This window comes from Streptomyces spinosisporus (genome assembly GCF_022698145.1).
In the GTDB taxonomy this organism is placed as follows: Bacteria; Actinomycetota; Actinomycetes; order Streptomycetales; family Streptomycetaceae; genus Streptomyces; species Streptomyces spinosisporus.
In genome coordinates this window covers 1-56,730 of sequence record NZ_JALDAX010000028.1, presented here as the reverse complement: position 1 = coordinate 56,730, position 56,730 = coordinate 1, and the positions used below count along the sequence as shown (strand labels likewise).

Here is a 56,730-nt window from a genome sequence, read left to right as displayed (position 1 = left end):
CGGTGCTGACCGACAGACCGAGGCTCAGGCCGAGGTTCAGTTCGAAGCCGTACTCGGCCGCGTTGACCTCGCCCGTGTAGGTCATACGGCTGGACCGGCCCTTGTCGAACATCAGCTGCCCGAAGGGGTCGTCGGCGCCCGGCCGGCTCGTCGGGGCGTGGCCGTCGAACATGTACTGGAACGGCGTGGCGATCTGCTCGTTGTTGCCGTCCAGCCACTGCTCGGCGATCGCCCGGTCCTTGTCGCCCTTCGCGCCGGGGTCGAAGCTGACGGAGTTGGTGACGATCTCGATGCCGGTGGAGCTGTCCGTGCCCTTCTCGCCGACGCTGCCGCCCCGCTTGTCCTTCTTCTCCTTGCCGTTGTCGCCGCCGACCTTGGCGCCGTCCTTCTGCCCGCCGTCCTCGACCGTGCGGGTCATGTCGATCCGGACCAGCTTCCCGGTCCCCTTGTCGTAGGTGACCGTGACGGTGCCGGTCTGGGTGCGGGAGGCCGAGTACTCGCCGCTGAGGGGCCCTGCGTCGTAGCCCACTTTCGTGCCGTACTCGATCGACGAGGAGTAGGTGTACGACTTGGTGTTCTTGTAGGCGTTGTCCGTCCAGGTCACCTCGGGCGAGTACTTGAAGTTCCCGCCGAGCGTGGCGCTGAGCTTCTTCTCGTCGGCCAGGGAGAACTTGATGCCCGCGGACGCGGAGGCGTCCAGGCCCACCTTGCCGTAGGTGATCTTGCGGTTGTCGCCGAGGTGGTCCTTGACCCGCTTCTCCGTCTCCTCCTCGTCCTTGAGCGGACCCGTCCCGAAGAGATACGCGATGCTGTCGCCGAGGCTGGCCTCCGCGCCGCCGGGCATCTCGCGCCGCATCTGGTACATCTGCAGCTTCTCGACGTCGTCCCGGAACCGCTTGGCCTCGTCGGGGCTCTCGAACACCCAGGTGTCGCCGTTGGTGACCTTGATGCCGAGGCCGAGCTCCACCTTGTCGGCGCCGAACTTGCCCACCTTCATGCCCGGTTTGAAGTCCTTCTTGGCGCCGACGGACGCGGCGTCGGTGAAGGTCAGATAGACCAGCTCGTCCTTGTCGTCGACCTTGCCGTCGTGGTTGACGTCCGTCTTCGCCTTGAGGTGCTGCTCCTGGAAGCCGTACTCGTTGCCGATCTCCCAGAAAAGGATCTTGGCCTTGGAGCCGGCCTTGTCGGTGACCGAGGAGACCTGGCACAGGGCGGGCTCGAAGTCCGCGTCGGTGAGCGGCTTGTCGGAACTCTCGTTGCCGCTGCCGCAGTTGCCGCCGCCCGCCACCTTGCAGATCTCGGCGCTGAGCTTGTCGTAGATCGTCTGCCCGAGGCCGGTGGCCGAGATGCCGAGCACGATCGCCGCGCTGACCACGACCATCCCGAGGTACTCGGTGCCGGTCGCGCCCCGGTCGCCGTAGGGATGTCCGCGTGGTGCGCCCCGGTCGTCGTGGACCTGTCTGCGTCGTGTACGCGGTCGTATGCCTCCCCCGCGAGACATGCGCACCCCTCCTCCGTGGCGGGTGGTGTGGTTGCTGCCGATGGACGCGACGGTAGGCGTGGGGGAGGTCGGGCGGCGTGGGCCCGAGGGCCCAACCCGGGGCCCCAATCGAAGGCCCAGTCGAAGGCCCAGTCGGAGGCCCAGAGTCGCAATGGGACCGGCGAGATGCTCAACCTGCCCCGTTTTGACGTGTCTTGTGAAACGACAGTTGCCCACCAGCTACAGAAACGCTGTTCTCCGGTCACAGAGGCGTGGATACAGTGCTGAGGTAGTCACGCAGTGAAGTCATCTCGGTGCACCGGGGTAACACCGGTACACCCGCGGCGAAACACGGGGAGCTGCGCGTGCCAACTGCCATTGCCGTGACCAGTGCCGACATGGCGCTGCCACCGCAGGATGAGCGGACCCTGCCCGCCGTCGTCCTGCCGGACCTGGACGTACAGCCGCTGGAGCAGGCGCTCGCCACGGTGCAGGGCCTGATCGACCAGCACGGGCATCTCATCGTCGTGTGCTCCCAGGCGGTCTCCCGCGGGGTGGAGCGGCGGCTGCACACCATCCGCTCGCTGCTGGAGAGCGACCGTATCGCCCTGTTCCGTCCCGACCTGCCCCCGCTCGGACTGGCCGTCCTGGCCCGGCAGTTGAGACAGCTGGGCTCCTGCGACCTGTCTCCCGGGGTGCTCGCCTCCGCCGGCCGGCTGCTCACCCACTACATCCACTGCGGTGCGCTGCTCGCCTCCGTCGCCCGGCTCGACCGCGTCCCCGTGGGCCTGAAGTCGCACGCCAAGTCCTGGGTACCGGGCAGCCAGTTCGGCGTACTGGCGCATCCCGAACCGCAGTTGGTGCGGATCGGACCCGAGGCCGCGCTCGCCGGACCGGAGTTCGGCACCTGGATGCTGGTGGCCAAGGGACAGCTGCAGTCCGACTGGGTCACTGCAACCCTTGCGCAGTCCTGGAGCGTCCAGGGACTACGGGAGGCCCCGCTGCCGGCCGAGTCACAGGCCTGGTGGGGTACGGGCAAGCTGATCGAGTTCGCCGCCTATCTCCCCGACCTGTCCGTGCTGTACCAGCTGGTCACCTCGGTACGGCAGGGCGTCTGCCACTGGTGCGGCATCGACGTCATCGGCGATCGCTGCGTCTTCTGCTCCGCGACACCACCGCTCCTGAAGAACCAAATCCCCGCCGGGTGAGTCCTGAACCACAGGACGCACGACGGGACTCGCGTCCCTTCGGCCCGGTGCACCGCTCGCACCATCAAGGACCGTTCTGTTCCGCCAAAGAGCGTTCCGCCACAGACCGTTCTATTCCGCTCGACCGATATCCCCAATGAGGTTGTACGGTTCATGAACTCCCGTCAGCGCCGCGGCGTGCTACTCCTGCTTCTGTCGGTCATCTGCGCCCTCGGCGCGTTCGCCGGCGTCCTGTCCGTCATCAGCGACGTGAAGTCCAAGGTGGGTCCAGAGGTCACCGCCTACCGGGTCAAGTCGAACGTGGCGCCCTACACCCAGCTGACCACGGGCCAGTTCGAGAAGATCAAGATGCCCAAGCGCTGGCTGTCCGACAACGCGGTCACCAACCTGCGCGAGATCCAGGGCAAGATCGCCGTCACCACTCTGCAGGCCGGCTCCCTGCTGCAGAGCGACATGATCGTGAACCAGCCCGCCCTGCAGCCCGGGCAGCAGGAGGTCGCCATCATGATCGATGCGGCGACCGGCGTCGCCGGCAAGATCACGCCGGGCTCCACGGTCAACGTGTACGCCACCTTCGAGGGCGAACGGGAGGGTGACCCCGCTCAGTCCAAGATCATCGTAACCAACGCCAAGGTCATCGACGTCGGCAGGATCACCGCGCTCGATCCGAACGAGAACAACAAGAACCAGCAGCAGCCCACCGACGCCGTCCCGATCACCTTCGCCCTCTCCACCCTCGACGCCCAACGCATCACCTACGCCGAGTCGTTCGCCCAGCGGGTCCGGCTCGCCCTGGTGGCGCCGGGCAGCGACACCACGGTCCCCGACCAGGACCGGACGTACCAGCTCGCGAAGGACAAGTGAGAGGCCCGCATGCCCACGAGGATCCTCCCGGCAGTCGGTGACGTGGACGCGGTCCGCTCCATCACGACACTGCTCAGCCAACTCCCGGACGCCGAACCGGTGGCGCCGGTCGTCGACTCGACCCAGCTCATCGACACCCTCGCGCGGCTGGCCGCCGAGTCGGTCGACGAACTGCCCGAGGTCGTGGTGGTGCACGAGCGGATCGGCCCGGTCCCGGCCCTCGAGCTGATCCGCGAAGTCGCCCTGCGCTTCCCCGCGGTGGGAGTCATCCTCGTCACCTCGGACGCGAGCCCCGGCCTCTTCCAGGCCGCCATGGACTACGGCGCGCGCGGACTGGTCGCCCTTCCCCTCAGCTACGAGGAGTTGGCCAGCCGCGTCCAGGCCGTCGCCCAGTGGTCGGTCGGCGTACGGCGCCATCTGGGCTCCGGCGGCGACGTGTTCACCGGCGTCGGCGGCACCGTCGTCACCGTGTGCGGGGCCAAGGGCGGTGTGGGGGCGACGCTCACCTCGATCCAACTCGCCCTCGCGGCACAGGCGTCGGGACGCAGTGCGGCCCTGGTGGACATGGACCTCCAGGCCGGCGACGTGGCCTCGTATCTGGACGTGCAGTTCCGCCGCTCGGTGGTGGACCTGGCCGCGATCACGGACATCTCGCCCCGGGTCCTCGCCGACGCTGTCTTCCGGCACGACACGGGCCTGGCCCTGCTGCTCGCGCCGGGCGAGGGCGAACGCGGCGAGGAGGTCACCGACCGGGCCGCCCGGCAGATCGTCAGCGCACTGCGCTCCCGCTATGAGGTCGTCGTCATCGACTGCGGGGCGCAGCTCAGCGGCGCGGGCGCCGCGGCGGTCGAGATGGCGGACCAGGCGCTGCTGATCACCACACCCGACGTGGTGGCCGTGCGCGGCGCCAAGCGGATGGTGCGGATGTGGGACCGGCTGCAGATCCGCAAGGCGGAGGAGACGACGGTCGTCGTCAACCGGCACACCCGCGGCACCGAGATCCAGCCGCCACTGATCCAGCGCATCACGGGGACGGCCGTCGCCGGGACCGTGATCCCCGCCAACTTCAAGGAGCTGCAAGGGGCCGTGGACGCGGGCCGCATCCACGAACTGGACAGCAAGGGCGCGGTGAAGCAGGCCCTTTGGGGGCTGGCGGGGGAGCTGGGGCTGGTGAAGGTGGCCGAAGGCGCCCAGAAGGGCGGGCGGTTGCGGGGCGGGGACCGGGGATCGGTGAGTTTTCGGCGGCGCAAGGAGTGAGGGGGGTGACGGGGATGGCTGTGAAGGAGCGGGACCGGGGGCAGGTCACGATCGAGTTCCTGGGCATGACGCCGACGATCATTGTCACGCTGGTGGTGCTGTGGCAGCTCGTACTCGTGGGGTACGCGTTCACGCTTGCGGGGAATGCTGCGGACGAGGCGGTCCGGGCGGGAACGGCGGCCGAGTACGACGGCGAAGGGAAGTGCGAACAGGCGGGCCTCGACAAGCTGTCGGGCGCGTGGAAGGAAGGGACGACCGCGCGGTGCGGGGGGTTCGGCACCGGCTACATCACCTCGGACGTCAGCATCGAGGTCCCCGTCCTCTTCCCCGGCACGATCAGCTTCCCGTTCACCGTCAAGGGCCACGCGGGCGCCGTGGAGGAGGGGACGAACTGAGATGTCGTACGGGAGCAAGAGCCGCGACCGCGGTCAGGTCGCCCTCGAATACCTGGGGTTCCTGCCGATCCTGCTGCTCGTGGCGCTGGCCGCCGTACAACTCGGCCTCATCGCCTACGTCGCCCAGCAGGCGGGCACGGCCGCACGCGCCGGCGCGCGCAGCGCCTCGCTGCAGCAGGGGGCGGAACAGGCGTGCCAGGACGCGGTCAGCAGCTGGGTCGACGTCAAGGGATGCCCGGCGTCGACCAGCGGCGACGAGGTCACCGTCACCGCCACCGTCCACATCCCGTCGGTCGTCCCCTTCTGGAACTTCGGAGACGCCCACAAGAGCGCCACCATGCCGCTCGACCACTGAGGCTGCGAGGACCACATGAGCCTGCGGGCACGCATCAACTCCCCCGAGGAGAACGGCAACCGGGGCGAGGACGGCCACATGGTCGCCTCGTACCGCGCCAAGCTCCTGGAGGAGATCGACCTCGCGGAGATGAGCGCGCTGGCCGCCGCCGAGCGCCGCGCCCGCCTGGAGCGGGTGCTCGGGCACATCATCAGCCGCGAGGGCCCGGTGCTGTCCACGGTCGAACGCTCGCAGCTGATCCGGCGCGTGGTCGACGAGGCACTGGGCCTCGGCATCCTCGAACCGCTCCTGGAGGACGCGTCGATCACCGAGATCATGGTGAACGGCCCGGACGCGATCTTCGTGGAGCGCGGCGGACGGGTGGAGCAACTGCCGCTGCGCTTCCCCTCCCACGACCAGCTGATGCAGACCATCGAGCGCATCGTCTCGACCGTCAACCGCCGCGTGGACGAGTCGAATCCGATGGTCGACGCGCGCCTCCCCTCCGGCGAGCGCGTGAACGTGATCATCCCGCCGCTGTCCCTGACCGGTGCCACCCTCACCATCCGCCGCTTCCCGCGCTCCTTCACGCTCCAGGAGATGATCGGCTTCGGCTCGCTGGACGAGCACATCCTGTATCTGCTGGCGGGCCTGGTGCAGGCGAAGTTCAACGTCATCGTCTCGGGCGCCACCGGCACCGGAAAGACGACACTGCTCAACGCCCTGTCGGGCCTGATCCCCGAGGCCGAACGCATCATCACCATCGAGGACTCGGCCGAACTCCAGCTGCAGCAGGCCCATGTGATCCGCCTCGAGTCCCGCCCCCCGAACGTCGAGGGGAAGGGCCAGGTCACCATCCGCGACCTGGTGCGCAACTCCCTTCGTATGCGCCCCGACCGCATCGTCGTCGGTGAGGTCCGCGGCGGCGAGTCCCTCGACATGCTCCAGGCGATGTCGACCGGTCACGACGGCTCGCTCGCGACGGTGCACGCCAACAGCGCGGAAGACGCACTGATGCGTCTGAAGACCCTGGCCTCCATGTCCGAGGTCGAGATCCCCTTCGAGGCACTGCACGACCAGATCAACAGTGCCATCGACGTCATCATCCAGCTCACCCGCTTCGCCGACGGCGCCCGCCGCATCACCGAGGTCGCACTGCTCGACAGCCACGGCAGCGAGCCGTACCGGCTGGCGACCGCGGCCCGCTTCAACGCCCAGCCGATGTCCTCCGACGGCCGTATCTACGGCAACTTCGAGTACTTCCCGCTCCCACGCCGTACCGCCGACCGCCTCTACATGGCGAGCCAGCCCGTCCCCCAGGCCTTCGGTGTGGCCCAGTCCGCAGACCAACTGGCGACACGAGAAGCGAAATAGGACGGATCAGCAGATGGATCTGCAAACCCTCGTCACGCTCACCACCGGCATCACCCTGCTGACCTGCGTCCTCGGGGTCATGGGCCTGCACGCCTACGCCATGGGCAAGGCCCAGCGCCAGGAACTCGTCGACCGCCTCTCGGCCACCGGCCACATCCCCCTCGGCGGCAAACGCCGCCGCTTCCGCAACCTGGACCGACGACTCCGTCGTACGAAGACGGGCAAGAAGCTGGAACTGCGGCTGGCGGCCACGGGGTTGGACATCACGCCGGGGGAGTTCTTCGTCTACATGATGGGGACGGTGGCGGGTCTGTGGCTCATCGGCCAGGCGACCCTGGCCCCCTTCTTCGGCCCGCTGGCCGGCCTGCTCGGCATCTGGGTCGCCCTCCAGTTCCTCAACTGGCAGCGCCAGAAGCGCATCGAGAAGTTCATCAACCAACTCCCCGAACTCGCCCGCATCCTGGCGAACGCCACCCAGGCGGGGCTGGCCCTGCGCACGGCGATCGGGATGGCGGCGGAGGAGTTGGAGGCGCCGGCGGGGGAGGAGTTGGCGAAGGTCGCCAATCAACTGGCGGTCGGCGCGTCCCTGGACGACGCACTGAGCGACATGGCGGAACGGCTCCCGTCCCGCGAACTGGTCGTCCTGGTCACGACGTTGGTGCTGTCGAACCGGGCCGGCGGACAGGTGGTGAGCGCCCTGCGCAACCTCACGGAGACGCTGGAGGAGCGGAAGGAGACGCGGCGGGAGGTGCGGACTCAGTTGTCGCAGGTGAACATGACGTCGTATGCCGTCCCCGTGCTGGGCGTGGGCTCGTTGTTCCTGATGAACGGGGTCAAGGACGGCGCCCTGGAGCGGATGACCGGCTCCCCGCTCGGCCAGGGCGCGGTGATCATCGCCTTCCTGCTCTACGCGGTCGGCTTCATCCTCATCCGCCGTATGTCCCGTATCGACGTCTGAGGCGTCCGAGCAGCCTGGAGGGAGGACGACCATGGCACTTCTGCTGGCACTGGTGATGGGCCTCAGCGTCTGGGGCATCTTCGCGGGCATCCGCATGTACCGGGCCGACGCCCGGCTTCCCGGGGACCTCGCGCTGGCCCTGGAGGTCGGTTCCACCCGCACCGGCGCCGTCGACTCGCTCGTCGACCGCCTCGGCATGCGGTACGCACCCGCGGTGCTGCGCCTGATGGGCCCCAAGATGGTGGCCAAGTACCGCCGCAAGATCGACCTCGCGGGCAATCCGGGCGGCCTGACCATCGACCGCTACGCGGCCCGCCGCGCGGTCTACGGCTTCCTCGGTGGCGTCGGCGGACTGGTGTTCCTGATGAAGGGCAACTTCATCGTCGCCCTCATCCTGTTCGCGTTCGGCGGCTTCTGGACCGAGGTCGGCATCTGGGCCGCGATCCGCATCCGCAAGGACGTCATCGAGCGCACCCTCCCGGACTTCCTGGACGTACTCGCGGTGGTGGTGAGCGCGGGACTGGGCTTCCGGCAGGCCCTGGACCGGGTGGCGTCGAAGTACGAGGGCCCCTGGGCGGACGAACTGCGCATCACCCTGCGCCAGATGGACCTCGGCATGAGCCGCCGCCAGGCCTTCGCGGAACTGCGCCGCCGCAACGACTCCGAACAGGTGGCGATGTTCGTGACGGCACTTCAGCAGGGCGAGGAGCTCGGTGCACCGATCGTCGACACCCTCGTAGCGCTGGCGAAGGACATGCGCCGCACGGACGCGCAGAACGCCCGCCGCAAGGCAGCCCGCGCGGTCCCCAAGGCCACCATGATGATCACCACCTTCATGGTCCCGGCCACCATGATCCTCCTGGGCGCCGGACTGATCCTCGGCTCCGGCACCGACTTCGGCTCCCTCACGGGCAAGTAGGGACGGGGTGACGACGGCCATGACGACGAAGGAACGCACAGGCCTGCTGCGGCGGCGTCCCAAGACTCCGGAGATCACCACTCCACCCGCAGGCACCGTCCTGCCACCCCACGTCCGCACCGGCGCACCCGACATCCCCGTGACGTCGGTGACCCCGGCGCTGCCGCCGGGGTGGGAACCGGCGGGGACACGGCTGCCGGGGGTGCCGGCGCAGCCGGATCCGAGGGGGAAGGTTGGGGCTCCGCCCGTACCTCTGAAGCAGGGTGCGGATTCGCCCCCGGCTGCAGAGGTACGGACGCCCACGCGCACGCCCGCACGGGCGCCGGAGCCTGCACCGATGGCGGCACCGGTACATGCACCGGTGCCGGTACCGGTATCGACGCCGAAGCCGACGGCGGAACCGGCGTCTGATGGCGAGCCCGGCGCCGCGGCCATCCCCATCCAGGTCAACGCGCTGCAAGCCATGTGCCGCCAGGTGTTCGGCTTCCGTCTGGCCATGATCGCCCTGGCCGCCCCCGCCGCCCTCGTCAACGCCTCCCCGGGTTTCGCCACCCGCCTCGTGGGCGCAGCGGTCGTAATCACCTTCATGGGCTCCTACGTCCTCTTCAGGGACTGGGAACGCTTCGGCCCCCTCCTTCTGCGCCACCCCACCCTCCTGGTGGTGGACACCCTCTTCGGTTCCCTGCTCCTCATCTCCGCGGGCCCGGACACCACCCTGGCCTACGTCAGCGTCTGCACCCCACTGCTGGCCGGCATCGTCTACGGCTGGCGGGGCGCCGCGGCGTTCGCATCGCTCCAGGCGCTGATCCTCGTCATGGTCTACGCGGCGTCGAAGGACCTGCACGGAGCTCCCGCGGAGACGCTGCTCCTGCCCGGCCTGTGCGTGATCGCGGGCGCGGTGGGCTCGGCCCTGCGCAATCTCATGCTGCGGTTCGGCGCCGCGACACAGGCGCTGACCACCGTGCAGGCACGCCTCGCGGTCACGGAGGCGGTCAGCGCCGAACGGGCCCGGCTGGCCAGGGAGATGCACGACTCCGTGGCCAAGACCCTGCACGGCGTGGCGCTGGCCGCGGACGGTCTGGCAGGTTCGGCGGGCGCGCCCCACATGGACGCCAAGCTCGTCAAGCAGCAGGCGGAACTGGTGGCGCGCTCGGCCCGCCGGGCGGCGGCCGAATCACGCGAACTCCTGGCCGACCTGCGCCGCGAATCGGATCCGGACCACGCCACGGACGTCCTGGTCGAACTCGCCGCCCGAACCCGGGACTTCAGCACGCGCACCGGCCTCACGGCCTGCTACCGCCCCACCGGCGAGCACGCTGTCCCGCCCGTGCCGCCGGCCGTCGCACGCCAGCTCCTCACCATCGCCTCGGAAGCCATGGAGAACGCCCACCGTCACGCGGGCCCGACCCGGGTGGACGTGAGCGCGGGCGTCCACGGCGACCTGCTGCGCATCAGCGTTTACGACGACGGCCGCGGCCTGCCCACGGGCACCACCCTCGAACAGCTGCGCCGCGCGGGCCACTTCGGCCTGGTCGGCATGGTCGAGCGCGCCGCCTCCGTCGGCGCCCGCATCCGCATCGGCCGCGGCGGCCACCCCAAGGGCACGGAAGTCCGCCTGGAACTCCCGCTTGCGGCCCTGACGACAGCGAGTGCGCCGGCATGAGTACGCGGGGCATGAGTACGCGGGGCATGAGTACGCCGTACACGTATCGCTACGAGCCACAGGCGCCCCCACGCGCCGCACGAGAGGAAAGGAGGCCACTCCCGATGCCGGACCCGACCGCTCCCCACTCCGGTTCCCCGGAGCCGCCGCCCAAGAGCCCGTTCGAGGCCTTCCCGCCACCCGTACCGCTCAAGGTCGTGGTGGCGGACGACAACCCGGTGGTGCGGGCCGGCCTCACGGCCCTTCTCTCCGGCCGTTCCGACATCACGGTGGTGGCGGAGGCGGCAGACGGCCGCCAGGCCTACGAAGCCGCTCTCCAACACCGCCCCGACATGGTCCTCCTGGACGTCCGCATGCCCGGCGTGGACGGCATCTCGGCGCTCCCGTACCTCGTCCGCATCGCCCCGGTCGTGATGCTCACGTACAGCAGGGAGTCGGAGATCGTCCAGGAAGCCCTGCGCCGAGGCGCCGGCGGCTACCTCGTGCACGGCGAGTTCACCGCCGACCAACTGGTCGCAGCGGTACGGGACATCAAACAGGGCCGACCCCACTTCACCCCGACTGCAGCGGGCGCACTCCTAGACCAGCTGCGCCAGGGACAGCCGCCCGCCGACGCCCCACTCCCCGAGGGGCTGGGCCAGTCCGATGCGACTGCATACGGCAACGCTGCACCGACGTCACCAAACGTTCACACTGAAGTCCCCCCACAACCAGGGAACTTCACCCAGCCATCGGGTTCCGTCTCCGCTATTTCTGCAGAAAACCTTTCGCAGATGCAACCGGATATGGCACAGTCGTCGTCAGGATGGACGAGTGGCCGTCCGGCCGCTCCCGACAGGTCGAGGTTCCAACTGAGCACCAGGGAGGCGGAGATCATGGACCACATCGCGTCCGGCATGAACAACCAGCAGATTGCCGCCACCTGCTTCATCAGCGAGAAGACCGTCAAGAACCACATCAACCGCATCTTCGCCAAACTCCACAGCACCAGCCGCTCCGAGGCCGCAGCCAAGTGGCTGGGTACGGCGCCTGGTTCGGGCCGAGGGTTGGGGTGAGCGGGGGTGACGGTGCGGGGGATCGTGCAGCTGGGCCTGCGGACCCAGTCCGCGGACGCGCGGGCCCAACATGTCGGCTGGGCCTCTCTTTGGGCCCGTGATTGGGCCCTGGGACCCTCTGATGGGCGAGGTGTTCCGCCGTACGTTTCTCGTGTCGAAAGCGGCACCGGCAAGGAGGAAGCCGGTTACGCGAACGACACAGACACGCAGCAGTCGGCCGGTGAGCGGCCGGCCGAATCCGGAGGGGAACACTATGAGCGACCTGATGCTGAAGACTGCGGTGGCGACCCAGGTACGGGTGAACGGCTGGAAGAACACCACGGTCGACGCGATTCGGCGTCGTGGAGGCGACAAGGGCCAGACGGCGGTCGAGTATCTGGGCATCATCGCGGTGGTCGTGGCGATCGTTCTGGCGATCACCGGCACGGATCTCGGCAAGACGATTCTCGACAAGATCAAGGCGCAGATCGCCAAGGTCGCTCCTTGATGCGAGCTCGCCGGTACGGCGATGCAGGGCAGGCCTTCCCCATCTACATCACGGTGGTGGGGGGCCTGCTCTTTCTTGCGTTCGCCTATTTCGCGGTCGGCCAGGCCGCAGCGAATCGGAACGGTGCCCAGACAGCCGCCGACGCGGCGGCACTCGCGGCGGCTCAGGAAACCAGGGACGATCTTGCCGAGTTGTGGGTGCAGAACGTACTCGACCCGGGCAAGTGGCAGGAGATCCTCACCGGTGACAAGGCAGTGCTCAATGGCTGCTGGCGTGCATACCAACTGGCGTCACAGAACGACGCGCACTTGAACGGTCCCGCTCCCTGTGTGCCGAACCTGTCGTCCCTGAGCTACACGGTCTATGTGAAGGCCGACAAGCCCGTTGGCGAGTCCATCGTGCCTGGTACGGAGACGCACTACGCGCACGCACATGCCACTGCCGTGATCGAGCCACTCTGCACATTCAAACCCCCGGCGTCGGACGCGGGTGACGTGTTGCCCCGGCTCTCCTGCGCCGACGGAAAGTTCTGGGATCTGGACCCTGAGCACCTCACCGATCTGCCCGGACCCGAGGACCTCTTCGACGTCCATCTGGCCGATTCATAAGCGAACGACGAGTGGAGAAGGAAACACAGGCATGAGCATTCGGTTCACTTCGAAGGCCCGCAGGGGGATGGTCGCGTTGACCGTTGCGGCCGGTCTGGCCCTCGGTGTGGCCGGTTGCGGCAGTGGAGGCGACGACAAGAAGCCCGATTCCTCGGCATCTGCCTCCAAGGACGGTGGATCCAATCCGAGTGCTCAGGAAGGGCAGTCGGACGAACCTCTGGCCGAACTCAAGGGTCCCGATGGCCTCAGCCTGAAGATCACGTCGGCCACGCGGGATTCCGGCGGATTCCTCACGATCAACGGCGAGCTCAAGAACGACGGGAGTGAGGCGGCGGTCCTTTCGTCCCAACTCACCGGCAACGAGACCGAGATCATGAAGAACGGTCAGTCCTTCGGAGGGGCAACCCTCGTGGACACGAAGGGGAAGAAGCGCTACTACGTGCTCCGGGACACGGACGGGCGGCCGCTCACCACGACCGGTGTCCAGGACGTGAAGGCGGGCGGCACCGTCTCCATCTTCATGCAGTTCCCCGCGCCGCCGACGAGCACGGCCGAGGTGGACTTCCAGCTGCCGACGTTCTCCACTGCCAGCATCAAGATCTCCGCGTGAGGCCGGCCATGACCCGTACCCTCAGCCGAGCGACGACCCCGCGGCTCGCCCTTGCCGTCACCGCAGCGACAGTCATGGTTGCCGCGAACCTCTACGGCGCGGCCGCGGCCCACGCTGACGCAAGCCCCAGCGTCCCTCCGGGCACCGAGGCCTCCGCCTCCGCTCCCGTCAAGGTCGACCCCAACGACCCGGACCTCAAGCTCCCCGAAGGCGCCACCCTCGCGGCATCCAAGGTCCTCGACATCAAGTCGGTTGTAGAAGACCAAAGCGGCGACGAGCGCCGAGAAGACACCAACACCGACGTCACGTTCGCCCTCCAGGCAGAAGTCCTGTTCCCCAAGGACAGCGCCAAGCTCAGTGGCGAGGCCAAGTCGCGCATCGCGACGATCGCCGACGAGATCAAGAACCAGAAGGCGACAAAGGTCCGCGTCTTCGGCTTCACCGACAACCTCGGCTCGTCCGCCCACGGCGACGTCCTCTCCCGCCAGCGCGCCAACGCCGTACAGGACGTCCTGGACCAGCAGTTGAACGACCCGAACATCACCTTCGAGGTCCGCGGCTACGGCGAGCAGTACCCGATCGCCGACAACTCGACGGAGGCGGGGCGGAAGAAGAACCGGAGGGTGGAGGTCACGTTCCCGCGTACGGAGGGCTGACGACAGGGAGCACGCGACGGCCCGTCCCCCGAGGGTCCGAGGGGCGGGCCGACTCGTTGCCACAGCACTCCTTCGACTGATTCAGAAACGCGCGGTGGCAAACGTGCGCCCTCTCCGCGGGATCGACCAGCGTTCATGATCGTGCTGTTGGTCACTTGATGTGTGAGATCCAGTCACGTGGTGTGTGGGGCAAAAGCCCACAACTGTGGTGAAAGTGGCGCTCGGCTCGCCTGATCTTGGAGATACATCAGTTGGTGTCGCCTCGGACCCCACCGATAGCTTTGGTTCGCTCAAGTTATCCCCCACCCTAGGAGTCCTGAGTGAACCGCCACGCCCAGTTGGTGACAGCCGCGCTCACTGTGTCCGCGGCTCTGTTGCTGACAGCTTGTGGCTCGGAGGGAGACGACTCGTCCTCCGACAAGATCGCGGGTGCCGACACCGGCGCCACGAACTCGGCCTCGCCCTCGGTGTCCGCTTCGGCGGACGGTAGCGACCGGCCGGAGATCAAGCTCCCCGACGACATGAAGATGGTCTTTGAGGGTCAGCAGACCGGCGATGCCATCAAGGACGCGGTTCTGGCGGACAACGCGCGGGCCGTCAGCACCGTGTGGCAGGCGATGGCCTACGGCAATCTGAAGAAGTCCGGTATGGGCTTCTACTACACCGGCGCCGCTCTGACAGGTGTCTACGACTACGCCAAGAGCAACATCGCCAAGAACGTCAGCTGGGCGGGGACCCTGCGCTACTACGACCGCCGGGTGACGGTGTTCGACAAGGCGTCGGCTGCCATGACGTACTGCGTGGACGAAAGCAAGGCGGACCTCAAGGACCGCAAGTCGGGCAAGCGGCAGGGCACGACGACCTCGTCCGACAGCTACGTCTTCTACAACGCAGGCATGAAGAAGGACAAGGCCGGCGTCTGGCAGATCTGGGACCTCTCCGAAGACCGGGGGTCGCAGAAGTGTCGGCCCTGACGCGGCGCGGGGCGGCGACGGCCCTCATCGCCACCGCGTGGGTTCTCGGCACGCACCCGGCCGCGGCCGGGGACTTCGGAGGCAGCGGCGCCCAGACATCCAAGACGTCGGGCACTACCTCGGGTCTGGCCCTCGAGTCCCGTGTCAGCTTCAGGGTGGATGGCCAAACCACGTCGAAAGGCGGCGGCCCCATCACCTCCGCGTCCGTGGACTGGGAACCGCCGGCCTGCTGGTACGAGCCGTACTGGGAGGCCAAGGACTTCAAGACCTACATGGAAGCCCAGTGGTCGATCTACCAGTCGGCCGGCGGAGCGCCTGGGCGCATCCAGGACGTCAAGTCCCGCTACAAGGACGGTCACCCGTACAAGGACTTCAACGCGGACAAGAACGGCAAGGGGATGTGGTGGGTGGCTGTGAAGAACCCGGAGATGAAGGACGAACCCGCCGCCAATGCCTGCACGCGTGATCCTTTCTGGGTGAACAGCGGTGAGAACCCGGACGTTCCCCAGGCCATCGACACCAAGACCCTTGCGGGCCTCGCCTACCAGCGGACCACGGTGCCCGCCACGAAAATCTCCACTGCTCCGAAACGCAAGTCGACGGTGAACGCCCCCACTTGGGTATGGCTGGACAAAGCCGCTTACACGCCCGTGTCCGCCACGGCCGTCCTGCCCGGCACCGGCTTGTGGGCGACCACGACCGCCAAGCCGGTGAGCCTGCACATCGATCCCGGCACGGACGACGCGGCAACCCTCCCCGGCTCGGGTGAGCGCGCGATCAACGACAACGGTTCGATCGGTGAGCCGTACGCGAAGGGAAAGGCCCGTCGGACGCCGCCCTGCGGTGTGACGTACCTGAGGTCGTCGGGCGACGGGTCCTACCCTCTCAAGGCGACTCTGACCTGGCAGATCACCTGGAGGGGGACGGGCGGCACGGGCGGCGACCTGCCGAACGGCACCTTCGCCACTACCACCGCCGTACCGGTGCAGGAGATTCAGGCTGTCAACCGCTGAACGCGGCATTCGCAAGCGCACCCGGGGGATTCACATGGCAGAGCGGTTGAAGGTCGACGGTACTGAACTGGACAAGTTCTTCAAGGACTTGACCAAGGCCAAGAATTCGTTCGTGGCGCTGCAGAAGGCCTTGCGCGACTCGAGCATCGAGGGCCTCGGCACGGACGATCTGGACGAGGCCTGTGACCAGTTCCAGGAGGACTGGCACTACGGCACCAAGGAGATCGCTGAGCAGATCGAGAAGCTCACCGACATCACACAGCAGGCCAAGAACGACTTCCATGAGGTGGATGTGGCCTTGGAGAAGGCTCTGCAGAAGGCGATGCGGAAGGGGGCGAAGACGTGACCACTCCCGTTGGAGACGGCGGCGTTCTGTCCCCTGAGGAGTCGCGGCACAGCAACACCCTTGCGGACCTGAACCGCCCGCAGGGATTGCAGACGGATCCTGGTGTCAGCAATTCCGCATACCCGCACCTTGGCTTCAATCCGGCTCCGGGCGATACAGAAGTGGTGCGAACGCTCCACCGCAAACTGACCAGCTGTGTCGATGAAATGCAGAAGGCTCACTCCAAGGTCACAAGGCTGCTCGACGGCAGCTACTGGGAGGGAGATGCGGCCGTCGCCTTTCGTCAGCAGTTGGAGGACGGCCCACTTCCGACCAACCTGCGTACGGGAGCCCGCTCGGTGGGCAAAGCCGCCAAACAACTTCGCCAGTGGACTGAGGAGTTGGAGGACTTCCAAAGGCGTGCGAAGAAGCTGGAGGGCGAGGCGAAGAACGCTCGTGAGGTCCTGGACAGTGCTCGCCGGAACGCAGGCAGAGCGAAGCGTGCACCGGCCCTGGACAAGGGTGAAGGACGAGCCTACGACGAGGCCAAGTCACACCTGACCAAGGCGAACGCTGCCGTCACCACAGCACAGCACGATCTGGATGACGTATTGCGCAGGGCTCGCTCACTCGCCGAGGAGCACGAACGCGCAGCCCGGCACAGAGCGAAGATGATCCGCGACTCCACAGGGAAACTAGCACCGGACGAGCCGGGGGCGTGGGATAACTTCTCGAACTGGGTGGACGACAATCTGGAGGACATTCTCAGCGGCTGCGCGGCAATCCTGGGGGTCATCGCCCTGTTCGCCCTCGGGCCCGTTGCAGGAGCAGTACTGCTAGTGGCCGCAGCGGTGCTGAGCGGAGCGGCACTCTATCTGCGCTTGAGCGATCCCGCGGTGCGGGCGTCGTTGTGGGACGGATTCTCCAAGGGAGAACTCGACCTCGACTTCTGGAGCAATGTGCTGGGTGTGACAGGTGACATCCTCGGAGTCGTCCCAGGCCTGGGAGCTGTCGTGAAGGGCGGCTTGAGGGCCCCTGCAGCCATCCGCGCGGCTGCAGCAACGACAGAGGGCACCCTCTCCATCGGGCAACGGATCGCCGCCATCGGAACTTCGGTGAAGGAGGAGGCCACGGCCATCTCCGAAGCCCCTGGCCTGCTGGAGAAGTTCAGGGTCTTCGGCGCGCAGACTGACAGCGTCCTTCCGAAGGTGGAGAAAGCCGCGACCTGGTTGGGTGCCGGCACGTCAGCCACCGGACTGGTCGGAAGTGCCTACGACGCATTGGACAGCGACGGCGTGAAGGTCACCACCAGCGTCCTGGACGGGGCAAGAACCGCTGGAATCGACCTCACGGGCGCATCCGGAGTAGTCAGATACCTGGTCCGAGGAGCCGAGGCAGTGTCATGACCGCCACTCCTTTCGTCACCGACGCTTCAGCACGGTTGCCCGGTGCCGATATCTGGTTCGCGTTGCCCGCCGGATTCTCACCCTTGCCGACGAGAGAATTTATGTCGTCCGGGAACGATGGCAGAACGCCCGACGGCGAAGCTGTCCTCTCCTCACTTCTTGCAGCTTCCGGGAACTCCACGGAGCGGCAGCGACTTGCGGCGATGCTCGCTCCCGTTCGGCGGATGATGCACGTACTGGTGGAGACGGGGGTCATTCAGTGTTCGGTAGGGCTGCACACGGACGACGAGGGCGATGGCAGGCTGCTGCTGTCGCTTTTCACGCTCGCGTGGCGGCGGCTGCCCTGGGCGCCGCGTAGCATCATGGCCGCCCGCATGGCGGCAAGCGCTGAGAACGCCGTAAACATGGAGTTGCTTGAACTTCCGTGTGGTCCGGGGTCATTGGTGGAGACGCATACGGTGGCGCCGGGTTCGGGTCTGGGGGAGCGACTGCTCCAGGTCAGCGCGTATGTGCCCTACCCGGACGGTGAACGTCTCGCCATCCTGAACCTTGCGACGCCCGCGGTGGAGCGGGCGGAGCACTATCGCGCACTGCTTCGTGAGATCGCCTTTCTGGTGAGCTTCGATACCCCGTTTTCGCCGGAATCCGACAAGGAATGACATGAGTGCCTCCCACTCGCCGACAGCCTGGGACGACCCGGACAGCCGCAGTGCCTGGACGAGGCTGTTTACCTGGGCGGTCCTCGGCCAAGTCCTGTGGCCATTGACCTGTATCGGGTCCCTGCTCCTCATCGTGGGAGCGCAATGGCCGGTGTGGCTCTGCTTCGTTCCCCTGCTGTACGCGGCCTACCGAACGGTTCTCCAATACCGGTACGTCACCGAGGCGTTCCAGATCCGACGCATTCTCAAGGAGTACGCGTGGCAGGCGTACGCAAGCCCGGAGAGCGGCATCGGGGGAGTACCCGGGGCGAAGAGCGGCGACGTCTGGTTGAAGCTGCCCAATCCGGAACGTCCTGATGACCAGGTCGCCATCATCCTGCACGGCCATGTCCGCTCACCATGGTGGCGGCGTCGGCTGGGCCCCGGGGTGAAGCCGCAGAAGAAGGCCCAGGTGGCCGAAATCTGGTTCGCCGGTGACGTTCGTTTCGCCGGTGTCCTGGCGGCCCCAGGGCCGGGGCGCCTCTTTCTCCTGTACCAGCACCCCAGCAAGGGCTCACGTTTCCGCACAGACGTCCACGAGGCGGCCGGTGAGGCACTGCACCGTGCCCGCCGTGCCGGCGTCCGCATTTGAGGCCGACGAGTTGCCGTACCTCCGATCCCCCGGACCAGACGAAGAAGGAAGCATCGTGCAATCCCCCACCTGCCCCACGGCCTGGGACCATCCACCGACACGCAATGCCTGGATGCGGCACATGGCCATGAACGTGGTGGGGTTGATCGCTTGGCCAGGTGTCTGGGTCGCTCTCCTCTTTGTGTCGAACTCGACCTACCCGTCGAACTGGATCTTGTGGATCTTCATCCCGTACTCCCTCTACGGCCTTTACCGCTTCCGCGTCCAGTTCACCTACTTCCCACAGGCTTTCCGGATGCGCCGGGTGCTGCGCGCGTATCCGTGGCAGTTCCTGGAAGGGGTTCCGAGCGGGCTCGGCAAGCACTCCGGGGCTCGGGACGACGGAATGTGGTTCGAGTTCCGGAATCCGGCCGATGCCGAGGAGAAGGTCCCGTTGGTCTTCATCAGGCATCCACGGACCTACTGGTGGCTGAGGCGCCTGGACGGTCCTCGTACCCGGCCTCGACTCCGCGCGCAGATCGAACCACTCTGGTTCGCCGGCGACCCTCGCTTCCTCGCGGTCGTCGCCGCGCCGGGGCGTGGTGGCAGGGCGCCCAAGCGGCTTCACTTCCTGTACCAGCGTCCAGCGGTCGACATCCAGTGTGCGCCCGACAGTTGGGGCGCAACACCGGCCGATCTCGAGCGCGCCCGCCGCGCTGGGGCGCGTGTGGACACGCCGCCGTTCACCCCCACCGCGGATGAGGTGAACGATCAGGGAACGGAAAGGCTTCCCTGGGCCTCCCAACCAGCGCTCAAGCACCCGCCCACCGGCAAGGCCGTTCGGCGTCGTGTCGTTCGGCAGATGGTTCTTCTCTTTGCGGTCTGGCCTGCGCTCGTTCTCGTTCCGCTCCTGCTCGTGGTCGGCGGCGATGAGGGGTTCATTCCCATCATGGTCAGGATTGTCGTGCTTGTGCCGATCGTCGTGCCCTTCCATATCTGGGCACTTGTGACGGCCCTGCGCATGCACCGCGTGTTGAGTACGCATTCCTGGCGGCTGGTGGAGTGCGAGGTCGTGAGGGCGGCCGCGCACGGGTGGCGGCTCAAGGACGGGTCCTCGTCCGGGCGGAAGGCCCGGGTCCCGGCCATCCTCCGGATCGGTGGCCATGGCACCGTGCTGACGGCCACGCCCTTCAAGCGGTACGTGAGCCCGCGGCTCAACCACCTGTGGTGTGCGGGGCCGCCCGGGGTCGGTGCGGTTGTTTCCGAGCCGGGCGGGGCGCGGCCCTTCCGTCTGGCGAAATACAAGGGGCCCATCGGCGCCTCCGCGGCCGCACCGGTCACGGGCGAACGGGCACAGGTTCCGGAGTCGTAGCAGGGCCGGCCGGCAGACCATGGTGATTGGGTGCCGATTTGGGCCCGCGGGCCCATGTGGCCCCAGCGTCTCCTCCCTACCGTCGAACCCTGTCGTGCACGAACGGCGGGGAGCGGGTCCGGGCACCAGCCGAGGGCTGTGAATCTGGCTTCGCCCGTCGGGAGTTGAGGGGGAGGCGGGCATGGCTGCCATCGGGGGAGGTCCGGGGTACGGGGCTGCGGGGGCGCCCGGTACGGGTGGGCGTAGGGCCGCCATGCCTGGGGCGCTTTCGGCGGCCCTGGTTCTCGTGCATGTGCTGTTCGCGGCCACGATTGTCGGTGGACTCGGGCTGCTGCTGACCGCGACGTCCTACGACGCTCTCGGTGGTGGTGTGCTGGCGCTGGTCGCGTACGCGGCTGCGCCTGGGGCGGTCAGTTGGTGGTTGGGGCGGCGGAGTTGGGAGGGTGGGGTTCGGGTCTGGGGCGCGTTGGTCGCCGTACAGATCTGGTTGATCGTCGCCTCCGTCGGCAATGTCGTGCACGGCTCGCCCCGGGGGTTCGGCCAGCTTCTGGTCCCGGTTCTCATCCTCTGGTTTTTGACTCGGTCGGACAGCCGTGACTGGTATCGGCGTCCTGACTACGAGCGGCAGGAGCGTCGGCCCTTTTCCCTGGCCTGCATGATCCGTTGGCGACGGGACGAGGGGCAGACGGCGGTGGAGTACGCCGGGCTCGTCGCCATCGTTGCCGCGATCGTCACGGCTTTGGTGGTCAGTGGGTTCGGTACGCAGATCTCCGACGGTATCCAGGCACAGATCTGCAAGGTCACCGGTATGGCCTGCCCTGGCCCGTCGGGCGGCGACGGCACGGACGTCAACGCCCGGAAGGGGGACGACGGCACCGGCGGCACCGGAAACACCGGCGGGACTACGGCCGGCACCACCGACGGCACCGGCACCGGCACCGGCACCGGCACCGGCGCCAGCACCAGCACCAGCACCGACAACCCCGATCAGAAGAGCGACGACCAAGACGGCGGGGACGACGGCAAGAAGGACGACGACGGCTGCTTCTCCGGGTTCGGCGCCTTCTTCGGGTGTGCCGGGAATCAGATCAAGCAGGTCGGAGAGGGCCTCTTCGTCGACGGTGTCTGGGGCGACCTCACCGGTATCTACGACATGGTCCGCCACCCCCTCGACACGCTCAGCGGCATCGGCGACTACGGCAAGCAGCTCGGCAGCGACTGGATGGACAACTCCAAGGACGCCCGCGACAAGTGGTCCAAGGGCGACTACCTGGGGGCCGTCCTGGGCTGGGGAGGCGCCTCGCTGAAGACCGGTGGGACCGTCCTCTACGACACGTTCATCGGTGACGACGTCGCCGACCAGTGGAACAGCGGCAACAAGACCCGCGCCGTCACGACGGTCCTGTGGAACGTCGGCTCGCTCTTCATCCCCGGCTACGACGTCGGAAAGGTCGCCGAGAAGCTCGGCGTACTCGGCAAGCTGGGCAAGTTGGGCAAGCTCGCGGAGAAGGCGGGCAAGGCGGCGGAGGACGCGAAGAAGGCGGCCAAGGCCGGTGACGTCAAGGGGGCCGAGAAGGCGGCCAAGGAGGCCGACGAGGCGGCGGACGCGGCCGAGAAGAAGGCCCGTGAGTCCGGCTGCACTCTCTCGGCTCCCGCTCGCAGGATCCCGTACGAGAACGGCGGCCTCTCCGGTTCCGCTTCCGCCGGCCCCGGCCTCTCCGGTTCTGCCGGCACCGGCACCACCGGCCTCTCCGGTCCCCCCGGCACCGGCACCACCGTCCTCGCCGCAGGCCCCTCCTCCCCCTACATCGTCCTCGCCGAAGGCGGCTGTGACGAGGACGCCAAGAAGGAGGCCGAGGAGGCCCGTAAGCAGGAGCGCGAGGCCTACCTGGCGAAGAAGCGGGCGGAGGAGCCGGAGCGCGCGAAGAAGGCCGAGCAGGACAAGAAGCAGTACCCCGAGCCCCGGCACGGCGACACCTCCGACCCGCGCAACTACAACCCGCCGGACTGGGCGGAGAACCTCAGGAAGCCGGACTTCGGCTCGGCCGACAACGGTGACGGCTTCTGGGCGAGCCGGGACCGCAACCCCGCCCCGAACTGGAAGAACGAGTCCTGGCTGCGCTACCAGGAACAGATCACGGGCACGGTACGCGGCCGCGAGTACGTCGTCCCGCACCCCAAGGAGGGTGTGCCGGACGTGGAGTACGACGGCTGGGACGCGAGCAGGCAGACGTATCTGGAGGCGAAGAACGGCTACGACAGCTTCCTGTCCAAGACCGACAAGGGCCGGCTCACGGAATCCGGGAAGCAGACGTTCGTCACCGAGGCGCGCAGGCAGGTCGAGGCCGCGGGCGGCAAGGCTGTGGAGTGGCACTTCTCGAACCCGGACGTGGCCAAGGCGGCCCGCAGGGCGTTCCGTGACGAGGGCCTGAACATCAAGGTCGTCTATACGGAGCAGAAGAAGGCCGGCGGGCCGAGAAAGCCGGAGGCGTTCGACTAGCTCTACCAGCCAGCTCTACTAGGGTGACGGCGGTCGGATCTGTCGACGGTCGATGCCAAGCAGCCGGTGAGGGCCGGTCAGGGCCGGTCAGGGACTACGGAGGGCAGACATGCGACGTGTGGTGCGGGGCTTCTGGGGTCTGCGGCCCGAGCCGGTGCAGCGGCTGACCGAACGGTGGCACCTGACGCTGGACCGGTTGGCCGGCCTGCTCCCGGCCGCCGGCGACGGCACGGGACGTCCGTGGACCTGGCGGGTGGTCGCCGCCTCCGGCCCGGGCGAGGACCTCACCGCGGACGAACCCTCCCTCCTCTCCGCCTTGCGCAGCGCCCAGTCGGCCGAGGACTGGTCCGACCGTACGGGCACCGGCCTGCGGCTGGTCAGGCAGACCGATGCGGGATGGAAGATCGAGGTCAGCGGCCTGGCGGGCGGCGCCCCGGAATCCCTGCTGCAGTCGATGGTGATCACGGTGGTGTCGCCTGGCGCGGAGGTACCCCCCGACGCCGAACTCCTCGCCGCCGTAGCCGAGTTGTGGGACCCGGACTTCGGTGACGTGACCGACGACGACGTCATGGACGCACTGGAGGACGACGCCGAATGGACGGTCGGCGACCCGTCCGTCGGCTGGCTCGCCTACCTCTCGCCCGGCCGAGCAGCCCTGCTGCCCGACGACTTCACCGGCGTACGCAAGGAGATGCAGGGCGGGGGCTTGCTCCTGGACATCGCCGCGCCGGACGATCCGGAGGCCGTGGTCGCGTCGTACGTACGACTCCGGGAGGCCGGCGCCCTCCAGCCCCTGCCCCGCCCCCTCGACCGGGCGACGCTGTGACCGCCCGGGCAGGGGAACCCTTCGACCTCCCGAAAACCGTCTCCGAGGTCAGGGCCCTGGCCACCGCGTCCGTCCCTCCGACGGGTCCGACGGTCGACGAGGGCGAGCCGGACACCGGGGAGTGGACCCGGACGCGCGGCGAGGGCTTCGTGATCGTGCCGCTGTGGGAGAGCGTGCCGTACACCGGAACGTACGCTCCCGAGTGGAACGACTCCGAGGCATCCGCACAGCGGCAACTGGCGTCGCTCACCGAGGAGTTGGACCGCGTCTGGGGGCGTCACCAGCAGGTCGGCATGCGGGTGCCTCTGTTCCGCAAGCTCGCGGGCGAACCCATGCCGCCCCTCTTCCAAGCCCTGACCGACGCGGACTGCTACGGCGACCTGACGGTCTGGGGCCCACTGCCGACCGAAGCCGCCGATGGCCCGCGCTGGGTCGCCGTATCGCTCAACCAGTCCGACGGCGACGCCCCGATGATCATGGCAGGTGTCGTAAGTGACCGGCCGATCACGGAACTTGAGGACTGACGGCCCCGTCCCGCACCTCCACCCGCACCCCCTTCCGCAACCCCCACCTCGCCATCGCCCCGGCCTCCGCTTCCACCACGTGGCGGGAGCGGAGGCGGGGCAGGCCCAGGCGCCAGGGCTTCATGGTGCGTACGGCGATGACGTTGAGGTCGCGGTCGAGGTAGGCGACGTCGATGGGGATGCGCATGCGGAGGGTGTGGATGCTGTTGGCGGGGGAGAGCAGGATCGCTCCGTCGACCGCGTCCCGGCCCAACAGGCCCTTCGTACGCGCCCGGTAGGACGTCGCGATCTCCAACGGCACCTGTGCTCCGACCAGTTCGCCCGCTCCGCCGGGTTCGCCGTTTCTCCGTGCCTCCGGGACCACCAGTGTGCCCCGCCCGTCCCGCCAACGTCGCCCCATGCCGAGGCCTCCTCCCGTTCACCCAACGCCGTAGGGCGAACGTATCCGCACAACAGTGGGCCCTACATGGGCCCACGGGCCCATGCCTGCCCGACTGCCGTCGCCGTAGGGTCCCGCCGTGGGCGTACTCCTGATCGTCATGGCCGCCGTCTGGGGAGCGGGTACGGGCCTCGTGCTGCCCCGCGCGGCCCACCGGTTCTCGGTCGAGGCGGGCGAGCCCTGGAGCGCGAACTGCCCCGCGGGTCACCCGATCACGGGGGCCTGGGGCGGCTGGCTGGGCCGCTCGGTCTGCCTGGCCACGCAACCAGTCACGCAACCGACCACGCCGACCGGACCGACTGAACCGGCCGAGCACACCACCCCCTGCGGACCGTACGGCCCCAGCACCCCCACCGTCTCCACAACCACCGCCCTCCTCTGCGCCGCACTGGCCGCCTCCGCCGGCGGCCCGCACCCCGAGACCGCCGTCTGGGTGCTGCTCACCCCCGTGGCCGTCCTGCTGACCCTCGTCGACCGCCGGGTGCACCGTCTCCCGGACGTCCTCACGCTGCCGCTGGCCGCCGCGATCGCCGTCCTGCTGGGTGTCGCGGCCCTCCTCCCCGCCGCCACGGGCTCCTGGTCCACCGCGCTGCTCGGCGGGTTGGCGCTGGGTGCCGCGTATCTCGTCCTCTTTCTCGTGAACCCCGCCGGCATGGGCTTCGGCGATGTGAAGCTGGCCCTCGCGCTGGGCGTGGCGCTCGGGTGGTACGGCTGGCAGATCCTGCTCACGGGGGCCTTCGTGGGTCTGCTCTACGGCGCGGTGTACGGCCTCGGGATGGTCGTGCTGCGCCGTGCGGGCCGTAGGACGGCGATTCCGCTGGGGCCGTTCATGCTGGGCGGGGCGTTCACGGGACTGGTGCTGGGGGCCTTCGCAGCGAGTTGAGGGAGCTCGGGGGAGCTTGAGGGAGCTGACGGGGCGTATCACAGGCATCGTCCGCCGCACCCGAAACCCGCCTCCCTCGATACGGTGTGCGGCGACCGATGCGGACGGACGAACTCCAGGTGACCCCGATGTCGAAGATCGTGCTGATGATGAACATCTCCCTCGACGGCTACATCGAGGGTCCCGACCACGACATCAGCTGGCACCGGGTCGACGAGGAGATGCACCAGCACTTCAACGGCGTCGTCAGACAGTACGACGCCCTGCTGACCGGCCGCCGTACCTATGAACTCATGGCCGGCTACTGGTCCACCGCCGACGCGGATCCGAACATCACTCCCGTAGGGGCCGAGTTCGCCCGCATCTGGCGCGGCATCCCGAAGGTCGTGTACTCGCGGACCCTGCAGTGGGCCGACTGGAACGCCACCGTCGTACGGGACGTCGTCCCCGAGGCGGTCAGGGCGCTCAAGGAGCGTTCGCTCGGGGACCTCGGGCTCGGCGGGGCCCGGCTCGCCGGGGAGTTCCTGCGGCTCGGACTCGTCGACGAGTACCGGATCTACGTCCATCCCGTCATCGTCGGCCACGGCACCAGGCTCTTCCCGCAGGCCGACCTCTCCGCGTCCCTCCACCTCCTCGACAGCCGCTCCTTCGGCAACGGCGTCGAGTTCCTGCACTACGCGCCGAACAGCGGCAGGCGCGCCGCGTAAAGCGGTTGTCCGGTTCGTTCGGGCGCGGGTAGGAAGAACGCATGACTGGACTCGGTGCTGTGTTCCGACCCCAACTGCCCCCGGAGCGACTGCGTGCCGTGGCCCGCACCGCGGACGAGACCGGGCTGGAGGAGCTCTGGCTGTGGGAGGACTGCTTCCGGGAGGGCGGGATCTCGACGGCCGCGGCCGCCCTCGCCTGGACCGAACGGGTGCGGATCGGGGTCGGGCTGCTGCCCGTGCCGCTGCGCAACGTCGCCATCACCGCGATGGAGGCGGCCACCCTGCACCGGATGTTCCCCGGACGCGCCGTCATCGGCGTCGGGCACGGCGTACAGGACTGGATGGGGCAGGTCGGCGCGCGGGCCGAGTCACCGCTGACCCTGCTGCGGGAGCATCTCGACGCGCTGCGCGCCCTGTTGCGCGGGGAGCGGCTCACGACGAGCGGACGCTACGTCCGGCTCGACGACGTCGGCCTCGACTGGCCGCCCCCGGCTCCCGTGCCCGTCCTCGCCGGGGCCACCGGGCCGCGTTCGCTGCGGCTGGCCGGTGAGGCCGCGGACGGCATCGTGCTCACCGCGTCCACCACGGCGGACGGCGTACGACGTGCCCGCGGGCTCGTCGACGAGGGCCGGGAGGCGGCCGGACGGTCCGCCGATCCGCACGAGGTGGTCGTCTATCTGCTCGCGGCCACCGGCCCCGACGCCGCCGCCCGGCTGCGCGCCGAACTCCTCAAGGAGGAGGGGCCCGATCCCGACCCCACCCTCGGCGTCGCCGGAGACGCCGGCACTGTCGCCAAGGCCGTGGAACGCCTCGCCGAGGCCGGCGCCGACACCGTGATCCTCCAGCCGACGGGCGACGAACCCGACCCGGAGGGGTTCGTACGGTTCGTGGCGGAAGAGGTCAGGCCACTGGTGCCGTGAGCTCGAACCCCTGTTTTCGTGAGCCCCCATCCCTCTGACAGGACCCGACCCCATGCCCCCAAAGCAGCGCCGCAGCTTCGAAGACCTCCTCGCCGAGGGTGTCGCCGTGCCCACCGAAGGATGGGACTTCTCGTGGTTCGAGGGCCGGGCCACGGAGGAGCGGCCCTCGTGGGGGTACGCCGTGTCCCTGGCCGGGCGGCTCGGCGGGGCCACCGCCGCGCTGGACCTCCAGACCGGCGGTGGGGAGGTCCTGGACTTCGCCCTCGGCCGCGCCGCCAAGACCCCGGCGCTCACGGTCGCGACCGAGGGCTGGGCGCCGAACGTCGCCAAGGCCGCCGCTCTGCTCCGCCCCCGCGGCACGGTGGTCGTCGCCGCGCCCGAGGACGCGGCGCTGCCCTTCGCGGACGCCGGGTTCGACCTCGTCAGCAGCCGGCACCCGGTGACCCCCAACTGGCCGGAGATCGCCCGCGTTCTGGAGCCCGGCGGCACCTACTTCGCCCAGCACGTGGGCCCGCGCAGCGTCTTCGAGCTCGTCGAGTACTTCCTCGGCCCGCTCCCGCCCGAGCAGAGCGCCGCCCGCCACCCCGACCGCGAACGCGCCGACGCCGAGGCGGCCGGCCTGGAGATCGTCGACCTGCGCACCGAACGCCTCCGCATTGAGTTCTACGACATCGCCGCGGTCGTCCACTTCCTGCGCAAGGTGATCTGGATGGTCCCGGACTTCACGGTTGAGGCGTACGAGGACAGGCTCCGCGCCCTGCACGAGCGGATCGAGGCCGAGGGCCCGTTCGTCGCCCACAGCACCCGCCATCTCTTCGACGCCCGCAAGCCGCGCACCGGACAAGGTGCGCATCCCGGACGGATCGCACCCGCACATTCGCAGGTTTGACGCGGTTTCCACATTGTTATCGAGGTCGGCTCGCCTCTGTCCTAAGTGTCGCGTAAGTTCAAGACAAGGTAATTCGCGTCAGCAAAGCTGCGCGGTGGCACCGCGCAGTGGAGGGGGCTGCGCGGTGCCCTCTTTCTTTCCGGTGTCCGCGTCAAGCCCCGTCGCGCACCTGGGTCACCCACCCGGGGGACTCCCGCTCGGGCCGCCGAACGAACGCGAATCCGCTGCGATCCGGCCACGGACCGGCCATGAACCAGCCATGAATCAGCCATGAAAGGGCTGCTCCACGGTCATCGGCGCGTCGCCGTTCGATTTCGGAGAGTAGTTGTGGCACGCCGATGCACCCACCGGCACTTACAAAGGGTTATGGTGGAAACCCCCCCTCGGGCCGGTCCGTCTCCCCCCCACGGACCGGCCCGTTTTCATGCCCGCACCGGCCTCGGCGCGCACCCGCCCGGGACGCCCAACTCCCCACCCCCGCACCCCGAATCCTGTCCCAGGGCAGCGCGGGGGTAGGCTGCGAGCCGCGGGGACCGCATCGGTACGGAGGGGCTGACAATCACGTGAACCTGCGCGACAAGCTGCGCAGCCTGCTCGTCAGGCTGTACGCACGCCGGGTGGAGGGGCACCTGGACCACGCTCAGGTGCCCAAGCACATCGGCGTCATCATGGACGGCAACCGTCGCTGGGCGAAGGCCTCGGGTTCCACCACCGTGCACGGTCACCGGGCGGGCGCCGAGAAGATCGAGGAGTTCCTCGGCTGGTGCAGCGAGACGGACGTCGAGGTGGTCACCCTCTGGCTGCTGTCGACGGACAACTTCGACCGCCCCCAGGAGGAGCTCGGCCCGCTCCTCGGGATCATCGAGGACGTCGTACGCACCCTCGCGGCCGACGGCCGCTGGCGCGTGCACCACGTCGGCACCCCCGACTTGCTGCCGGCGCCGATGCAGACCGCGCTGAAGGAGGCGGAGGAGACCACCGCCCACATCGACGGGATACTGGTCAACGTCGCCATCGGCTACGGCGGCCGGCAGGAGATCGCCGACGCGGTGCGCTCGATGCTGCTGGACGCCCATGACAAGGGCACTCCGATGGAGGAGCTGGCCGAGGCCGTCGACATCGACATGATCGGGCGGCATCTCTACACCCGCGCCCAGCCCGACCCCGATCTGGTGATCCGTACCAGCGGCGAGCAGCGACTGTCCGGTTTCATGCTGTGGCAGACCGCTCACTCCGAGTACTACTTCTGTGAGGTCTTCTGGCCGGCCTTCCGCAAGGTCGACTTCCTGCGCGCCATGCGTGACTACGCGGCGCGGCACCGGCGCTACGGCGGCTGACGCACCGCTTCCTGCGCCGGCGAACACCCCACGTCGGGACGGACGTCACGAGGAGTTCACCGGTGCGCCGACATATGTGTCGGCATGGTGACGCATGTTCGAGGGCATAAGCCAAGCAGGTCGACACCCGAACCACGGGTGTCGGTTCTCAGCGGACGGCACGGGGCCGTCCGCCCGGGAGGCCCTTTGCACCAGCCCGATCGTGCGGTCACAGCACGGACGAAGAGGCGGAGGGCCGGTCACCGGCCCGTGCATCGCGGCCGTCGACCGGCCCAGCTCCACTCCGTCGCTCCCCGACCTCATCCGAGGGGGTACGTCCTTCCGTGGTGACCAGCACAAAGCGCCACAAGCCAGACCGGCGCACCTATGTTCTCGACACCAGCGTCCTGCTGGCCGACCCGAACGCCCTGAGCCGCTTCGACGAGCACGAGGTCGTGCTCCCCATCGTCGTGGTCACGGAGCTGGAGGCGAAGCGGCACCATCCCGAACTCGGCTACTTCGCCCGGCAGGCACTGCGCCTGCTCGACGAGTTCCGGGTGCGGCACGGCCGCCTCGACGCCCCGATCCCGATCGGGGAACTGGGCGGGACCGTCCGTGTCGAGCTCAATCACTCGGACCCCAGCGTGCTGCCGAGCGGCTACCGCCTGGGGGACAACGACTCCCGCATCCTCGCGGTCGCCCGCAATCTGCAGGCCGAGGGGTTCGACGTCACCGTCGTCTCGAAGGATCTGCCGCTCAGGATCAAGGCCTCCTCCGTCGGCCTCCTCGCCGAGGAGTACCGCGCGGAACTGGCCATCACGGACTCCTCCGGCTGGACCGGAATGTCCGAACTGACCCTGCCCGGCGAGCAGGTGGACATCCTCTTCGAGGAAGGGCACGTGTATGTGCCCGAGGCGTCCGACCTGCCGGTGCACACGGGCCTGACGATTCAGTCGGAGCGCGGCAAGGCGCTCGGCCGCGTCACGCCCGAGGGCAACATCCGCCTGGTGCGCGGTGATCGGGAGGCCTTCGGCATCAAGGGCCGTAGCGCCGAGCAGCGGATCGCACTGGACCTGCTGCTCGACCCGGACGTCGGCATCGTCTCCATGGGCGGCCGGGCCGGCACCGGAAAGTCGGCGCTCGCGCTGTGCGCGGGACTTGAGGCCGTGCTGGAGCGGCGGCAGCACCAGAAGGTGATGGTCTTCCGGCCGCTGTACGCGGTGGGCGGGCAGGAGCTCGGCTATCTGCCCGGCTCCGAGGCCGAGAAGATGAGCCCCTGGGCGCAGGCGGTCTTCGACACGCTGTCCGCGGTCACCAGCCGCGAGGTCATCGAAGAGGTCACCGCGCGCGGGATGCTGGAGGTCCTTCCGCTCACCCACATCCGCGGACGCTCGCTGCACGACGCGTTCGTGATCGTGGACGAGGCGCAGTCCCTGGAACGGAATGTGCTTCTCACCGTTCTGTCCCGAATCGGCGCCAATTCACGGGTGGTTCTCACCCATGACGTGGCGCAAAGGGACAATCTGCGCGTAGGCCGCTACGACGGTGTGGTCGCCGTCGTGGAGAAGCTGAAGGGGCATCCGCTCTTCGCGCATGTGACGCTGACCAGGTCCGAGAGGTCCCAGATCGCGGCGCTTGTGACCGAAATGCTGGAGGACGGCCAAATCTGAGGCACATCAAGGCCGTTGGCGCCGTCCCGCAAAGGCTGTGAGCCTAGCGGGGCGGCGCCTTCGCGTGTTGCTGTTTCTCGAAATCCCAGGGGTCAAACGGGATGTGAGCTTTCACACGCAACTCAGAATTGCCACCCGGCGTCCGGTTACGGCAGAGTCTCACTCCTGTCAGGCCCCGCATACGACACACCGGTACCCCCAGCGGTACGGCACAACAGAAGCACCACAGCTAACTGCACAGCGTCGTCGTATGCCGCCCGCGCACCACGCGGCACTCCTCCAGCAGGAGTTGCCCACCGGGCCCGTGCCTCCCGTGACCAAGCAGTGGGGAGGCCAGCGTCAGGGGCACGATTGCGTCCGCCAGGGTCACCGAAGCGGGCGATGCTGGAAGGAAACCGAGTGAGCCGGATTTCGGTCCGGGGATTCGCAGTGGCCTCGGCCACCGCGGTCACCGCCGTCGGAAGCGTTGTCGGAGTTGCCTCGGGCAGCACTGCCCAGCCCAACGACGCCGAAGCGACGGCAGTCGACGCCACGCTCCTGGCGGACATACCCACCGGCCAGCAGGCCCAGGTGCAGACCGCCTCCCTGACGCAGCAGGCCGACGCCCAGGCGATCCAGGCCGACGCCAGCGCCAAGAAGGACGCCGAAGAGGCGGCCCGCAAGGCGGCTGCCGACACCGCCATCGCGAAGAAGGAAGCGGCGGAGAAGGCCGCCAAGGAGGCCAAGGAGCGCGCCGACGCGAAGGCCGCTGCCAGCCGCAGCAAGGCCACCTCGGCCGACTTCCCCGTACAGAGCTCGTACACCGTCGCCCAGATCCAGGCGATGGCCCGGCAGATGGTGCCGAGCGGCCAGTTCCAGTGCTTCAGCAACATCGTGGACCACGAGTCCAGCTGGAACTACCACGCGGTCAACGCCGGCTCCGGCGCCTACGGCCTCTTCCAGGCGCTGCCCGCCTCGAAGTACTCGTCCGCCGGCTCCGACTGGCAGACGAACCCGGCCACCCAGATCAAGTGGGGCCTGAACTACATGAACAGCCGGTACGGCAGCCCGTGCGAGGCCTGGTCCTTCTGGCAGGCCAACAGCTGGTACTGAGCCGTCGGGGCCCGCGGCCCCGCCTCTCAACCCTGCGCAGCCCCTCCCCGTCCTAGGGGGAGGGGCTTTCGCCCTGTACGGTCGGACGCATCGGCTCCAGGGGGGAGTGGTGGGGACAGACGGGGGTAGAGGACGGATCATGTCGCGAGTGCCAGGGTGGCTCGGTCGGATCGGCGCCTCGCTGACCGAGGTCAGTGAGCGGTTGGACGAACGCCGCGCCGAGGTCGAGCGGGAGAGCGACGGCGACGGCGCCTCGTCCTCCTCACGCCGCAGGGCGGCGAAGCCCGCGCCCGAGCCGCGGCCGGAGCCGCCGGCACCGCCTCCCACCCGGCCCGAGCCCGCACAGGCCGTTCCGTGGGGCGTGCGCGTCGCCGCGGAGGCCGGCTGGCGGCTGCTGGTGCTCGCGGGCACGCTCTGGGTGCTGATGCGGGTCATCAGCGCCGTACAACTCGTGGTGCTCGCCTTCGTCGTCGCGCTGCTCATCACGGCGCTGCTGCAGCCCACGGTGGCCCGGCTGAAGCGACACGGCGTGCCGCGCGGTCCGGCGACCGCCCTCACCGCGATCCTCGGCTTCGTCGTCATGGGGCTGATCGGCTGGTTCGTGACCTGGCAGGTCATGGAGAACATCGACAACCTCTCGGACCAGATCCAGAGCGGCATCGACGATCTGCGCAACTGGCTGCTGAAAAGCCCCTTCCACGTCACCGACAAGCAGATCAACCAGATCGCCAAGAACCTGCGCGAGGCGGTCGGCGCGAACAGCGACCAGATCACCTCCGCGGGCCTCGAGGGCGTCCAGGTCGTGGTCGAGGCCCTGACCGGCATCCTGCTGACGTTCTTCTCGACCCTGTTCCTGCTCTACGACGGCCGGCGCATCTGGGAGTGGACGCTGAAGCTGGTCCCCGCCGCCGCCCGTCCCGCCATCTCCGGCGCGGGCCCGCGGGCCTGGCGCACGCTGACCGCCTATGTGCGCGGCACGGTGCTGGTGGCCCTGATCGACGCCATCTTCATCGGACTGGGCATCTACTTCCTCGATGTGCCGATGGCCGTGCCGCTGGCCGTCTTCATCTTCCTGTTCTCCTTCATCCCGCTCGTCGGCGCGGTGGCCTCCGGCGCACTGGCGGTGGTCGTCGCGCTGGTCACCCAGGGCGTGTTCACGGCGGTGATGACGCTCCTCGTCGTGCTCGCGGTCCAGCAGATCGAGGGCCACATCCTGCAGCCGTTCATCCTCGGCCGGGCCGTGCGCGTCCATCCGCTCGCGGTCGTCCTGTCCGTCGCCGGCGGCGGCATGGTGGCGGGCATCGGCGGCGCGGTGGTCGCCGTACCGCTGGTGGCCGTGACCAACACGGTCGTCGGGTATCTGAGGGCGTACTCCGAGGAGCACATCCCCGGCGGCGACGAGCACCCGCAGCCGTCCGCCCCGCAGGAGGTCGAGGACGAGCCGGTCCGGGCCGACGCGGCACCCGACGGTGGGGCGACGCCCAAGGACGAGGCGGAGGACGCAGGCGTCTGACCTACGCGGTCGGTCCGTGAACGGCGAAGGCCCCTCCCCGGCCGTGGGGAGGGGCCTTGCGGGTTATTGTGCGGTTTATTCGGTGCGCAGGCCGTCCGGGCGCATCAGGCGCAGCAGCGGCGGCAGGCTGAGCACGGTCACGGTGAGGACGACCGCCGCACCGATGCCCGTCATCGACAGCACACTCGCCCAGTCCACGCTCACCGTCGTGCCGGTCATCTTCAGCAGCACCGCGCCCAGCGTCAGACCGACCACCGACGCCAGCAGCAGGCCCAGCGCGATCGGGATCGCCGTCTGCCACAGCACCGACAGGCTCAGCGTGCGGCGCCGGGTGCCGAAGGCGACCAGCGACGACAGCAGCTTCTTGCGCTCGCGCAACTGCTCCAGCTGGGAGACCAGCAGGCTCGCGCCGATCAGTACGAGGACGCAGGTGGCGCCGACGAACAGGCCGGTGCGGATGGACCGGAACTGCAGCGACTGCTTGGTGGATGCCAGGGTGTACACGCTCGCCAGCGGGTCAAGGCGGGCGGCCGTGTTGCGCGCGTGCTCGTCGGCGTCCGCCACCGACCGGTCCAGCGAGAGATACACCTTCTGGATCAGTCCGGCCGTCGCGGCCGCGGGCAGCGCGCCCGAGGTGACGAGGAGTCCGCCGCGCTCGTAGCCCGTGGGGTCCTCGCGCTGGGCGGCGGTCTTCACACCGGAGGGCACCTTCCAGGCCGCCGTGTGGCTGCTCGACCCGTCGTAGGCGGGGTCGAAGTACAGGGTGCGGCCCGGTGCGATCAGCTTCTTCGTGTCGCTGCCGTACTCGTCGCCGACGATGCGGAAGATGTCGCCGTCGCGGCACGACCCCAGCCGGGCCACCTCGGCCAGCTGCGCGCAGCTGCCGACGGCCACCTCCAGCTCGTTGTCCGGGTTCTTCGGTCCGTCGCCGACCGAGCCCAGCGAGAGTGCCGTCACCCGGCGCACGCCCTCGGTCCCGGCGAGCTGGTGGTCCACCTCGGACAGCGGGACGTCACCGCGCACGGAGATCTCCATCTGCGCCCGCGACAGGTCGTTCTTCGTCTCCTTGGTGTAGTCGCTCTCGACCCCGGCGAACAGCATCTGCAGGGCGACCGCACCGGCCACCGCCACCGCGATGCCGTTGACCATGCGGGCGGCCGAACCGCTGCTCAACTGCAGTCTGCGCACCGCCAGTTGCCAGGAGACCGGACCGGCGTCCAGGCGGGCCACCACGGCCTCGACGATCCACGGCAGCAGCGCGGTGACGCCGACCAGCAGCAGCACGGTGCCGCCGATCACCATCCACTGGTTGAAGTCCCCGTTGTCGTTGCCCTGGCCGATCATCGGCGACAGCAGGCCGAGCCCGGCCAGCGGCAGCAGCAGCCGCCACCACAGCCGGCGCCGCGGCGGCCGCGCCGTACGGACCACGCCGAGCGGCTCGATGACGACCCCGCGCAGCGCGAACAGCGTGACGAGGACGGCGGCGGCGGGCACCGCGACGGCCACGAGCAGGACGAGCGCGGGAGAAGGGTTGAGGTCGCTGGGGAAGACGCTGATGTCCCGCACCTGCAGCAGCGCCGCCAGCTGACGTCCCGTGAGGAAGAAGCCGGTGCCGAGGACGAGTCCGAGCAGCGCCCCGGCGAGCGCCTCGCCGCCCGCGATCCTGCGGGCCATCCGGCCGTCCGCGCCGACCAGCCGGAGCGCCGCGAGCCGGCGGTCGCGGCGCTCGCCGCCGAAGCGGACGGCCGCGGCGATGAACACACCGACGGGCAGCAGCAGCACCACGAAGATGATCGTGACGAGCAGCAGCAGGGTCGGGTCCAGGCCCTCCTGCTGGTGTCCGGGGGAGGGCCCGAAGTAGTGGATGCGCTCGACGCTGCCGGCGGCCAGATGCCGCTCCAGGCCCGACGCGCCCGCGTAGTAGGAGAGTTCGGCGGGCCCGACCAGCCCGGAGTCGGCGATGGTGCCCACGGCGCGGTAGGGAATGCGTTCGCGCAGCAGCTTGCCGGAGCCGGACGCGAGCAGCTTCTTCAGCGCGGGCGAGACGACCATCTCGCCCTTCGCCGGGAACTTCGCGACGCCCGGCGGCAGCGGCGCCCGCGCCCCCTCCTGCTGCAGCAGCCGGCCCCGCACGTCCGCACCGTCGAAGGTCGTGTCGGTGTTGGCGACGATCAGCGTGTCGTCGCCCCTGGGCAGCACCTTCCCGGTGTACGTGAAGTCGTCCCGGGCGCTGCCCCGCTCGTTCCGCTCGGACAGTGCGCTCGGAATGGCGGTCGTCAGCAGCAGCAGCGCCACCCCGAGCCCCACGCCGACGGCGGTGAGCACGGCCCGCGTCCAGCCCTCGCGACCACCGCTGAAGGCGAACCGCACCCCCAGGGCCAGGTCCCTGGCCCAGTGCCCCGCCTTCATACGATGCGCTCCATGTCCCGGGACCTGCCGTCGCGTACGACGATCTCGCGGTCCGAGTACGCGGCCACCCGTGCCTCGTGCGTGACGAGGACGACGGCGGCGTTGGTGGACCGGGCCGCGTCCGTGAGCAGGTCCATCACGCGCTCGCCGTTGAGCGAGTCGAGCGCGCCGGTCGGCTCGTCGGCGAACAGCACCCGGGGGCTGGTGACCAGGGCCCGGGCGACGGCGACGCGCTGCCCCTGACCGCCGGAGACCTCACCGGGGCGCTTCTTCCTCAGGTCGTCGACCTCGAGCCGCTCCATCCAGGTCAGCGCGGTCCGCTCGGCCTCCTTGCGGGAGGTGCCGTTCAGCCGGAGCGGCAGGGCGACGTTCTCCACGCAGGTCAACTCCGGTACGAGCTGGCCGAACTGGAACACGAAGCCGAACTCGGAGCGCCGCAGCGCACTGCGCTCGCCGTCGCTCATGGTCGCCATCTCACGGCCGCCGTAGGTGATCGAGCCCGAGTCGGGCGTCACGATCCCCGCGAGGCAGTGCAGCAGGGTCGACTTGCCGGACCCGGAGGGGCCCATCACGGCTACGACCTCGCCGGGGTGGATGGAGAACTCGGCGCCGTCGAGCGCCGTGGTCGGCCCGTACACCTTGTGCAGGTCCTCGGCCGCGAGCAGGGAACCGGGGGGAGGAGTCACTTGGTCACCACCTCGGCGAGCTTGTCGAGGCGCGCGGCGGTCAGTTCCAGCCACCGCAGGTCGGCCTCCAGATGGAACAGGGCGTGGTCGCAGATGAGCTGGTCGGCGAGGTCGCCCTTGCGCTTGCGGTCGGTCAGGATCCGCATCATGCGCAGATGCTCCGAGCGCTGCGTGTCGAGGATGTCGGCCGCTTCACGATGGGTGAGCAGGGCGAGGACGACCTTGGTGTACAGCGTGGACTGCAGATACGGCTCGGGCGGCTCCGGCGTCGCGAGCCAGCGCTCGACGTCGGTGATGCCGGCGTCGGTGATCGCGTACCGCTTGCGCTCGGGCCCGCCGCCCGCCTCGATCCCGTCGACCTCGACGAGTCCGTTCTTCAGCAGGCGCGACATCGTCGAGTAGACCTGGCCGTAGTGCAGCGGCCGGTCGTGACCGAACTTCTCGTCGAAGGCCCGCTTGAGGTCGTAGCCGTGGCGGGGCCCGGACTCCAGGAGTCCCAGAAGGGTGTGACCGATGGACATGCGGAGCACTCTACACACGGTGTATACGCCTGATGTATACGCGGAGTGTGTAGATCATGGCGGGGTGTGCGGCCCCGCAGGTGGGGGCCGATTGTCACAGCTCTGTCACAGGAAACTCGGGGAATTGCGGGGACGCCCGAAAACTCCGCGAGCTCAGGCCTCCGGACCGGCGGGCGGCCGTCCCCGGCGCGGAATCGGCCGCGCCTCCCCGGGCAGCCGTCCCGCCTCCGCGAGCGCCCGCCGCAGCAGGAACTCGATCTGGGCGTTGGCGGACCGCAGCTCGTCCGAGGCCCACCGGGCCAGGGCCTCGTACACCAGCGGGTCCAGCCGCAGCAGCACCTGCTTGCGCTGCTGCGGCCGACGCTCGGGCGTGGCCCCCTCGGAGGCAGTCATTACTGGTAGAGGGTCCCGGTGTTGAGGACGGGCTGTGGCGCCCGGTCCCCGCACAGCACCACCATCAGGTTGGACACCATCGCCGCCTTGCGCTCGCCGTCCAGCTCCACGATGTCCCGCTCGGTGATCCGCGCGAGCGCCGCCTCGACCATGCCCACCGCTCCGTCCACGATCTGCCGCCGGGCCGCCACGACCGCTCCGGCCTGCTGGCGCTGGAGCATCGCCGAGGCGATCTCGGGAGCGTACGCGAGATGCGTGAAGCGCGACTCGATGATCTGCACGCCGGCCGCCTCCACGCGCGCGTGCAGCTCGACGGCGAGCTTCTCGGTGATCTCCTCCGCGTTGCCGCGCAGCGAGAGTCCGCCCTCGTCGTGGGCGTCGTAGGGGTACTCGATCGCGATGTGCCGGACCGCGGCCTCCGTCTGCGTGGCCACGAACTCCAGGTAGTTGTCCACCTCGAAGGTCGCCTGAGCGGTGTCCCGCACCTTCCAGACCACCACCGCGGCGAGCTCGATCGGGTTGCCGTAGGCGTCGTTGACCTTGAGGACGGCGGTCTCGTGGTTGCGCACGCGGGTGGAGATCTTGGTGCGCGAGGTGAAGGGGTTCACCCAGCGCAGGCCGTCCTGGCGGATCGTGCCCCGGTAGCGGCCGAAGAGCTGGACCACCCGGGCCTCGCCCGGCGCCACGGTGTTCAGCCCGCGCAGCGAGATGATCGCGGCGATCAGGACGAAGACACCGCCGACGGCGAAGCCGGGGCTGACCGAGGAGGCCACGAACAGCGCGACGGCACCCAGCAGTCCCAGCAGCCCGAGCAGCAGCGCGAGCGCGCCGCCGATGCTGTGCGCGGTGAACTCCCGCACGCGCGGTGCGGGCATCTCCGGGACGTCGGCGGTGGGTGTGGAGTCTTGTGCGGACATGGATGGCCCCCGTTCTCGTGGCGCGGCAGGTTGCTAGCGCCTGCTTATCTAAGTGATAACACTTTACCCCTGTCGAGCAACCCTCAACCCCTCCCAGCCGTCGGTTCCTTTGGGGCGGGTGCTGATTCTCACGTCCGTCAAAGGCCGGATCGACGGACCTAGGTCACATGTCACGGTGTTAGCTTCTTGAGCTGACTTGAGCGGCGAACCTGTGTGACGTGTGAGCACACATGAACGAAGCGGAGCGGATCGGACCAATGGGACGGGCGGAAGACAGACGAGCGCGACAGCGCGGTGGCCGCCGCGCGGCGCCGCCGAGGCGCTCGTCCGCGGCGGCATCGGCGGCTTCCCCGGAGGAGCAGGTCACGGTCGTCGGCGGCCGGGCCGCGGCGCGCCGGGCGGCTCAGGGCAGGGGACGGGCCAAGGGCAAGGGCAAGGACGGCCGGAGCTTCATACGCCGGATGTTCACCTGGAAGAAGATCGTCGGGACCGTCTTCGGGGTGTGCCTGCTCGGGATGGGCGCGTTCATCGCGCTGTACATGATGATCGGCATACCCAAGGGCAACGCCGACGCCGAACTCCAGAGCAACGTCTACAAGTACAGCGACGGCACCCTGCTGACCCGCGACGGTGAGCGCAACCGCGAGATCGTGGACCTGGCCAAGGTGCCCAAGGATGTCCAGCGCACCTTCGTCGCCGCCGAGAACAAGACGTTCTACAAGGACAACGGCGTCGATCTGAAGGGCACCGCCCGCGGTCTGCTCAACACGGTCTCCGGCAAGGGCGCCCAGGGTGGTTCGACCATCACCCAGCAGTACGTCAAGAACTACTACCTGACGCAGAACCAGACCATCTCGCGCAAGCTGAAGGAACTGGTCATCTCGCTGAAGCTGGACCGGGAGAAGTCCAAGGACTACATCCTCGCCGGCTACATCAACACCAGCTACTACGGCCGCGGCGCCTACGGCATCCAGGCCGCCGCCCAGGCCTACTACCGCGTCGACGCCCAGAAGCTCTCGGTCGAGCAGGGCGCTTATCTCGCCGCCCTGCTGCAGGCCCCGAACCAGTACGACTGGGCGATCGCCTCGGACACCGGCAAGAAGCTCGTCAAGGCCCGCTGGAACTACGTCCTCGACAACATGGTCGAGGAGGGCTGGCTCGACAAGGGCAAGCGCGAGGCGATGACGTTCCCGATCCCGAAGACGCCCAAGGCCGCGGCCGGCATGGGCGGCCAGACCGGCTATCTGGTGGACGCGGCCAACAACCAACTGGCCCAGCAGCTTGTCGCGCAGGGTACGGCCGACAACGTGAAGGACGCCCTGACGCTGGTCAACCGGGGCGGCTGGACGATCACGCTCAACATCGACAAGAAGAAGCAGACGGCGCTGGAGAAGGCCGCCAAGTCGCAGCTGACCAGCAAGCTCGACCCGAAGAAGCGCTCGGTCGACGCGGACGTCCAGGCCGGCGCGGCCTCCGTGAACCCCAAGACGGGCGCGGTCGTCGCGATGTACGGCGGCCAGGACTACTACAAGCACTTCCGCAACAACGCGACCCGCACGGACTACCAGCCCGCCTCGACCTTCAAGCCGGTGATCCTCGCCGCGGCCCTGGACGAGAACGCCCAGACGCAGAGCGGCAAGCCGATCACCGCGAACACGATCTACGACGGCACCAGCAAACGCCCGGTCGTGGACCACGGGACCAAGGTCGGGTTCGCACCCGAGAACGAGGACGACGCGGACTACGGCGACATCACCGTCCAGAAGGCGATGAACGAGTCCGTCAACTCCGTCTTCGCGCAGATGGGTGTCGACGTCGGCATGGACAAGGTGCTCAAGGTCGCGAGCCAGATGGGCATGGACACCGCCGACCTCAAGTCCGTACCCGCCCAGACCCTCGGCACCATGGGCGCGAGCCCGCTGCAGATGGCCGGCGTCTACGCGACCCTCGACAACCACGGCAAGAAGGTCACTCCGACCATCATCAAGTCGGTCGAGAACAGCCAACACCAGGTCACCCTGCCGAACCCGATCGGCGACCAGGTCGTCAGCCGCGAGGCCGCCGACTCGGTCACCTCGGTGCTGACGGGCGTGGTCGACGACGGTACGGCCAAGGTGTCGGTCCGGGACAACGCCGACCGGGACGGCCGCAAGGTCGCCGGCAAGACCGGTACGTCGGACGAGAACCGCTCGGCCTGGTTCAGCGGCTACACGCCCGACCTGGTCACCTCGGTCGGCCTGTTCGGCGAGTCGAAGAAGAACGGCGCGCAGGTCTCGATGTACAAGGCGGGCGGCTTCCCGCGCGTCAACGGCGGTGGCTTCCCGGCGCAGATCTGGGCGGCGTACACCTTCGGCGTCTCCGGCAAGGGCCTGAAGTTCGACCTGGACACCACCCAGGGCGCGGGGGTCCAGCCGAGCTACACGCCGACGCCCACGAAGTCGGCGAGCGAGACGCCCTCCGAGACGCCCACGAGCGAGGCACCGACGTCCGAGGCGCCCTCGGAGACGCCGACCAAGACGCCGACCCAGACACCCACCCAGACCCCGACGCAGTCCCCGACCCAGTCGCCCACCCAGAGCCCGACGGGCGGCATCGAGAACCCGCTGGACCCGAACAACCGGGAACAGTAGCGGACGGACGACGAAGGGCGCCCGGCATCTCGCCGGGCGCCCTTCGTGCGTCTACGACCGCGTCGCGTACGGCCTCGCGCGCTGCTAGGTCTGGTTCAGCTCGAACCAGACCACCTTCCCGGTGCTCAGCCGTGTCGCGCCCCAGCGTCTGGCCATCTTGTTCACCAGGTACAGGCCGCGACCGCCCTCGTCGGTGGCCCGTGCCTGGCGCAGGCGCGGCAGTTGGGGCACGTCGTCGCCGACCTCGCAGCGCAGCACGTCGGTGCGCAGCAGCCGTAGCGTGACCGGACGGGAGGCGTAGCGCACGGCGTTCGTCACGACCTCGCTGACGAGCAGCTCCACGGAGTCGCTGAGGTCCTCCATGCCCCAGCGGGACAGCGCGCGCCGGGCGAGCCTGCGGGCCCGGCCGGGGGCGGCGTCCTCGGGCTCCAGGAACCAGTACGCCACGTCGCTCGGCGCGATCCCGTCGAAGCGGGCCGCGAGCAGCGCGATGTCGTCGTCCCGGTCGCCCGGGCCGAGCATGTCGAGGACCTCGTCGCACAGCGCTTCCAGCGGCGGCGGATGGTCCGGGCCGGTCAACTGCGCGGTCGCGGCGAGCTTCTCGCGCAGCTGCTCTATGCCGGTCCACACGTCCCTGAGGCGCGACTCCACCAGACCGTCGGTGTACAGCAGCAGGGTCGCGCCCGCGGGCGCGTCCAGCTCCACGGCCTCGAAGTCGACCCCGCCCACGCCGATCGGCGCCCCCGGCGGCACCCGCAGCACCTCGGCGCGACCGCCCAGATGCAGCAGCACCGGCGGCGGATGGCCGGCGTTGGCGATGGTGATCCGGTGCGAGACCGGGTCGTAGACCGCGTACAGGCAGGTCGCCATGCGGTCGGTGCCCAGGCGCTGGGCCTGTTCGTCCAGGTGGTGCAGGACCTCCTGCGGCGGCAGGTCGAGGCCGGCCAGGGTCTGCGCGGTCGTGCGCAGCTGGCCCATGATGGCCGCCGACGTCATGGAGTGGCCCATCACGTCGCCCACGACCAGCGCGACCCGGCTGCCGGGCAGCGGGATCGCGTCGTACCAGTCGCCGCCCACCCTGGCCGTCTCGGCCGCCGGGAGGTAACGGGAGGCCAGGCGCACGCCCGTGGGCCGCGGCAGGGTCTCGGGGAGCATGGTGCGCTGCAGCTCGTCGGCGATGTACGCCTCGCGGCCGTACAGCACCGCCTTGTCGATGCCGAGCGCGCTGTGCGTGGCGAGCTGGGCGGCGACCAGCAGGTCGTCCGCCTCGAAGGCGAGCCGCTCGGGGCGGCGCAGGAAGAGCGCCGCGCCGATCACCCGGCGCCGGCCGCGCAGCGGCGCGAGGATCGCGCGCTGACCGCCGGGCACCAGGAACTCGCCCGTGTCACCGAGGAGTTCGGGCAGGGCGGCACGCGCTGCGGGCGCGTCCGTGAAGACCGGACGCACCCCGCGCAGCACCTCGGCGAGCGCACTGCCCGGCCGTACCTCGCAGATCTCGGCGCCGACCGCGTCCAGCCCCGTCATCTCGGGCGGCTCCGGCTGCAGGGCCGGCGAGAAATTGCCCTCGGTGTCGCGCTCCGCCGGGATCCGGTCGGTGCGCCGCAGCCGCAGCAGGAGCGGGCCCGTGGGCCGCTCGTCGCCGACGGGCAGCGGATCGCGCAGATAGACGAGGATCGCGTCGGAGAAGGTCGGCACGGTCGCCCGGCACAGCCCCATGACGATCTCGTCCAGGTCGATGCCGCGGGCGATGCGCCGGGTCGCGGCGCCCACGAAGCGCAGCCGGTCGCCGTCGCGCCGCATCGGCGTGGGCCGGCCGGGCACCGCCCCCTGTCCGCTACGGCGCTCCTGACCGCCGCCGTCCTGGGCGCGGCCCTGCTCGCCGCCCGGCTGGTCGGGGACGGCCTCCGGCGCGGGGCGCGGACGGTGGGTGCCTGGTTCGACGGCAGCGGGCTGCGAGTGCTCGGGGCCGGTGTTGTCGGAGGGAGGCGAGGCCGGATCCTTTCCCTTGCCGCGCGGCGTGGCCGTGCCCGGCGCGGGCGGTGTCTCCCCGGTGCGGGCCTGCGCCGGTAAGGCGGCCGCCGGGGGCATCGTCGCCGGGGTGTGCAGGAGCGCCCCGCGGGGATCCGCGGGGTCGGCGCCCGGCTGCGGGCGCTCGAAGGACATGGGGTGCTCCGTCACGCGTGTCGAATCCGTCCGTCCGGGGCTGCGCCTGGCGTGCGCAGTTCGTCCCGCAGGAATCCCGATACCCGGAATACATGTCCCCGGAACGGAATTCCCGCGTGGTCAGAGGCTGTTCCTGTGCCGCGGGCACACCGACTGCGGGCCGCGGGGCGTGCCCCGCCGATGTTGCCCTCGTTCCTCTCGCTCACGTCCTGCCGCCCCTCGGTGACGATCGGTCAAGCCCAGCGCATGCTCCGGGAGTTGCTACTGCACCCTTGCGGAGGACGATCCTACGGTTGCGGACCGGGGGCGCATCAAGGGTCTCATGTGGACACGTGCGCGGGCGTACGGTCCCAGTCCTCCGGCAAAGACGGTACAGCCCAGGACGGATCCGGGCGCCAGTGCTGCCAGCCGTCGCTGAACGGCGGGCCCCAGGCGCGGATCACCTCCACCGCGGACCGGCCCGCCGCACGCACCTGTTCGGCCAGCTCGGGAGCCATCAGCCCGTCCCGCTGGGCCTGCGCGAACTCGTCCTCGTCGCGCCAGTGCCAACTGCGGTCCGGGTGCACGGAGATGTCGAGGAAGTGATCCTCGGAGTCCACCCCGCCGCCCCAACGCTCAAGCGGGGCTTCGAGGTTGACGTACCAGTTCTTGAACTGCCAGCCCGGCTCCCAGAACAGCCACACCGACCAGGGCTCACCGGGCCGGGCCAGCTTCAGCACCCCGGTGCCGAACCAGCGGTCGCGCTGTACGGTACGGGGCTTGGTGTAACGGGTCTCCAGCGGCTCGACGTGCACGGGCGTCCCGTCGGCGAGCGCCGGCTTGACGCACTCGGTGCCCGGGGCCAGCCAGACGGCGAGCAGATCGGCGTCGTCGCGCACGACGGTCACGGGGCGTGCGATGTGGAAGTGCGCGCCCCCGTTCTCCCGGTACCGCCACAGGATCTGTGTCCCCGGGGTCCAGAAGGCCGTCGCTCCGCCCGCCGCCACGTCCGCTCTCACCGCTTCACCCTCTGCCATGCAGAGATATTAGGTGCCATGGGCATACGACGCTGCGGCGCGCGTCACGGTTCGCGCCGCAGCGCCGAATCGTCACGGACGCGTCATCCGCAGGACATCGAGGGCCTCGTCCAGCTGCTCCACCGTGAGATCGCCGCGCTCCACGTACCCGCCGTCCAGGACGACCTCGCGGATGGTGCGGCGCTCGGCCAGCGCCTTCTTCGCGACCTTCGCGGCCTCCTCGTAGCCGATGTACTTGTTGAGCGGCGTGACCACCGAGGGCGACGACTCGGCGTACTCGCGGGCCCGCTCGCGGTTCGCGGTGATGCCGTCCACGGTCCGGTCGGCCAGCAGCCGGGAGACGTTCGCGAGCAGCCGGACCGACTCCAGGACGTTCTTGGCGATGACCGGCAGCATCACGTTGAGCTCGAAGTTGCCGGCCGCGCCGGCCGCGGCGACGGTGGCGTCGTTGCCGGTGACCTGGGCGGCGACCATCAGCACCGCCTCGGGGATCACCGGGTTGACCTTGCCCGGCATGATCGACGAACCGGGCTGCAGATCGGGCAGGTTGATCTCGGCGAGCCCGGTGCGCGGCCCGGACGACATCCACCGCAGATCATTGGCGATCTTCGTCAGCCCCACGGCGATCGTCCGCAGCTGCCCGCTGGTCTCGACGATGCCGTCCCGCGCGCCCTGTGCCTCGAAGTGGTTGCGGGCCTCGGTCAGCGGCAGACCGGTGACGCGGGCGACCTCCTCGATGACGGCGGCGGAGAAGCCGGGCGGGGTGTTGATGCCGGTGCCGACGGCGGTGCCGCCCAGCGGCAGCTCGGCGAGCCGGGGGAGCGTCGCGGACAGCCGCTCGATGCCGTACCGCACCTGGGCCGCGTACCCGCCGAACTCCTGCCCCAGCGTCACGGGCGTGGCGTCCATCAGATGCGTACGCCCCGACTTCACCACGTCGGCGAACTCCTCGGACTTGCGCTCCAGGGAGGCGGCGAGGTGCTCCAGGGCGGGGACGAGGTCCCGGGTGACGGCGGCGGTGGCGGCGACATGGATGGAGGACGGGAAGACGTCGTTGGACGACTGCGAGGCGTTCACATGGTCGTTGGGGTGTACGTCCCTGCCGAGCCGCTCGGTCGCGAGCGTGGCGAGCACCTCGTTGGTGTTCATGTTCGACGAGGTGCCGGAGCCGGTCTGGAAGACGTCGATCGGGAAGTGCTCGTCCCAGTCCCCGCGGGCGACCTCGGCCGCCGCCTCCTGGATCGCCTCGGCGATGTCCTTGTCGAGTACCCCGAGCCGCGCGTTCACCTTGGCGGCGGCGCCCTTGATGCGCGCGAGCGCCTCGATGTGGGCGCGCTCGATGCGCTGGCCGGAGATCGGGAAGTTCTCGACGGCACGCTGCGTCTGGGCCCGCCACTTCGCGTCCGCCGGGACGCGGACCTCTCCCATGGAGTCGTGCTCGATGCGGTAGTCGCTCATGCCTGCTACAGCGCCGCCGCGCCCGGGGGTGTTCCCGGCCGCGACGGCGCCGTACCTGATCGGACCAGTGGGCTACGCCAGCCCGGGGCCCCGTACCGGGATCGTCGTGAACGTCGGGGCGGGTGCCGGGTCCTGGAAGAAGTCGTTGCCCTTGTCGTCGACCACGATGAACGCCGGGAAGTCCTCGACCTCGATCTTCCAGACGGCCTCCATGCCGAGCTCCTCGTACTCGACGACCTCGACCTTCTTGATGCAGTCCTGGGCGAGGCGGGCGGCGGGGCCGCCGATGGAGCCGAGGTAGAAGCCGCCGTGCGCGTCGCAGGCGTCGGTGACCTGCTTGGAACGGTTGCCCTTGGCCAGCATGACCTTGGAGCCGCCCGCCGCCTGGAACTGCTCGACGTAGGAGTCCATGCGGCCGGCCGTGGTCGGGCCGAAGGAGCCGGACGCGTAGCCCTCGGGGGTCTTCGCCGGGCCCGCGTAGTACACCGGGTGGTCCTTGAGGTACTGCGGCATCTCCTCGCCCGCGTCCAGCCGCTCCTTGATCTTGGCGTGCGCGATGTCGCGGGCCACGACCAGCGGGCCGGTGAGCGAGAGCCGGGTCTTGACCGGGTACTTGGTCAGCTCGGCGAGGATCGACTCCATCGGCTGGTTGAGGTCGATCCGCACGACGTCGGACTCGTCGAGGTGCTCGTCCGTCGTGTCGGGCAGGAAGCGCGCGGGGTCCGTCTCCAGCTGCTCCAGGAAGACGCCCTCGGGCGTGATCTTCGCGAGTGCCTGGCGGTCGGCCGAGCAGGAGACGGCGATGGCGACCGGGCAGGACGCGCCGTGCCGGGGCAGGCGCACCACGCGCACGTCGTGGCAGAAGTACTTGCCGCCGAACTGCGCGCCGATCCCGATCCTCTGCGTCAGCTCGAAGACCTTCTGCTCCAGCTCCTTGTCGCGGAAGCCGTGCCCGAGCTCGGAGCCCTCGGCCGGGATCTCGTCCAGGTAGTGCGCGGAGGCGTACTTGGCGGTCTTCAGCGCGTACTCGGCGGACGTACCGCCGACGACGATCGCCAGGTGGTACGGCGGGCAGGCGGCCGTACCGAGCGAACGGATCTTCTCCTCCAGGAACTTCATCATGGAGGACTCGTTCAGGACGGCCTTCGTCTCCTGGTACAGGAACGACTTGTTGGCCGAGCCTCCGCCCTTCGCCATGAACAGGAACTTGTACGCGCCGCCGTCGGTGGCGTACAGCTCGATCTGGGCGGGGAGGTTGGAGCCGGTGTTCTTCTCTTCCCACATGGTGAGCGGGGCCATCTGCGAGTACCGCAGGTTGAGGTTGTGGTAGGCGTCGTAGATGCCCTTGGACAGGGCCTCCTCGTCGCCGCCCTGCGTGAGCACGTTCTGGCCGCGCTTGCCCATCACGATCGCCGTGCCGGTGTCCTGGCACATGGGCAGCACGCCCGCCGCCGCGATGTTGGCGTTCTTCAGCAGGTCCAGGGCGACGAACTTGTCGTTGGCCGACGCCTCGGGGTCGTCGACGATGCGGCGCAGCTGGGACAGGTGCGCGGGCCGCAGATAGTGCTGGATGTCGTGGATGGCCTCCTCGGCGAGCTTGCGCAGCGCCTCGGGCTCCACCTTGAGGAACGTCCGCCCGTCGGCCTCGAAGGTGGAGACACCCTCGGAGGTCACCAGCCGGTAGGTGGTGGTGTCCTCTCCCATGGGGAGCAGATCGGTGTACGCGAACTCAGGCATCTTCGCCCATTCCTCACTCGACAGACGGCGGCCCGCCGACACCGGCGGGCGCTCACCAGCGTAGGACCTGCCTGGAGCGGCGGGCTTGTGAGGTTGTCCTCAGTAGGTCCTCGTCGGGTCCTCGTCGGGTCTTCGTTGGGTCTTCGTCGGGTCTTCGTCGGGTCTTCGTTGGGTCTTCGTCGGGTCTTCGTCGGGTCTTCGGTGGGTTTTCCACAGGGGGTAGTCGCGATCTATCGCGTTTGGGTACGCTGCTGTCGTGGACCTTCAGAAGCAGCCTCCGCAGACGCATGCCGAGCCCTCGCCGCCGGCCGCCGAGCTGCGTGCCTCGGACGCCGAACGTGACCGCATCGCCGACATCCTGCGCGAAGCCCTCGCGGAGGGCCGGCTGACCGCCGACGAGCACGCCGAGCGCGTGGAGGGTGTGCTCGCCGCCAGGACGGTGGGCGAGCTGGAGGTCTTCATCCGGGACCTGCCGGCCGCGCACCGGCGCCGAGCGGCCCCCGCCTTCGCCGCGGCCCCCAACCGCCCCACGACGGGCGCCATCCCGGCCGACCCCGACGAGAACGTGGTGGCGGTGTTCAGCAGCGCCGTCCGCAAGGGCCGCTGGCGCGCGGGACGCCGCATCCATGCGTACGCGATCTTCGGCAGCGTGGAGATAGACCTCAGCGAGGCGCTCTTCGAATACCAGCAGGTCGTGATCAAGACGGTCTCGGTCTTCGGGAATGTGGAGATCCGCGTCCCGGAGAATGTGTCGCTGCGCGGCACCGGCGGCGGTGTGCTCGGCAACTTCGAGGTGGACACGCTGGATTCGGCTGAACCGGACGCCCCGGTCATCTATGTCGACGGGTGGGCCGTACTGGGCAATGTCGAGGCAAGGCCCAAGCGCGGCAAGCTCGTTGCCGACATTCTCGACCGGGTCCGGCGCAAGGTCGACAAGGATTTGCGCAAACACCTGGATCGTTGACGGTTGTGAATCCGGCGGTGTTTCCCGCGCATTGGTCCACCCGTAATCGGACAGCCGCGGGTGCTCACAACCCCCCGGAATCCAGCGGTTCGGAACTGAGTGCATAGGCACGCGCACAGCGGGTAGGCCTTGACGCATCGTCTCTCGCTCGCGAAGCCGTCGTCAGGAGTAGACCGTGCTGCAACCGCCGCATTCGTCCCTGCAGGTAGCTGCCGTGCCGGCCCAGCGGGTGCCAGTGCGGGACAGGGACCAAGACGCTCCATGGCACACCGAGGCGGTGTGCCGGCGCGACGAGGCCGGCCTGTTCTTCGCCCCCTCGAAAGAACCCACCGCCGCAAGGCTTTCCCGCGAGGAGGCGGCCAAGCGCGTCTGTGCCCGCTGTCCCGTCATGGTCGAGTGCCGCGAGCACGCGCTCCTGCAACCGGAGCCCTACGGCGTCTGGGGCGGCCTCACGGCGGCCGAGCGCCGAGTGGTGCTGGCGCGCCGCCGCCGTCGCGAAATGGAACTGAAGAAGGCGGCGAGGGTGGAGCGCATACCGCAGGCGGGGTAGTCGCCCCCCTCCAGGACGCACGAAGCGGGCGCCCCCTACCGCACCAGGGGGCGCCCGCTTCTTGGTCGGGCTACTTCGCGCGGTCGAAGTCGATCGCGCTGTAGGCCCGCAGCTTGCTCAGCCGGTGCTCGGAGTCGATCCGGCGCACCGTCCCCGACTTCGACCGCATCACGATCGAGTCGGTCGTCGCGTTCTCCGAGCGGTAGCGCACACCGCGCAGCAGCTCGCCGTCGGTGATGCCGGTCGCCACGAAGAAGACGTTCTCCCCGGACACCAGGTCGTCGGTCTGCAGCACGCGGTCCAGGTCATGCCCGGCGTCCAGCGCCCGCTGCCGCTCCTCGTCGTCCTTCGGCCACAGCTTGCCCTGGATGGTGCCGCCGAGGCACTTCACGGCACAGGCCGAGATGATCCCCTCCGGCGTACCGCCGATGCCGAGCAGCATGTCGACGCCGGTGCCCTCGCGCATCGCGTAGATCGAACCGGCCACGTCGCCGTCGGAGATCAGCTTGATCCGCGCCCCGGCGTCCCGGATCTCCTTGATGATCCCCTCGTGCCGCGGGCGGTCCAGGATGACGACGGTCACGTCCTCCGGGGTGGAGTGCTTGGCCTTGGCGACCCGGCGGATGTTCACCGACACCGGGGCGTTGATGTCGACGAAGTCGGCCGCGTCGGGCCCGGTGACCAGCTTGTCCATGTAGAACACGGCGGACGGGTCGAACATCGACCCGCGGTCCGCGGCGGCCAGCACGGCGATGGCGTTCGGCATGCCCTTGGCGGTCAGCGTGGTGCCGTCGATCGGGTCGACGGCGATGTCGCACTCGGGGCCGGTCCCGTCACCGATCCGCTCCCCGTTGAAGAGCATCGGGGCCTCGTCCTTCTCGCCCTCGCCGATGACCACCACGCCGTTCATGGACACGGTGGACACGAGGCTTCGCATGGCGCGCACCGCGGCGCCGTCGGCACCGTTCTTGTCGCCCCGCCCGACCCAGCGGCCCGCGGCCATCGCGGCTGCTTCGGTCACCCGGACGAGTTCCAGGGCGAGGTTGCGGTCGGGGGCTTCACTGGGGACTTCGAGTTCGGACGGCAAGTGATGATGCTCGGTCATCGAGGCGCACCTTTCTGATACGACGACGGCCGGATGAGGGTTCGCCCCGACTCTATCGTCAGTGCGACAAAATGAGCAGGGGACCCCACGGATGAGCGGACCGGGCACCTGCGACGATAGAGGGCGTGGCAGGTTCGAACGGCAAGCAGAAGACGGTCCGGGACATGGTGCTCTCCCTGGGCGTGATCGGGATCGCCGCTGCGGTCATCTACATCTTCATCCCGCACGACGACAAGGACACCGACATCAAGCGGGTCGACTACCGGGTCGAGCTGCTCACGGCACGGCGCGCCGCGGCCTACCCGGTCGCCGCCCCCGAGGGCCTGTCCAAGAGCTGGAAGGCGACGTCCGTCCGCTTCCAGGGCGACAAGTTCGACGCCTGGCACCTGGGCTTCCACGCCCCCGACGACCAGTACGTGCAGATCGAGCAGTCGACTCAGAAGCCTTCGGAGTTCATCGACGAGGCGAGCCAGGGCGGCAGCGCGACCAAGACCACCCAGAAGATCGCCGGCCGCACCTGGACCCACTACACCGGCGGCCGCTACGACGCCCTGGTGCTCCCCGGCAAGGGCTCGACCACGGTGGTCGCGGGCACCGGCTCCTTCAAGCAGCTGACCGAGATGGCCGCGGCGCTGAAGATGGCGTAGCCGCACGCACGCGAAGGCCCCCGGCGGTGCTGCCGGGGGCCTTCGCGCGTGCGAGGGGTGCTCAGACGGAGGGGTGCTCAGACGGAGGGGTGCTCAGACGGTGGTGACGACCTGCTCGTAGCCCAGACGCGGGGAGCGCGGGAACCAGGCGTCCTCGCCGGGCTTGCCGATGTTGACCACCATCAGCGGGGTGTGGTCGTCGTCCAGGAACTCCTTCTGGACGCCCGCGAAGTCGAGACCGGTCATCGGGCCGGCCGCGAGACCGGCGGCGCGGACGCCGATGATGAAGTACGCGGCCTGCAGGGTGGCGTTCAGGGCGGCGCTGTTCTCCCGGATCACGCGGTCGCCGAAGACGGCGTCCTTGGCCTGGGGGAAGTGCGGGAAGAGCTCCGGCAGTTCCTCGTGGAACTCGTTGTCCGCGGAGAGGATCGCGACCAGCGGGGCGGTGGCGGTCTTCTTCTGGTTGCCCTCGGCCATGTGCCGCACCAGGCGCTCGCGGGCCTCCGCGGAGCGGACCAGCGTGATGCGCAGCGGGGACTGGTTCATCGAGGTCGGCCCGTACTTGACGAGGTCGTAGATCGCCTGCACCTGCTCGTCGGTCACCGGCTCGTCGGTGAAGGTGTTGGCGGTGCGGGCCTCGCGGAACAGCAGGTCCTGGGCGGCGGGGTCAAGAACGAGAGACATGGCTGAACTTCCTCGGTAACGGCGTCCGGTTCGCAACCGGACCGCGGTCCGGTTAAGCTGACGAGCATGACCGTACGCCGGTGAAGTTCAATGTTCAACAAAAACTGGGGCATGGTGATCCGTTTCACAACGGACCACGTTCTGTGGCGGTGTTCCGGTGATCCGGTGATCCGGTGTTTGGTGGGGCTGGGGGCTGGGGGCTGGGGGCTGGGGGGCTACGCGCCGCCGTCCTCGTCGGCCTCTTCCTCTTCCTCCTCGGCCAGCGCCGCGTCCAGCCGCGCCCGGGCGCCGTCCAGCCAGCGCCGGCAGACCTTGGCCAGTTCCTCGCCGCGCTCCCAGAGCGCGAGGGACTCCTCGAGCGTCGTGCCGCCCGCCTCGAGGCGTCGTACGACCTCGATCAGCTCGTCCCGCGCCTGCTCGTAACCGAGCGCCTCTTCCTTGCCCGCCACCTTGCTGGTCATCCGCCCACCCTATGCATCGACTCGTACGGAGAACTCACCCTCGGAGACCCGCGCCCGCAGCGTCTCCTGTGCCGTGACCTCGGCCGGGTCGCGCACCACGTGACCGTCCTCCTTCTGCAGCACGGCGTACCCGCGCTTGAGGGTGGCGGCGGGAGAGAGGGCCACCACGCGCGCGTGCGTGTGCGTCAGCTCGGAGTCGGCGCGGTCGAGCAGATGCCGGAGCGTGCGGCGCGAACGGTCGGTCAGCGAGGCGACATGATCGGCCCGCTCGTCGATCATCCGGTGCGGATCCTCTATCGAGGGCCGGGCGAGCGCATGGGCGAGCCCGCGTTCCTCCCGCTCGACGAACGCCTCCACGCACCGCCGGGCACGGTCCCGCAGCAACCGCACGCGCTCGTACTCCTCACCCACGTCCGGTACGACCTTCTTGGCGGCGTCGGTGGGGGTGGAGGCGCGCAGGTCGGCGACATGGTCGAGGAGGGGGTTGTCGGGCTCGTGCCCGATCGCCGAGACCACCGGGGTGCGGCACTCGGCGACGGCGCGCACGAGCTGCTCGTCGGAGAACGGCAGCAGGTCCTCCACGCTGCCGCCGCCGCGCGCGACGATGATCACGTCCACCTCGCCGAGCGCGTCGAGCTCCTTGACGGCCTGCACGACCTGCGGGACGGCGTGCACGCCCTGCACGGCGACGTTGCGCACCTCGAAGCGGACGGCGGGCCAGCGGTGCCGGGCGTTCTCCAGTACGTCGCGCTCGGCGGCCGAGGCGCGGCCGCAGACCAGGCCGATGAGCTGGGGCAGGAAGGGCAGGGCCTTCTTGCGCTCGGGTGCGAACAGGCCCTCGGCGGCCAGCGACTTCTTCAACTGTTCCAGCCGCGCGAGGAGTTCGCCGATGCCCACGGGCCTTATCTCGGCGGCGCGCAGGGAGAGCTGGCCCCGCGGCGCGTACCACTCCGGCTTGGCGTGGACGACGACCCGCGCGCCCTCGCTGACGACGTCGGCCACGGCGTCGAACACCTGGCGGTAGCAGGTGACGCTGATCGAGATGTCGTGAGAGGGATCGCGCAGCGTCAGAAAGACGACCCCGGCACCGGGCCGCCGCGACAACTGGGTGATCTGCCCCTCGACCCACACGGCTCCCAGCCGGTCGATCCACCCTCCGATGAGCCGCGACACCTCACCGACGGGCAGGGGGGCTTGCGCGGACGTATTGAGAGCCATGCCGCGAGGGTAACGGCCACCACCGACAACCCAGCCCAGCCCAGCCACCCCTTTCGCCGCCCGCCGCGCACCCACACTGCACGACCGGCACGGCGCGTCCGTCCGCCGACCGGGCGGCCCCACCACGACTGCCGCCCCTGACGCCTCCGCGACCACGGCGACGGCGAACGCGGCCCTCGCGCGCGGCGGGTGTGCCTGGGTGGCGCGGGCGTGCCGCCCCGCCCGCACTGCACGACCGGCACGGCGCGTCCGTCCGCCGACCGGGCGGCCCCGCTACGGCTGCCACCCCGGACGCCTTCGCGATCACCGCGATGGTGACTCCCCCCGGCGCGACGGGCATCAGCACATGCGGGCACCGGATCACCGTGCGGTCGGCTCAGCCCTTTCCGCTCGCTTGCGTGCGCTCAGGCGGCGCAGGCGTATCCACGCGCCCCCGCTGTACCACCAGGACCGCGAGTGCGATTGCCAGCCAGGCGGCGCCCACCACGAGTGCCGTCCCGGACGCCTCCGCGATCACCGCGATGGTGATCGCCGCGCCCGCGACGGGCATCAGTACGTGGCGCCACCAGATCAGTGGGCCGCCTGCGCGGCGTACCGCGAACCATGCCAGCACGCTTGCGTGCAGGAGTGTGAAGGCTGTCAGGGCGCCGATGTCGACGACCGACACGAGGTGGTCCATCCCGTCGTCGCGGCGGGCGGCCCACACCGCCGCGATCAGTGTGATCACGGCCGCGCACAGCAGCGCCACCCGCGGCACCCCGGTGTCCGTCCTGGCCAGTGCCCGGGGCAGTCGGCGGTCGCGGCCCATGGCGAACAGCAGGCGGGCCGCGGCGGCCTGTCCGGCCAGTGCCGCGAACGCCGCCCCGATCGCCTTGCTGACCGCCACCAGGTCGTGCAGCCACGTACCGACCGACGCGTCCACGGCGTCGTAGAACGCGGACCCCTGCTTGCCGGGATCGGCGGCCAGCTGCGCGGACGTCGCCGGTTCCAGCAGCGCCACCAGGTACGTCTGCGCCACGAACAGCACGCCCGCCAGCGCCAGACAGAACAGCACGGCGCGCGCCACCTTCCCGGACCCGCCCGTGGCCTCCTCCGCGAAGGACGCGATGGCGTCGAAGCCCAGATAGGACAGCACGGCGACCGAGACCGCCCCGATCACCGCCGACAGCGCGAACGACCCCTGCGTACCGTCCCCCGACAGCGGCGACCACCAGCCCCGCTCGGCGCCGTCCCGCCCCAGCACCACCAGCGCCGACACCACGAAGACCAGCAGCACCACGACTTCCATCACCAGCACCAGGAGGCCGGCCCGGGCCGCGGCACGCACCCCCCACAGGTTCAGCAGCGTCGTGACGACGACCGCGAGCGCCGTCCACACCCAGCGCGAGACCTCCGGCACCAGGGAGTTCATCGCGATCCCGGAGAAGAGATAGGCGACCGCCGGGATCAGCACGTAGTCCAGCATCGCCATCCACCCGGCGACGAAGCCCGCCTCCTTCCCGAGCGCCACGCGCGCGTAGGCGAACACCGAGCCCGCCCGGGGGACCACGCGCACCATCTGCGCGTAGCTGAACGCGGTGAACGCCATGGCGACGGTGGCGACGACGTAGACCAGCGCCACGGCACCGTGCGACTTCGCGTCCAGGGTGCCGAACACGCCGACGGGCGCCATGGGGGCGATGAAAAGCAGCCCGTAGACCACCAGATCCCGGAAACCGAGGCTGCGCCGCAGGTCATGCCCCTCGCCGGTGTTCGTAGCCGCCGTACCGGTCCTGGCCATGCCGCCTCCGCAGACGCCTCGTCCGTCGTGTCCTTCCCCACCCCTCCCACTCCACGGCCAGTCTCCCCAAGGGCGCGATCTTTGACCCGCCGAACGTGGCCCTACGATGGATGCATGACTGCTTCGTCTGGCCGCCGTGTCCTGCTCGCCGCCCCCCGGGGCTACTGCGCGGGTGTGGACCGCGCCGTGATCGCCGTCGAGAAAGCCCTGGAGCAGTACGGCGCTCCGATCTACGTCCGGCACGAGATCGTCCACAACAAGTACGTCGTGCAGACCCTGGAGAAGAAGGGCGCGATCTTCGTCGAGCGGACCGAGGAGGTCCCCGAGGGGAACATCGTGATGTTCTCCGCGCACGGCGTCGCCCCCGTCGTCCACGAGGAGGCGGAGCGCGGCCGGCTCGCCACCATCGACGCGACCTGCCCGCTGGTCACCAAGGTGCACAAGGAAGCCGTCCGCTTCGCCAATGACGACTACGACATCCTCCTGATCGGGCACGAGGGCCACGAGGAGGTCATCGGCACCTCCGGCGAGGCCCCCGAGCACATCACGCTCGTCGACGGCCCCGAGGACGTCGCCAAGGTCGAGGTCCGCGACCCCTCCAAGGTCGTATGGCTGTCCCAGACCACGCTCTCCGTCGACGAGACCATGGAGACCGTCGACGCCCTCAAGGAGAAGTTCCCGCAGCTGATCTCCCCCCCCAGCGACGACATCTGCTACGCCACGCAGAACCGTCAGCTCGCGGTCAAGCAGATGGGCGCCGAGGCGGATCTGGTCATCGTCGTCGGCTCCCGCAACTCCTCCAACTCCAAGCGGCTCGTCGAGGTCGCCAAGCTCGCGGGCGCGCGTGAGGCGTATCTGGTGGACTTCGCCGACGAGATCGACGAGTCCTGGCTTCAGGGCGTGTCCACGGTCGGCGTCACCTCCGGCGCCTCCGTCCCGGAGGTCCTGGTCGAGCAGGTCCTGGAGTGGCTGGCCGGGCGCGGCTTCGAGGACGTCGAGATCGTCAAGGCGGCCGAGGAGTCCATCACGTTCTCGCTGCCCAAGGAGCTGCGCCGGGACCTTCGCGAGGAGGCGGCGGCGCTGATCGCGGAGCGGACGGGCTCCTCGCGGGAGTGACCGTCAGTCGTCCGTCGTAACGTAGGGCCATGCAGATCTTCGGCGTGGACATCGGTGGATCCGGGATCAAGGGTGCCCCGGTGGACCTGGACAAGGGCGACCTGGCTGACGAGCGCTTCAAGGTGCTCACCCCGCACCCGTCGACCCCCGACAGCGTGGCGGACGGCGTGCGGCAGGTCGTCGAGCACTTCGGCTGGACGGGCCCGGTCGGCCTCACCTTTCCCGGTGTGGTCACCGGCGGCTCCACCGTCCGCACGGCGGCGAACGTCGACAAGAGCTGGGTCGACACCGACGCGCGCGCCCTGTTCAGCGAGCGCCTCGGCGGCCTGCCCGTGACGGTCGTCAACGACGCGGATGCGGCGGGCGTCGCCGAGATGCGCTTCGGTGCGGGCAAGGACCGCATGGGCACCGTCATCCTGCTGACCTTCGGCACCGGCATCGGCAGCGCCCTGTTCATCGACGGCAGGCTCGTGCCCAACACGGAGCTCGGCCACCTCGAGCTGCACGGCCACGACGCGGAGAAGCGCGCCTCCAGCAAGGCCAAGGACGACGGCGAGCTGACGTGGGAGCACTGGGCGCACCGCGTGCAGAAGTACCTCGCCCATGTCGAGATGCTGTTCTCGCCGGAGCTGATCGTCATCGGCGGCGGTGTCAGCCGCAAGGCCCAGAAGTTCCTGCCCTTCATCGAGGGCATCCAGGCGGAGATCGTCCCCGCACAGCTGCAGAACAACGCGGGCATCGTGGGCGCGGCGATGCACGCGGCGGAGAG

At 69.3% G+C, this 56,730-nt stretch carries 54 protein-coding genes (1 of these 54 only partly in view); 38 read left to right on the top strand and 16 right to left on the bottom strand.

Translation table 11 applies throughout. The features are described from left to right. Positions 1-1,501, bottom strand: partial view of a hypothetical protein gene (locus tag MQN93_RS40920; protein ID WP_242713480.1) — the 5' portion only. 95 nt of this gene lie to the left of the window's left edge; 1,501 of the gene's 1,596 nt are visible here — the first part of the coding sequence; it begins with the start codon at positions 1,499-1,501; its stop codon lies beyond the left edge, outside the window. A 344-nt stretch (positions 1,502-1,845) separates the two neighbouring features. Between MQN93_RS40920 and MQN93_RS40915 the strand changes: the two genes are divergently transcribed. From MQN93_RS40915 to MQN93_RS40800, 24 genes are all read left to right on the top strand, one after another. After that, entirely contained in the window at positions 1,846-2,688 is an 843-nt protein-coding gene (locus tag MQN93_RS40915; RefSeq protein WP_242713479.1) for a hypothetical protein, read from the top strand. Between the two features lie 153 nt (positions 2,689-2,841). Further along, a complete protein-coding gene (gene cpaB / locus MQN93_RS40910) occupies positions 2,842-3,552 on the top strand; it encodes a Flp pilus assembly protein CpaB (RefSeq protein ID WP_016437715.1) in 711 nt (236 codons plus the stop codon). 9 nt (positions 3,553-3,561) lie between these two features. Next, the gene (locus MQN93_RS40905; RefSeq protein ID WP_242713478.1) at positions 3,562-4,809 is read left to right on the top strand and encodes a CpaE/TadZ family protein; all 1,248 of its coding nucleotides are present in this window, start codon (positions 3,562-3,564) and stop codon (positions 4,807-4,809) included. Between the two features lie 14 nt (positions 4,810-4,823). Beyond that, on the top strand, positions 4,824-5,204 hold the full coding sequence (locus tag MQN93_RS40900) for a pilus assembly protein (protein WP_242713496.1): 381 nt from the start codon (positions 4,824-4,826) through the stop codon (positions 5,202-5,204). 1 nt (position 5,205) lies between these two features. Further along, complete coding sequence (locus tag MQN93_RS40895) at positions 5,206-5,559, top strand: TadE/TadG family type IV pilus assembly protein (RefSeq protein ID WP_242713477.1); 354 nt, start codon at positions 5,206-5,208, stop codon at positions 5,557-5,559. A 15-nt stretch (positions 5,560-5,574) separates the two neighbouring features. Continuing rightward, complete coding sequence (locus tag MQN93_RS40890; RefSeq protein WP_016437719.1) at positions 5,575-6,912, top strand: TadA family conjugal transfer-associated ATPase; 1,338 nt, start codon at positions 5,575-5,577, stop codon at positions 6,910-6,912. Between the two features lie 13 nt (positions 6,913-6,925). Beyond that, entirely contained in the window at positions 6,926-7,870 is a 945-nt protein-coding gene (locus tag MQN93_RS40885; protein WP_016437720.1) for a type II secretion system F family protein, read from the top strand. Positions 7,871-7,901: 31 nt separating this feature from the next. Then, positions 7,902-8,789: a DUF5936 domain-containing protein gene (locus tag MQN93_RS40880; protein WP_016437721.1), complete on the top strand. Its 888-nt coding sequence runs from the start codon at positions 7,902-7,904 to the stop codon at positions 8,787-8,789. Positions 8,790-8,808: 19 nt separating this feature from the next. Continuing rightward, on the top strand, positions 8,809-10,452 hold the full coding sequence (locus tag MQN93_RS40875) for a sensor histidine kinase (protein ID WP_308404519.1): 1,644 nt from the start codon (positions 8,809-8,811) through the stop codon (positions 10,450-10,452). A gap of 104 nt (positions 10,453-10,556) precedes the next feature. Beyond that, entirely contained in the window at positions 10,557-11,507 is a 951-nt protein-coding gene (locus MQN93_RS40870; RefSeq protein WP_242713476.1) for a response regulator transcription factor, read from the top strand. 253 nt (positions 11,508-11,760) lie between these two features. Continuing rightward, positions 11,761-11,994: a hypothetical protein gene (locus tag MQN93_RS40865; RefSeq protein ID WP_242713475.1), complete on the top strand. Its 234-nt coding sequence runs from the start codon at positions 11,761-11,763 to the stop codon at positions 11,992-11,994. Then, positions 11,994-12,602 (top strand): pilus assembly protein TadG-related protein, encoded by a 609-nt coding sequence (locus MQN93_RS40860; RefSeq protein WP_242713474.1) that lies wholly within the window; start codon positions 11,994-11,996, stop codon positions 12,600-12,602. Before MQN93_RS40865 ends, MQN93_RS40860 begins: the two co-directional genes overlap by 1 nt. Before the next feature lie 31 nt (positions 12,603-12,633). Next, complete coding sequence (locus MQN93_RS40855; protein ID WP_242713473.1) at positions 12,634-13,212, top strand: hypothetical protein; 579 nt, start codon at positions 12,634-12,636, stop codon at positions 13,210-13,212. Positions 13,213-13,220: 8 nt separating this feature from the next. Continuing rightward, a complete protein-coding gene (locus tag MQN93_RS40850) occupies positions 13,221-13,868 on the top strand; it encodes an OmpA family protein (protein ID WP_242713472.1) in 648 nt (215 codons plus the stop codon). 320 nt (positions 13,869-14,188) lie between these two features. After that, on the top strand, positions 14,189-14,842 hold the full coding sequence (locus MQN93_RS40845) for a hypothetical protein (RefSeq protein WP_242713471.1): 654 nt from the start codon (positions 14,189-14,191) through the stop codon (positions 14,840-14,842). A gap of 206 nt (positions 14,843-15,048) precedes the next feature. Beyond that, on the top strand, positions 15,049-15,855 hold the full coding sequence (locus MQN93_RS40840) for a hypothetical protein (RefSeq protein WP_242713470.1): 807 nt from the start codon (positions 15,049-15,051) through the stop codon (positions 15,853-15,855). Between the two features lie 34 nt (positions 15,856-15,889). Continuing rightward, on the top strand, positions 15,890-16,201 hold the full coding sequence (locus MQN93_RS40835; protein WP_242713469.1) for a DUF6317 family protein: 312 nt from the start codon (positions 15,890-15,892) through the stop codon (positions 16,199-16,201). Beyond that, on the top strand, positions 16,198-17,586 hold the full coding sequence (locus MQN93_RS40830) for a putative T7SS-secreted protein (RefSeq protein ID WP_242713468.1): 1,389 nt from the start codon (positions 16,198-16,200) through the stop codon (positions 17,584-17,586). The genes MQN93_RS40835 and MQN93_RS40830 overlap by 4 nt, the downstream gene beginning before the upstream one ends. Further along, the gene (locus tag MQN93_RS40825) at positions 17,583-18,245 is read left to right on the top strand and encodes a hypothetical protein (protein WP_242713467.1); all 663 of its coding nucleotides are present in this window, start codon (positions 17,583-17,585) and stop codon (positions 18,243-18,245) included. The genes MQN93_RS40830 and MQN93_RS40825 overlap by 4 nt, the downstream gene beginning before the upstream one ends. Before the next feature lies 1 nt (position 18,246). Beyond that, positions 18,247-18,876, top strand: a complete 630-nt coding sequence (locus MQN93_RS40820; RefSeq protein ID WP_242713466.1) for a hypothetical protein — start codon at positions 18,247-18,249, stop codon at positions 18,874-18,876. 121 nt (positions 18,877-18,997) lie between these two features. Continuing rightward, positions 18,998-20,227, top strand: coding sequence for a hypothetical protein (locus tag MQN93_RS40815; protein ID WP_242713465.1), 1,230 nt, complete (start codon positions 18,998-19,000; stop codon positions 20,225-20,227). 253 nt (positions 20,228-20,480) lie between these two features. Then, a complete protein-coding gene (locus MQN93_RS40810; RefSeq protein WP_242713464.1) occupies positions 20,481-22,727 on the top strand; it encodes a Tox-REase-5 domain-containing protein in 2,247 nt (748 codons plus the stop codon). A gap of 109 nt (positions 22,728-22,836) precedes the next feature. Continuing rightward, positions 22,837-23,553 (top strand): hypothetical protein, encoded by a 717-nt coding sequence (locus MQN93_RS40805; RefSeq protein WP_242713463.1) that lies wholly within the window; start codon positions 22,837-22,839, stop codon positions 23,551-23,553. After that, a complete protein-coding gene (locus tag MQN93_RS40800) occupies positions 23,550-24,077 on the top strand; it encodes a hypothetical protein (protein ID WP_242713462.1) in 528 nt (175 codons plus the stop codon). The genes MQN93_RS40805 and MQN93_RS40800 overlap by 4 nt, the downstream gene beginning before the upstream one ends. Here MQN93_RS40800 and MQN93_RS40795 read toward each other — a convergent pair. Further along, positions 24,058-24,477, bottom strand: a complete 420-nt coding sequence (locus MQN93_RS40795; protein ID WP_242713461.1) for a DUF192 domain-containing protein — start codon at positions 24,475-24,477, stop codon at positions 24,058-24,060. The genes MQN93_RS40800 and MQN93_RS40795 overlap by 20 nt on opposite strands. Positions 24,478-24,595: 118 nt before the next feature. Here MQN93_RS40795 and MQN93_RS40790 point away from each other — a divergent pair, with 118 nt between their 5' ends. From MQN93_RS40790 to MQN93_RS40755, 8 genes are all read left to right on the top strand, one after another. Continuing rightward, positions 24,596-25,399 (top strand): prepilin peptidase, encoded by an 804-nt coding sequence (locus MQN93_RS40790; protein WP_242713460.1) that lies wholly within the window; start codon positions 24,596-24,598, stop codon positions 25,397-25,399. A 98-nt stretch (positions 25,400-25,497) separates the two neighbouring features. Then, positions 25,498-26,106, top strand: coding sequence for a dihydrofolate reductase family protein (locus MQN93_RS40785; protein ID WP_242713459.1), 609 nt, complete (start codon positions 25,498-25,500; stop codon positions 26,104-26,106). A gap of 41 nt (positions 26,107-26,147) precedes the next feature. Then, positions 26,148-27,026, top strand: coding sequence for an LLM class flavin-dependent oxidoreductase (locus MQN93_RS40780; protein ID WP_242713458.1), 879 nt, complete (start codon positions 26,148-26,150; stop codon positions 27,024-27,026). 52 nt (positions 27,027-27,078) lie between these two features. After that, entirely contained in the window at positions 27,079-27,915 is an 837-nt protein-coding gene (locus tag MQN93_RS40775; protein ID WP_242713457.1) for a class I SAM-dependent methyltransferase, read from the top strand. Between the two features lie 563 nt (positions 27,916-28,478). Further along, a complete protein-coding gene (locus MQN93_RS40770) occupies positions 28,479-29,252 on the top strand; it encodes an isoprenyl transferase (protein ID WP_016437742.1) in 774 nt (257 codons plus the stop codon). 323 nt (positions 29,253-29,575) lie between these two features. Continuing rightward, complete coding sequence (gene phoH2, locus MQN93_RS40765) at positions 29,576-30,901, top strand: RNA 5'-3' helicase PhoH2 (protein ID WP_016437743.1); 1,326 nt, start codon at positions 29,576-29,578, stop codon at positions 30,899-30,901. 399 nt (positions 30,902-31,300) lie between these two features. Next, positions 31,301-31,993, top strand: a complete 693-nt coding sequence (locus MQN93_RS40760; protein ID WP_242713456.1) for an aggregation-promoting factor C-terminal-like domain-containing protein — start codon at positions 31,301-31,303, stop codon at positions 31,991-31,993. 139 nt (positions 31,994-32,132) lie between these two features. Further along, on the top strand, positions 32,133-33,506 hold the full coding sequence (locus MQN93_RS40755; protein ID WP_242713455.1) for an AI-2E family transporter: 1,374 nt from the start codon (positions 32,133-32,135) through the stop codon (positions 33,504-33,506). Between the two features lie 75 nt (positions 33,507-33,581). On the opposite strand, the gene MQN93_RS40750 is transcribed toward MQN93_RS40755, so the two are convergent. The 5 genes from MQN93_RS40750 to MQN93_RS40730 all read right to left on the bottom strand — a co-directional run bounded on the left by MQN93_RS40750 (position 33,582) and on the right by MQN93_RS40730 (position 38,432). After that, positions 33,582-35,915: an ABC transporter permease gene (locus tag MQN93_RS40750; RefSeq protein ID WP_242713454.1), complete on the bottom strand. Its 2,334-nt coding sequence runs from the start codon at positions 35,913-35,915 to the stop codon at positions 33,582-33,584. Further along, entirely contained in the window at positions 35,912-36,601 is a 690-nt protein-coding gene (locus MQN93_RS40745; protein ID WP_016437747.1) for an ABC transporter ATP-binding protein, read from the bottom strand. Before MQN93_RS40745 ends, MQN93_RS40750 begins: the two co-directional genes overlap by 4 nt. Continuing rightward, positions 36,598-37,122 (bottom strand): PadR family transcriptional regulator, encoded by a 525-nt coding sequence (locus MQN93_RS40740; protein WP_016437748.1) that lies wholly within the window; start codon positions 37,120-37,122, stop codon positions 36,598-36,600. Before MQN93_RS40740 ends, MQN93_RS40745 begins: the two co-directional genes overlap by 4 nt. A gap of 153 nt (positions 37,123-37,275) precedes the next feature. After that, a complete protein-coding gene (locus MQN93_RS40735; RefSeq protein ID WP_016437749.1) occupies positions 37,276-37,515 on the bottom strand; it encodes a type II toxin-antitoxin system antitoxin in 240 nt (79 codons plus the stop codon). Then, on the bottom strand, positions 37,515-38,432 hold the full coding sequence (locus MQN93_RS40730; RefSeq protein WP_242713453.1) for an SPFH domain-containing protein: 918 nt from the start codon (positions 38,430-38,432) through the stop codon (positions 37,515-37,517). The genes MQN93_RS40735 and MQN93_RS40730 overlap by 1 nt, the downstream gene beginning before the upstream one ends. 257 nt (positions 38,433-38,689) lie before the next feature. Between MQN93_RS40730 and MQN93_RS40725 the strand changes: the two genes are divergently transcribed. After that, a complete protein-coding gene (locus tag MQN93_RS40725) occupies positions 38,690-41,062 on the top strand; it encodes a transglycosylase domain-containing protein (protein ID WP_242713452.1) in 2,373 nt (790 codons plus the stop codon). An 84-nt stretch (positions 41,063-41,146) separates the two neighbouring features. On the opposite strand, the gene MQN93_RS40720 is transcribed toward MQN93_RS40725, so the two are convergent. The 4 genes from MQN93_RS40720 to MQN93_RS40705 form a co-directional block, all read right to left on the bottom strand. Further along, positions 41,147-43,225 carry a SpoIIE family protein phosphatase gene (locus MQN93_RS40720; RefSeq protein WP_016437752.1) on the bottom strand — a complete coding sequence of 693 codons (2,079 nt, stop codon included), beginning with the start codon at positions 43,223-43,225 and terminating at the stop codon, positions 41,147-41,149. Between the two features lie 320 nt (positions 43,226-43,545). After that, a complete protein-coding gene (fomD, locus tag MQN93_RS40715) occupies positions 43,546-44,241 on the bottom strand; it encodes a cytidylyl-2-hydroxypropylphosphonate hydrolase (protein ID WP_242713451.1) in 696 nt (231 codons plus the stop codon). A 72-nt stretch (positions 44,242-44,313) separates the two neighbouring features. Further along, positions 44,314-45,699, bottom strand: a complete 1,386-nt coding sequence (locus MQN93_RS40710) for a class II fumarate hydratase (RefSeq protein WP_242713450.1) — start codon at positions 45,697-45,699, stop codon at positions 44,314-44,316. 72 nt (positions 45,700-45,771) lie between these two features. Then, the gene (locus MQN93_RS40705) at positions 45,772-47,436 is read right to left on the bottom strand and encodes a fumarate hydratase (RefSeq protein WP_016437755.1); all 1,665 of its coding nucleotides are present in this window, start codon (positions 47,434-47,436) and stop codon (positions 45,772-45,774) included. A gap of 256 nt (positions 47,437-47,692) precedes the next feature. Between MQN93_RS40705 and MQN93_RS40700 the strand changes: the two genes are divergently transcribed. Both MQN93_RS40700 and MQN93_RS40695 read left to right on the top strand, forming a co-directional pair. Then, positions 47,693-48,400: a DUF1707 domain-containing protein gene (locus tag MQN93_RS40700; RefSeq protein WP_242713449.1), complete on the top strand. Its 708-nt coding sequence runs from the start codon at positions 47,693-47,695 to the stop codon at positions 48,398-48,400. A gap of 175 nt (positions 48,401-48,575) precedes the next feature. Then, the gene (locus tag MQN93_RS40695) at positions 48,576-48,950 is read left to right on the top strand and encodes a WhiB family transcriptional regulator (protein ID WP_016437757.1); all 375 of its coding nucleotides are present in this window, start codon (positions 48,576-48,578) and stop codon (positions 48,948-48,950) included. A 70-nt stretch (positions 48,951-49,020) separates the two neighbouring features. Here MQN93_RS40695 and glpX read toward each other — a convergent pair whose 3' ends face one another. Further along, positions 49,021-50,055, bottom strand: a complete 1,035-nt coding sequence (gene glpX / locus MQN93_RS40690; protein ID WP_016437758.1) for a class II fructose-bisphosphatase — start codon at positions 50,053-50,055, stop codon at positions 49,021-49,023. Positions 50,056-50,180: 125 nt separating this feature from the next. Here glpX and MQN93_RS40685 point away from each other — a divergent pair, with 125 nt between their 5' ends. Then, a complete protein-coding gene (locus MQN93_RS40685) occupies positions 50,181-50,702 on the top strand; it encodes a DUF4245 domain-containing protein (protein ID WP_016437759.1) in 522 nt (173 codons plus the stop codon). Positions 50,703-50,795: 93 nt separating this feature from the next. Here MQN93_RS40685 and MQN93_RS40680 read toward each other — a convergent pair whose 3' ends face one another. The 4 genes from MQN93_RS40680 to MQN93_RS40665 all read right to left on the bottom strand — a co-directional run bounded on the left by MQN93_RS40680 (position 50,796) and on the right by MQN93_RS40665 (position 54,845). Further along, positions 50,796-51,386, bottom strand: coding sequence for a malonic semialdehyde reductase (locus MQN93_RS40680; RefSeq protein WP_016437760.1), 591 nt, complete (start codon positions 51,384-51,386; stop codon positions 50,796-50,798). Positions 51,387-51,601: 215 nt separating this feature from the next. Beyond that, positions 51,602-51,847, bottom strand: a complete 246-nt coding sequence (locus MQN93_RS40675; protein ID WP_242713448.1) for an exodeoxyribonuclease VII small subunit — start codon at positions 51,845-51,847, stop codon at positions 51,602-51,604. A gap of 9 nt (positions 51,848-51,856) precedes the next feature. After that, complete coding sequence (gene xseA, locus MQN93_RS40670) at positions 51,857-53,065, bottom strand: exodeoxyribonuclease VII large subunit (protein ID WP_016437762.1); 1,209 nt, start codon at positions 53,063-53,065, stop codon at positions 51,857-51,859. Positions 53,066-53,441: 376 nt separating this feature from the next. Next, positions 53,442-54,845, bottom strand: coding sequence for an APC family permease (locus MQN93_RS40665; RefSeq protein WP_242713447.1), 1,404 nt, complete (start codon positions 54,843-54,845; stop codon positions 53,442-53,444). 114 nt (positions 54,846-54,959) lie between these two features. On the opposite strand from MQN93_RS40665, the gene MQN93_RS40660 reads away from it, so the two are divergent. Together MQN93_RS40660 and ppgK are read left to right on the top strand one after the other, a co-directional pair. Further along, positions 54,960-55,961 (top strand): 4-hydroxy-3-methylbut-2-enyl diphosphate reductase, encoded by a 1,002-nt coding sequence (locus tag MQN93_RS40660; protein ID WP_242713446.1) that lies wholly within the window; start codon positions 54,960-54,962, stop codon positions 55,959-55,961. A gap of 29 nt (positions 55,962-55,990) precedes the next feature. Continuing rightward, positions 55,991-56,730, top strand: a 740-nt coding sequence (gene ppgK / locus MQN93_RS40655; RefSeq protein ID WP_242713445.1) for a polyphosphate--glucose phosphotransferase, incomplete at its 3' end; no start/stop codon positions are given.

Excerpts from the sequence above, each read along its gene's own strand:
- cpaB (WP_016437715.1), top strand. The coding sequence starts at position 2,842 with ATGAACTCCCGTCAGCGCCGCGGCGTGCTACTCCTGCTTCTGTCGGTC.
- MQN93_RS40905 (WP_242713478.1), top strand. The coding sequence starts at position 3,562 with ATGCCCACGAGGATCCTCCCGGCAGTCGGTGACGTGGACGCGGTCCGC.
- MQN93_RS40900 (WP_242713496.1), top strand. The coding sequence starts at position 4,824 with ATGGCTGTGAAGGAGCGGGACCGGGGGCAGGTCACGATCGAGTTCCTG.
- MQN93_RS40895 (WP_242713477.1), top strand. The coding sequence starts at position 5,206 with ATGTCGTACGGGAGCAAGAGCCGCGACCGCGGTCAGGTCGCCCTCGAA.
- MQN93_RS40890 (WP_016437719.1), top strand. The coding sequence starts at position 5,575 with ATGAGCCTGCGGGCACGCATCAACTCCCCCGAGGAGAACGGCAACCGG.
- MQN93_RS40885 (WP_016437720.1), top strand. The coding sequence starts at position 6,926 with ATGGATCTGCAAACCCTCGTCACGCTCACCACCGGCATCACCCTGCTG.
- MQN93_RS40880 (WP_016437721.1), top strand. The coding sequence starts at position 7,902 with ATGGCACTTCTGCTGGCACTGGTGATGGGCCTCAGCGTCTGGGGCATC.
- MQN93_RS40875 (WP_308404519.1), top strand. The coding sequence starts at position 8,809 with ATGACGACGAAGGAACGCACAGGCCTGCTGCGGCGGCGTCCCAAGACT.
- MQN93_RS40870 (WP_242713476.1), top strand. The coding sequence starts at position 10,557 with ATGCCGGACCCGACCGCTCCCCACTCCGGTTCCCCGGAGCCGCCGCCC.
- MQN93_RS40865 (WP_242713475.1), top strand. The coding sequence starts at position 11,761 with ATGAGCGACCTGATGCTGAAGACTGCGGTGGCGACCCAGGTACGGGTG.
- MQN93_RS40860 (WP_242713474.1), top strand. The coding sequence starts at position 11,994 with ATGCGAGCTCGCCGGTACGGCGATGCAGGGCAGGCCTTCCCCATCTAC.
- MQN93_RS40855 (WP_242713473.1), top strand. The coding sequence starts at position 12,634 with ATGAGCATTCGGTTCACTTCGAAGGCCCGCAGGGGGATGGTCGCGTTG.
- MQN93_RS40850 (WP_242713472.1), top strand. The coding sequence starts at position 13,221 with ATGACCCGTACCCTCAGCCGAGCGACGACCCCGCGGCTCGCCCTTGCC.
- MQN93_RS40835 (WP_242713469.1), top strand. The coding sequence starts at position 15,890 with ATGGCAGAGCGGTTGAAGGTCGACGGTACTGAACTGGACAAGTTCTTC.
- MQN93_RS40825 (WP_242713467.1), top strand. The coding sequence starts at position 17,583 with ATGACCGCCACTCCTTTCGTCACCGACGCTTCAGCACGGTTGCCCGGT.
- MQN93_RS40820 (WP_242713466.1), top strand. The coding sequence starts at position 18,247 with ATGAGTGCCTCCCACTCGCCGACAGCCTGGGACGACCCGGACAGCCGC.
- MQN93_RS40815 (WP_242713465.1), top strand. The coding sequence starts at position 18,998 with ATGGCCATGAACGTGGTGGGGTTGATCGCTTGGCCAGGTGTCTGGGTC.
- MQN93_RS40810 (WP_242713464.1), top strand. The coding sequence starts at position 20,481 with ATGCCTGGGGCGCTTTCGGCGGCCCTGGTTCTCGTGCATGTGCTGTTC.
- MQN93_RS40805 (WP_242713463.1), top strand. The coding sequence starts at position 22,837 with ATGCGACGTGTGGTGCGGGGCTTCTGGGGTCTGCGGCCCGAGCCGGTG.
- MQN93_RS40795 (WP_242713461.1), bottom strand. The coding sequence starts at position 24,477 with ATGGGGCGACGTTGGCGGGACGGGCGGGGCACACTGGTGGTCCCGGAG.
- MQN93_RS40785 (WP_242713459.1), top strand. The coding sequence starts at position 25,498 with ATGCGGACGGACGAACTCCAGGTGACCCCGATGTCGAAGATCGTGCTG.
- MQN93_RS40780 (WP_242713458.1), top strand. The coding sequence starts at position 26,148 with ATGACTGGACTCGGTGCTGTGTTCCGACCCCAACTGCCCCCGGAGCGA.
- MQN93_RS40775 (WP_242713457.1), top strand. The coding sequence starts at position 27,079 with ATGCCCCCAAAGCAGCGCCGCAGCTTCGAAGACCTCCTCGCCGAGGGT.
- MQN93_RS40755 (WP_242713455.1), top strand. The coding sequence starts at position 32,133 with ATGTCGCGAGTGCCAGGGTGGCTCGGTCGGATCGGCGCCTCGCTGACC.
- MQN93_RS40750 (WP_242713454.1), bottom strand. The coding sequence starts at position 35,915 with ATGAAGGCGGGGCACTGGGCCAGGGACCTGGCCCTGGGGGTGCGGTTC.
- MQN93_RS40740 (WP_016437748.1), bottom strand. The coding sequence starts at position 37,122 with ATGTCCATCGGTCACACCCTTCTGGGACTCCTGGAGTCCGGGCCCCGC.
- MQN93_RS40735 (WP_016437749.1), bottom strand. The coding sequence starts at position 37,515 with ATGACTGCCTCCGAGGGGGCCACGCCCGAGCGTCGGCCGCAGCAGCGC.
- MQN93_RS40730 (WP_242713453.1), bottom strand. The coding sequence starts at position 38,432 with ATGTCCGCACAAGACTCCACACCCACCGCCGACGTCCCGGAGATGCCC.
- MQN93_RS40725 (WP_242713452.1), top strand. The coding sequence starts at position 38,690 with ATGGGACGGGCGGAAGACAGACGAGCGCGACAGCGCGGTGGCCGCCGC.
- MQN93_RS40720 (WP_016437752.1), bottom strand. The coding sequence starts at position 43,225 with ATGTCCTTCGAGCGCCCGCAGCCGGGCGCCGACCCCGCGGATCCCCGC.
- fomD (WP_242713451.1), bottom strand. The coding sequence starts at position 44,241 with ATGGCAGAGGGTGAAGCGGTGAGAGCGGACGTGGCGGCGGGCGGAGCG.
- MQN93_RS40710 (WP_242713450.1), bottom strand. The coding sequence starts at position 45,699 with ATGAGCGACTACCGCATCGAGCACGACTCCATGGGAGAGGTCCGCGTC.
- MQN93_RS40705 (WP_016437755.1), bottom strand. The coding sequence starts at position 47,436 with ATGCCTGAGTTCGCGTACACCGATCTGCTCCCCATGGGAGAGGACACC.
- glpX (WP_016437758.1), bottom strand. The coding sequence starts at position 50,055 with ATGACCGAGCATCATCACTTGCCGTCCGAACTCGAAGTCCCCAGTGAA.
- MQN93_RS40680 (WP_016437760.1), bottom strand. The coding sequence starts at position 51,386 with ATGTCTCTCGTTCTTGACCCCGCCGCCCAGGACCTGCTGTTCCGCGAG.
- MQN93_RS40675 (WP_242713448.1), bottom strand. The coding sequence starts at position 51,847 with ATGACCAGCAAGGTGGCGGGCAAGGAAGAGGCGCTCGGTTACGAGCAG.
- xseA (WP_016437762.1), bottom strand. The coding sequence starts at position 53,065 with ATGGCTCTCAATACGTCCGCGCAAGCCCCCCTGCCCGTCGGTGAGGTG.
- MQN93_RS40665 (WP_242713447.1), bottom strand. The coding sequence starts at position 54,845 with ATGGCCAGGACCGGTACGGCGGCTACGAACACCGGCGAGGGGCATGAC.
- MQN93_RS40660 (WP_242713446.1), top strand. The coding sequence starts at position 54,960 with ATGACTGCTTCGTCTGGCCGCCGTGTCCTGCTCGCCGCCCCCCGGGGC.